Source organism: Perlucidibaca piscinae DSM 21586 (genome assembly GCF_000420045.1).
GTDB lineage: Bacteria > Pseudomonadota > Gammaproteobacteria > Pseudomonadales > Moraxellaceae > Perlucidibaca > Perlucidibaca piscinae.
In genome coordinates, this window is record NZ_ATUE01000005.1 from 56,344 (window position 1) to 114,014 (window position 57,671).

At 66.4% G+C, this 57,671-nt stretch carries 46 protein-coding genes (2 of these 46 only partly in view); 24 read left to right on the forward strand and 22 right to left on the reverse strand.

Going from position 1 to position 57,671, the window contains the following annotated elements:
* The 3 genes in view from nirB to F595_RS12020 are tightly spaced (each overlapping or abutting the next) and all read right to left on the reverse strand, a layout consistent with a single transcriptional unit that may run on beyond the window.
* Positions 1 to 1,450: the 5' portion of a nitrite reductase large subunit NirB gene (gene nirB / locus F595_RS0100345; protein ID WP_022954873.1), read on the reverse strand. Its footprint begins 1,097 nt before the window's first position; only the first 1,450 of its 2,547 coding nucleotides appear in the window; it begins with the start codon at positions 1,448 to 1,450; its stop codon lies off the left edge, out of view.
* The gene (locus tag F595_RS0100350; RefSeq protein ID WP_022954874.1) at positions 1,447 to 4,191 is read right to left on the reverse strand and encodes a nitrate reductase; all 2,745 of its coding nucleotides are present in this window, start codon (positions 4,189 to 4,191) and stop codon (positions 1,447 to 1,449) included. The genes nirB and F595_RS0100350 overlap by 4 nt, the downstream gene beginning before the upstream one ends.
* A complete protein-coding gene (locus F595_RS12020) occupies positions 4,175 to 5,410 on the reverse strand; it encodes an NAD(P)/FAD-dependent oxidoreductase (RefSeq protein WP_022954875.1) in 1,236 nt (411 codons plus the stop codon). The genes F595_RS0100350 and F595_RS12020 overlap by 17 nt, the downstream gene beginning before the upstream one ends.
* Before the next feature lie 133 nt (positions 5,411 to 5,543).
* Between F595_RS12020 and F595_RS0100360 the strand changes: the two genes are divergently transcribed.
* The 3 genes from F595_RS0100360 to F595_RS14925 all read left to right on the forward strand — a co-directional run bounded on the left by F595_RS0100360 (position 5,544) and on the right by F595_RS14925 (position 9,904).
* Positions 5,544 to 7,019 carry an MFS transporter gene (locus F595_RS0100360; RefSeq protein ID WP_022954876.1) on the forward strand — a complete coding sequence of 492 codons (1,476 nt, stop codon included), beginning with the start codon at positions 5,544 to 5,546 and terminating at the stop codon, positions 7,017 to 7,019.
* A gap of 1 nt (position 7,020) precedes the next feature.
* Positions 7,021 to 8,736, forward strand: coding sequence for a bifunctional protein-serine/threonine kinase/phosphatase (locus F595_RS0100365; protein ID WP_022954877.1), 1,716 nt, complete (start codon positions 7,021 to 7,023; stop codon positions 8,734 to 8,736).
* Positions 8,737 to 8,929: 193 nt separating this feature from the next.
* Complete coding sequence (locus tag F595_RS14925; RefSeq protein ID WP_022954878.1) at positions 8,930 to 9,904, forward strand: septal ring lytic transglycosylase RlpA family protein; 975 nt, start codon at positions 8,930 to 8,932, stop codon at positions 9,902 to 9,904.
* A gap of 14 nt (positions 9,905 to 9,918) precedes the next feature.
* Here the strand turns inward: F595_RS14925 and F595_RS0100375 are convergent, their stop codons facing one another.
* Positions 9,919 to 10,719, reverse strand: coding sequence for a crotonase/enoyl-CoA hydratase family protein (locus F595_RS0100375; RefSeq protein ID WP_022954879.1), 801 nt, complete (start codon positions 10,717 to 10,719; stop codon positions 9,919 to 9,921).
* Between the two features lie 136 nt (positions 10,720 to 10,855).
* Between F595_RS0100375 and F595_RS0100380 the strand changes: the two genes are divergently transcribed.
* The 7 genes from F595_RS0100380 to F595_RS0100410 all read left to right on the forward strand — a co-directional run bounded on the left by F595_RS0100380 (position 10,856) and on the right by F595_RS0100410 (position 19,171).
* Positions 10,856 to 12,001, forward strand: coding sequence for a D-alanyl-D-alanine carboxypeptidase family protein (locus F595_RS0100380; protein WP_026913064.1), 1,146 nt, complete (start codon positions 10,856 to 10,858; stop codon positions 11,999 to 12,001).
* A 22-nt stretch (positions 12,002 to 12,023) separates the two neighbouring features.
* Entirely contained in the window at positions 12,024 to 12,305 is a 282-nt protein-coding gene (locus F595_RS0100385; RefSeq protein WP_022954881.1) for a YbeD family protein, read from the forward strand.
* A 65-nt stretch (positions 12,306 to 12,370) separates the two neighbouring features.
* Positions 12,371 to 12,979: a lipoyl(octanoyl) transferase LipB gene (lipB, locus tag F595_RS12030; RefSeq protein ID WP_084682809.1), complete on the forward strand. Its 609-nt coding sequence runs from the start codon at positions 12,371 to 12,373 to the stop codon at positions 12,977 to 12,979.
* A 48-nt stretch (positions 12,980 to 13,027) separates the two neighbouring features.
* Positions 13,028 to 16,495: a PAS domain-containing hybrid sensor histidine kinase/response regulator gene (locus F595_RS0100395; RefSeq protein WP_022954883.1), complete on the forward strand. Its 3,468-nt coding sequence runs from the start codon at positions 13,028 to 13,030 to the stop codon at positions 16,493 to 16,495.
* 156 nt (positions 16,496 to 16,651) lie between these two features.
* A complete protein-coding gene (locus F595_RS0100400; RefSeq protein WP_022954884.1) occupies positions 16,652 to 17,686 on the forward strand; it encodes a helix-turn-helix transcriptional regulator in 1,035 nt (344 codons plus the stop codon).
* Complete coding sequence (locus tag F595_RS0100405; RefSeq protein ID WP_022954885.1) at positions 17,686 to 18,330, forward strand: hypothetical protein; 645 nt, start codon at positions 17,686 to 17,688, stop codon at positions 18,328 to 18,330. Before F595_RS0100400 ends, F595_RS0100405 begins: the two co-directional genes overlap by 1 nt.
* Before the next feature lie 73 nt (positions 18,331 to 18,403).
* A complete protein-coding gene (locus F595_RS0100410; RefSeq protein ID WP_156873749.1) occupies positions 18,404 to 19,171 on the forward strand; it encodes a hypothetical protein in 768 nt (255 codons plus the stop codon).
* Positions 19,172 to 19,225: 54 nt separating this feature from the next.
* On the opposite strand, the gene F595_RS12035 is transcribed toward F595_RS0100410, so the two are convergent.
* From F595_RS12035 to acs, 3 genes are all read right to left on the reverse strand, one after another.
* A complete protein-coding gene (locus F595_RS12035; protein ID WP_022954887.1) occupies positions 19,226 to 19,657 on the reverse strand; it encodes a DUF6713 family protein in 432 nt (143 codons plus the stop codon).
* A gap of 106 nt (positions 19,658 to 19,763) precedes the next feature.
* Entirely contained in the window at positions 19,764 to 20,435 is a 672-nt protein-coding gene (locus tag F595_RS0100420; protein WP_022954888.1) for a response regulator transcription factor, read from the reverse strand.
* A 45-nt stretch (positions 20,436 to 20,480) separates the two neighbouring features.
* A complete protein-coding gene (acs, locus tag F595_RS0100425) occupies positions 20,481 to 22,424 on the reverse strand; it encodes an acetate--CoA ligase (protein WP_022954889.1) in 1,944 nt (647 codons plus the stop codon).
* 172 nt (positions 22,425 to 22,596) lie between these two features.
* On the opposite strand from acs, the gene F595_RS0100430 reads away from it, so the two are divergent.
* Together F595_RS0100430 and F595_RS0100435 are read left to right on the forward strand one after the other, a co-directional pair.
* Positions 22,597 to 23,991: a DcaP family trimeric outer membrane transporter gene (locus F595_RS0100430; protein WP_156873750.1), complete on the forward strand. Its 1,395-nt coding sequence runs from the start codon at positions 22,597 to 22,599 to the stop codon at positions 23,989 to 23,991.
* A 172-nt stretch (positions 23,992 to 24,163) separates the two neighbouring features.
* Positions 24,164 to 24,808, forward strand: a complete 645-nt coding sequence (locus F595_RS0100435) for a PH domain-containing protein (protein ID WP_022954891.1) — start codon at positions 24,164 to 24,166, stop codon at positions 24,806 to 24,808.
* A gap of 33 nt (positions 24,809 to 24,841) precedes the next feature.
* On the opposite strand, the gene sthA is transcribed toward F595_RS0100435, so the two are convergent.
* Entirely contained in the window at positions 24,842 to 26,227 is a 1,386-nt protein-coding gene (gene sthA, locus F595_RS0100440) for a Si-specific NAD(P)(+) transhydrogenase (RefSeq protein WP_022954892.1), read from the reverse strand.
* 161 nt (positions 26,228 to 26,388) lie between these two features.
* On the opposite strand from sthA, the gene lipA reads away from it, so the two are divergent.
* Genes lipA through F595_RS0100455 form a run of 3 tightly spaced genes read left to right on the forward strand, consistent with a single transcriptional unit; the run spans position 26,389 to position 29,385 of the window.
* Positions 26,389 to 27,402 carry a lipoyl synthase gene (lipA, locus tag F595_RS12040; protein ID WP_022954893.1) on the forward strand — a complete coding sequence of 338 codons (1,014 nt, stop codon included), beginning with the start codon at positions 26,389 to 26,391 and terminating at the stop codon, positions 27,400 to 27,402.
* Between the two features lie 31 nt (positions 27,403 to 27,433).
* Positions 27,434 to 28,849, forward strand: coding sequence for a VTT domain-containing protein (locus F595_RS0100450; RefSeq protein WP_022954894.1), 1,416 nt, complete (start codon positions 27,434 to 27,436; stop codon positions 28,847 to 28,849).
* Positions 28,846 to 29,385 carry a hypothetical protein gene (locus F595_RS0100455; RefSeq protein WP_022954895.1) on the forward strand — a complete coding sequence of 180 codons (540 nt, stop codon included), beginning with the start codon at positions 28,846 to 28,848 and terminating at the stop codon, positions 29,383 to 29,385. Before F595_RS0100450 ends, F595_RS0100455 begins: the two co-directional genes overlap by 4 nt.
* On the opposite strand, the gene F595_RS12045 is transcribed toward F595_RS0100455, so the two are convergent.
* From F595_RS12045 to F595_RS12050, 4 genes are read right to left on the reverse strand one after another with little or no spacing between them, the layout of a single operon-like run.
* Positions 29,369 to 30,307 (reverse strand): PA2778 family cysteine peptidase, encoded by a 939-nt coding sequence (locus F595_RS12045; protein ID WP_022954896.1) that lies wholly within the window; start codon positions 30,305 to 30,307, stop codon positions 29,369 to 29,371. The two genes, F595_RS0100455 and F595_RS12045, sit on opposite strands and share 17 nt — an antisense overlap.
* A gap of 3 nt (positions 30,308 to 30,310) precedes the next feature.
* The gene (locus F595_RS0100465; protein ID WP_022954897.1) at positions 30,311 to 30,709 is read right to left on the reverse strand and encodes a PA2779 family protein; all 399 of its coding nucleotides are present in this window, start codon (positions 30,707 to 30,709) and stop codon (positions 30,311 to 30,313) included.
* A gap of 43 nt (positions 30,710 to 30,752) precedes the next feature.
* Positions 30,753 to 31,400, reverse strand: a complete 648-nt coding sequence (locus F595_RS0100470) for an MBL fold metallo-hydrolase (RefSeq protein ID WP_022954898.1) — start codon at positions 31,398 to 31,400, stop codon at positions 30,753 to 30,755.
* An 18-nt stretch (positions 31,401 to 31,418) separates the two neighbouring features.
* A complete protein-coding gene (locus tag F595_RS12050; RefSeq protein WP_022954899.1) occupies positions 31,419 to 31,931 on the reverse strand; it encodes a DUF4442 domain-containing protein in 513 nt (170 codons plus the stop codon).
* Between the two features lie 47 nt (positions 31,932 to 31,978).
* On the opposite strand from F595_RS12050, the gene F595_RS0100480 reads away from it, so the two are divergent.
* The 3 genes from F595_RS0100480 (at position 31,979) to F595_RS0100490 (ending at position 33,922) form a co-directional block, all read left to right on the forward strand.
* Positions 31,979 to 32,467 (forward strand): YajQ family cyclic di-GMP-binding protein, encoded by a 489-nt coding sequence (locus F595_RS0100480; protein WP_022954900.1) that lies wholly within the window; start codon positions 31,979 to 31,981, stop codon positions 32,465 to 32,467.
* A gap of 39 nt (positions 32,468 to 32,506) precedes the next feature.
* A complete protein-coding gene (locus tag F595_RS0100485) occupies positions 32,507 to 33,361 on the forward strand; it encodes a bile acid:sodium symporter family protein (protein WP_022954901.1) in 855 nt (284 codons plus the stop codon).
* Positions 33,362 to 33,424: 63 nt separating this feature from the next.
* Positions 33,425 to 33,922, forward strand: coding sequence for a DUF4442 domain-containing protein (locus F595_RS0100490; RefSeq protein ID WP_022954902.1), 498 nt, complete (start codon positions 33,425 to 33,427; stop codon positions 33,920 to 33,922).
* Here F595_RS0100490 and F595_RS0100495 read toward each other — a convergent pair.
* The gene (locus tag F595_RS0100495; protein WP_022954903.1) at positions 33,916 to 34,119 is read right to left on the reverse strand and encodes a SlyX family protein; all 204 of its coding nucleotides are present in this window, start codon (positions 34,117 to 34,119) and stop codon (positions 33,916 to 33,918) included. The genes F595_RS0100490 and F595_RS0100495 overlap by 7 nt on opposite strands.
* A 146-nt stretch (positions 34,120 to 34,265) precedes the next feature.
* On the opposite strand from F595_RS0100495, the gene F595_RS0100500 reads away from it, so the two are divergent.
* Both F595_RS0100500 and F595_RS12055 read left to right on the forward strand, forming a co-directional pair.
* Complete coding sequence (locus tag F595_RS0100500; protein WP_022954904.1) at positions 34,266 to 36,068, forward strand: ATP-binding cassette domain-containing protein; 1,803 nt, start codon at positions 34,266 to 34,268, stop codon at positions 36,066 to 36,068.
* Positions 36,069 to 36,132: 64 nt separating this feature from the next.
* Positions 36,133 to 36,825, forward strand: a complete 693-nt coding sequence (locus F595_RS12055) for an acetoacetate decarboxylase family protein (RefSeq protein ID WP_022954905.1) — start codon at positions 36,133 to 36,135, stop codon at positions 36,823 to 36,825.
* Positions 36,826 to 36,893: 68 nt separating this feature from the next.
* On the opposite strand, the gene F595_RS0100510 is transcribed toward F595_RS12055, so the two are convergent.
* From F595_RS0100510 to F595_RS0100545, 8 genes are all read right to left on the reverse strand, one after another.
* On the reverse strand, positions 36,894 to 38,576 hold the full coding sequence (locus F595_RS0100510; protein ID WP_022954906.1) for an ABC1 kinase family protein: 1,683 nt from the start codon (positions 38,574 to 38,576) through the stop codon (positions 36,894 to 36,896).
* A 43-nt stretch (positions 38,577 to 38,619) separates the two neighbouring features.
* Positions 38,620 to 39,720: a uroporphyrinogen decarboxylase gene (gene hemE / locus F595_RS0100515; protein ID WP_026913067.1), complete on the reverse strand. Its 1,101-nt coding sequence runs from the start codon at positions 39,718 to 39,720 to the stop codon at positions 38,620 to 38,622.
* Positions 39,721 to 39,991: 271 nt separating this feature from the next.
* Positions 39,992 to 41,413: an FAD-dependent oxidoreductase gene (locus F595_RS0100520; RefSeq protein WP_022954908.1), complete on the reverse strand. Its 1,422-nt coding sequence runs from the start codon at positions 41,411 to 41,413 to the stop codon at positions 39,992 to 39,994.
* A gap of 26 nt (positions 41,414 to 41,439) precedes the next feature.
* Positions 41,440 to 45,906 carry a glutamate synthase large subunit gene (gene gltB, locus F595_RS0100525; protein ID WP_022954909.1) on the reverse strand — a complete coding sequence of 1,489 codons (4,467 nt, stop codon included), beginning with the start codon at positions 45,904 to 45,906 and terminating at the stop codon, positions 41,440 to 41,442.
* Between the two features lie 254 nt (positions 45,907 to 46,160).
* Complete coding sequence (locus F595_RS0100530; RefSeq protein WP_156873751.1) at positions 46,161 to 46,913, reverse strand: hypothetical protein; 753 nt, start codon at positions 46,911 to 46,913, stop codon at positions 46,161 to 46,163.
* Positions 46,910 to 48,043 (reverse strand): 3-dehydroquinate synthase, encoded by a 1,134-nt coding sequence (gene aroB, locus F595_RS0100535; RefSeq protein ID WP_022954911.1) that lies wholly within the window; start codon positions 48,041 to 48,043, stop codon positions 46,910 to 46,912. The genes F595_RS0100530 and aroB overlap by 4 nt, the downstream gene beginning before the upstream one ends.
* Before the next feature lie 20 nt (positions 48,044 to 48,063).
* Complete coding sequence (gene aroK / locus F595_RS0100540) at positions 48,064 to 48,594, reverse strand: shikimate kinase AroK (RefSeq protein WP_022954912.1); 531 nt, start codon at positions 48,592 to 48,594, stop codon at positions 48,064 to 48,066.
* A complete protein-coding gene (locus tag F595_RS0100545; protein WP_022954913.1) occupies positions 48,587 to 49,861 on the reverse strand; it encodes a secretin N-terminal domain-containing protein in 1,275 nt (424 codons plus the stop codon). The genes aroK and F595_RS0100545 overlap by 8 nt, the downstream gene beginning before the upstream one ends.
* Before the next feature lie 136 nt (positions 49,862 to 49,997).
* Here F595_RS0100545 and F595_RS12060 point away from each other — a divergent pair, with 136 nt between their 5' ends.
* Positions 49,998 to 52,589: a penicillin-binding protein 1A gene (locus F595_RS12060; protein ID WP_022954914.1), complete on the forward strand. Its 2,592-nt coding sequence runs from the start codon at positions 49,998 to 50,000 to the stop codon at positions 52,587 to 52,589.
* A gap of 16 nt (positions 52,590 to 52,605) precedes the next feature.
* Here F595_RS12060 and F595_RS0100555 read toward each other — a convergent pair whose 3' ends face one another.
* On the reverse strand, positions 52,606 to 54,798 hold the full coding sequence (locus tag F595_RS0100555; protein WP_022954915.1) for a primosomal protein N': 2,193 nt from the start codon (positions 54,796 to 54,798) through the stop codon (positions 52,606 to 52,608).
* Positions 54,799 to 55,033: 235 nt separating this feature from the next.
* On the opposite strand from F595_RS0100555, the gene rpmE reads away from it, so the two are divergent.
* From rpmE to F595_RS0100570, 3 genes are all read left to right on the forward strand, one after another.
* A complete protein-coding gene (gene rpmE / locus F595_RS0100560; RefSeq protein ID WP_026913068.1) occupies positions 55,034 to 55,249 on the forward strand; it encodes a 50S ribosomal protein L31 in 216 nt (71 codons plus the stop codon).
* A gap of 98 nt (positions 55,250 to 55,347) precedes the next feature.
* Positions 55,348 to 57,108: an arginine--tRNA ligase gene (gene argS, locus F595_RS0100565; RefSeq protein WP_026913069.1), complete on the forward strand. Its 1,761-nt coding sequence runs from the start codon at positions 55,348 to 55,350 to the stop codon at positions 57,106 to 57,108.
* A 24-nt stretch (positions 57,109 to 57,132) separates the two neighbouring features.
* Positions 57,133 to 57,671: the 5' portion of an SPOR domain-containing protein gene (locus F595_RS0100570; protein ID WP_022954918.1), read on the forward strand. Its footprint extends 169 nt past the window's final position; the window shows 539 of its 708 coding nt (coding positions 1-539); its start codon is at positions 57,133 to 57,135; its stop codon lies beyond the right edge, outside the window.

Sequence of the window (57,671 nt, forward strand, 5' to 3'; positions counted from 1 at the left end):
TCTTGACCTCGATGCCCTGCTTGGCCAGCTCGCTCTTGAGAATCTGGCCGACCAGCGCGGTGCAGCCGCCACAGGAGGTGCCGGCCTTGGTGATGGCCTTGAGCTCGCCGAGGTCGCAGGTGCCGGCGGCAATCGTGCTGCAGATGGCGCCCTTGCTGACGCTGTTGCAGGAGCAGATCTGCGCCGTGTCCGGCAGCGCGTCGGCGCCCAGTGCCGGGGCTCCGCCTTCGCTGGCCGGCAGGATGAAGCTTTCCGGATTTGCCGGCAGCTCCATCTTGTTGAGCATGAGCTGCAGCAGCGTGCCGTAGGCCTCGGCCTCGCCCACCAGCACGGCACCCAGCAGATGCTTCCTGTCAGCGGAAACCACCAGCTTCTTGTAGGTTTCGGCGACGTCATCGACCCAGGTGTAGGACAGCGCGCCCGGCGTGCTGCCGTGGGCATCACCGATGGAGGCGACGTCGACGCCCATGAGCTTGAGCTTGGTCGACATGTCGGCACCCTGGAACAGGGTCTGGGCACGGCCGGTGATGTGGTCGGCCGCTGCCTGCGCCATCTGGTAGCCCGGGGCCACCAGACCGTAGATGCGACCGCTCCAGAGCGCGCACTCGCCAATGGCATAGATGTCCGGGTCCGAGGTCTGGCACTGGTCATTGATGATGATGCCGCCGCGCTCGCCCATACCCAGCCCGCACTGGCGCGCCAGCTCGTCACGCGGACGGATGCCGGCGGAGAACAGGATGAGGTCGGTTTCTAGGCTGCTGCCGTCGACGAAGTTCATGGCATGACGACCGGTCATGCCGTCGACGATCTCGCGGGTGTTCTTGCCGGTATGCACCTTGACGCCCAGATCCTCGATCTTCTTGCGCAGCAGGCGACCGCCGCCATCATCGACCTGCACCGCCATCAGGCGCGGCGCGAACTCGACGACATGGGTTTCCAGGCCGAGGTCACGCAGGGCCTTGGCAGCCTCCAGACCGAGCAGGCCGCCACCGACGACGACACCGACCTTGGACACGGCCGCACCGGCCTTGATGGCTTCCAGATCCTCGATGGTGCGGTAGACCAGGCAGTGCTCGCGATCCTTGCCTGGCAGCGGCGGCACGAAGGGATAGGAGCCGGTGGCCAGCACCAGCTTGTCGTAAGGCACGCGCTCGCCACCGGCGACCTCGACTTCGCGGGTGTCGCGGTGAATGGCGACGGCGCGGGTGTTCAGATGCAGATAGATGCCGGCGTCAGCGAAGAAGTCGCCCTTGACCAGGCTCAGGTCCTCGGCGGTCTTGCCGCTGAAATAGGCCGACAGGTAGACGCGATCGTAGGCCGCACGCGGTTCCTCGGCGAGCACGGTGACATCAATGCCGGCAAAACCGGCGCTGTCGGCAACAAGCTGCTCAAGGAACTTGTGACCCACCATGCCGTTACCGATGACGACGACACGCTGCTTGTGACTCATGAACTTTCTCCGCATGTGGCTAGAATCTGCTTCAGCTCTGGCTGGCAGGATCCGCAGTTGGTACCGGCCTTGAGACAGCGGCCGATGGCGGCGACGCTGTCCAGGCCTTCGGCCGCGATGGCACGGCGTATGGTTTTCTCACCGACCCCGAAGCAGGCACATACCGTGCGCCCGACATCGCTGGCCGGATCGGCAGGCCGGCCCGAGAGCAGACCGCGCCGGGTCTCGGCATCCAGCACCTGACCCATCTGGCTGGCAAGCCAGCCGCGCTCCGGCAGGGCCGCTGCATCACGCGCCAGCATCAGCACGCCGACCAGACGTCCATCTCGCAGACAAGCCCTGCGATACAAACCCCGTGCCAAGTCTGCATATTCCAACCATTCGCCATCCGTCACCGGCAGCCAGCGGTCCGCCAGCACCTGAGGATCGGCGGCTTCCAGACCCGCCAGCTCGTAGCGCCAGGCCGTGTCACCCCGCACGGCCACGGCATAGTCGGCCTCAGGCAGCTCAACCGCCTCGGCATTGAGCCAGAAGCCCTGCCAGGCCGGCTGCCAGGGGCTGAGTGCCACCGGGGTATGCTTGTTTTCGGGCTGTCCCGACACCGGGTCGGTGACCGGGTTGACCAGCGGACCCACCCGGCCCTGGCTGCTGAGCGCCCCAGTCCAGTGCATGGGCACAAAAACTGTGCCCCGTTGCTGACCACCACCTGCCTGCACTCGCGCCAGCATCTGACCCCAGCGCGAGCGCAGGGCGACCAGACCACCATCGACCAGGCCCTGTGCCGCCATGTCGTCCGGATGCAGCTCGGCGAAAGGCTCGCTCAGGTGCGCCAGCAGACGGGGCGTCAATCCGGTGCGTGTCATGGTGTGCCACTGGTCACGAATGCGGCCGGTGTTGAGCACGAAGGGGTATTCGGCACAGGTCGCGTTGCGCGGCGCCCGTGGCGTCACCGGCAGCAGCCGGGCCTTGCGATCGGCCGTGAAGAAGCCGCCGTCGGCGAACAGCCGGGCCTGACCGTCCGGGCGGCCGCGACGTACCGGCCACTGCACCGGCGCCAGCTGGTCATAGGCCTCGGCATCGAGCGTGGCGAGGGCGCTGATGTCAAAGTCGCGGCGCACGCTGTCGGCGTCGTTCTCGAAGCCGGACAAAGCCGCGTGTTCGGCAAAGATGGCGGCCGCGCTGCGGAAGTCGAACGCGTCGGTGAAGCCCAGCGCCTGGCCAACCCGGGCAATGATCCACCAGTCCGGCATGGCCTCGCCCGGCGCGGGCAGGAAGGCACGCTGACGCGAGATGCGACGCTCGGAATTGGTCACCGTGCCGTCCTTCTCGCCCCAGCCGCGCGCCGGCAGGCGGATGTGTGCCAGCCGGTTGGTGTCGGTATCGGCGATGCAATCCGAGATGATGACGCACTCGGCACCGGCCAGCGCCGCCTTGACGCGATCGGCATCCGGCAGCGACACCACCGGATTGGTGCCCATGATCCAGACCAGCTTGATGCGGCCGCTGTGCACGGCCTCGAACAGGTCGACCGCCTTGAGGCCGTTGTCAGCCGCCAGGGCCGGGGCCTGCCAGAAGCGCTGCACCAGATCGCGATGACGCGGATCGGTGATTTCCATGTGGGCGGCGAGCTGGTTGGCGAGACCGCCGACCTCGCGTCCGCCCATGGCATTGGGCTGCCCCGTGAGCGAGAACGGACCGCAGCCGGGCTTGCCGATGCGCCCGGTGGCCAGATGGCAGTTGAGCAGGCTGTTGACCTTGTCGGTACCGGCACTGGACTGGTTCACGCCCTGCGAATACAGGGTCATGGTGCGTGCCGTGTCCGCGAACCAGCGATAGAAGGTGAGCACATCCGCCTCGCTCAGCCCGGTGGCCTCGGCCACCTGCAGCACCGAACCGGCCGTCACGGCAGCCTCGGCGAGGGCAGCCTCAAAGCCGCTGGTGTGCCGGGACAGGTAGTCGTGATCGATGCTCCCCTGCGCCGCCAGCCACACCAGCAGGCCGTTGAAGAGCCAGACATCGCTGCCCGGCTTGAGCGCCAGATGCAGGTCGGCGATCTCGTTGGTGGCGGTCGCGCGCGGGTCGATGTTGACCACGCGCAGCTCGGGACGGCGCTGCTTCTCGGCCTTGATGCGCTGGAACAGGATGGGATGGCACCAGGCCGTGTTGGAACCGGTGAGCACGATGAGATCGGCCAGCTCCAGATCCTCGTAGCAGTTCGGTACCGTGTCGGAGCCGAAGGCGCGCTTGTGGCCGGCGACGCTGGACGACATGCACAGACGCGAGTTGGTGTCGATGTTGGCGCTGCCGAGGAAGCCCTTCATGAGCTTGTTGGCGACGTAGTAGTCCTCGGTGAGCAACTGGCCGGAGACATAGAAGGCGACGGCATCGCGACCATGCTCGGCCTGCACGCGACGGATCTCGGCCGCCACGGCGGCCAGCGCGTCATCCCAGCTGGTGCGCTGGCCATGCACTTCCGGATGCAGCAGTCGCCCTTCGAGATGCACGGTCTCGCCCAGCGACGAGCCCTTGGAGCAGAGCCGGCCGAGATTGGCCGGATGTTCGACATCGCCGGCAATGCGGACCTGGCGCGCGTCGACATCCTCGACCGTGGCCAGCACCCCGCAGCCCACGCCGCAGTAGGCGCAGGTGGTGTGCACGGTGTCACCGGCCGCGGCCACCAGGGGAATGCGCTCGACCGCCGGGGCGACCGGTGTGCCGTGAGTCTCAGGCTGCAATGGCATTGTCGACACCTTCCACCACCTTTCCGAACATGAGTTGATCTCGCCATGCCGAGACATCGCTGCCGGCACGAATCAGGTCGAAGTACCACGGCCCCTCGCGGGCATCGCCGTAAAGCACGGCTCCCACCAGGCGGCCCTCGTGCAGGCACAGCTTCTTGTAGATGCCGCGAGCCGGGTCACGGAACACCAGGATGTCGGCCTCGGCATGATTGAAGTCACCGGCCGAGAACAGCTCGACACCGCTGACCTTGAGCGTGGTGGCGGTCGGTTTCTGCACGAAGCGGCCGATGCCCATGCCGGCAAGATGGTTGGCACAGACCTTGGCCTGCTCATACAACGGTGCAACAAGGCCGAACAGTGCACCACGATGTTGCACGCACTCGCCCACCGCATAGATGCGCGGATCAAAGGTTTGCAACGTGTCGTTGACCAGGATGGCCTTGTCGACCTGAAGTCCCATGGCACGTGCAAGCGCCACATTGGGGCGAATGCCGACCGCCATGACCACGAGATCGCAGGCCAGGAAGCTGCCATCCTTGAAGTGCACGCCCTTGAGCTTGCCGGTGTCAGGATCACTCTCGATCGAGGCGCTCATCGCCGACACCTTGAAGGCGATGCCCTTGGCCTCCAGCGCCGAACGCAGCAGGCCGGCGGCCTCGGCATCAAGCTGGCGATTGAGCAGCCAGGCGGCATCGTGGATAACGGTCACGTCCACGCCCTGCCCGGCCAGGCCATTGGCGGCCTCCAGGCCCAGCAGGCCGCCACCGATCACCGCCACGCGCGGCTTGCCGGCAGCTGCACCGAGCAAGCGCTGAACGTCGGCGATATCACGGAAACTGACCACATCGGGATGATCATGACCGGGCATGGGAATGATGAACGGTACCGAACCGGTGGCCAGCAGCAGACGGTCATAGGGCACGGACACACCCTGGTCGGTATGCACGATGCGGCGCACGCGATCGACCTCATGCACGGTGTGACCGGCCAGCAGCGTGATGTCGCGCTCGGCATACCATTCACGCGGGTGGATGACGATGTCCTCGAAGCGCTTCTCGCCCGCCAGCACCGGGGACAGCATGACCCGGTTGTAGTTGCCGTGCGGCTCGCGGCCGATCACGGTGATGTCGTAGGAATCCGGCGCCAGCTGCAGCAGCTCCTCGACAGTGCGCATGCCCGCCATGCCGTTGCCGATGACCACCAGTTGCGTGCGGGACATCTGCCCACCCTCTGTCGAACCAAGTTGCCGAGCCTGAAGCAAGACTCATGCCACCATTTGGACAGACGTTGAACACATGGCATGGCTCTTGCTTCAGTGCGTCACCACACCGCAACCGCTTCGGAGCACCGCCATGGCCTTCCGCTTCCCCCTGCCACTGACAAACTGGCAGGAGCCGCGCATACGCACGCTGCACTTCACGTGGATGGCGTTCTTCATCACCTTCCTGATCTGGTTCGCGCACGTCTCGCTGATGCCGATGATCAAGGAAACCATGCATCTCACCGATGCCCAGGTGAAGGCCTTCCTCATCCTCAACGTGGCGCTGACCATTCCGGCGCGCATCCTGATCGGCATTCTGGTCGACAAGTACGGTCCGCGCCGCAGCTACAGCCTGCTGCTGCTGATCTGCGGCTTCCTCTGCCTGGGCTTCGCCGCCGCACAGACCTTCGAGCAGCTTGCGGTCATGCGCTTCCTGCTCGGCTTCACCGGTGCCGGCTTCGTCATCGGCATCCGTCTGGTCAGCGAATGGTTCCCGGCCCGCGAGGTCGGCATCGCCGAAGGCATCTACGGCGGCTGGGGCAACTTCGGTGCCGCCATCGCCAAGATCAGCATGCCCATCCTGGCGGTCAGCGTGTTCGGTGGCGAGTTCGGCTGGCGCTATGCCATCGGCCTGACCGGTGTCATCGCCATCGTCTACAGCGTGATCTTCTACCGCAACGTGCGTGACACGCCCAAGGGTGCCACCTACTTCAAGCCCAAGAAGACCGGCGGCCTGGAAGTCACCAGCAAGGGCGACCTCGCCTTCTACATGCTGGTCAACCTGCCCATCTACCTGATCCTCTACGTGCTGGCCTGGCGCCTGTCACCGGGCGGCCTCAACATCATCGGCCAGACCTTCACCGACATCTGCTACGCCATCATCACCTTCCTCATGGTCTGGCAGTCGTGGAAGATCTGGCAGGTCAACCGCCACCTGGTCCATGAAAGCGTGCCGGCCGCGCAGCGCTACAAGTTCAAGCAGGTCGCCATTCTCAACCTCGCCTACCTGGCCTGCTTCGGCTCCGAGATTGCCGTGGTGTCGATGCTGCCGATGTTCTTCGGCGAGACCTTCGGCCTGTCGCCGATGATGCTCGGCCTGATGGCCGGCTCGTTCACCATCATGAACCTGGTGGCACGCCCGGCGGGCGGCCTGCTCTCCGACAGCATGGGCCGTCGCAAAGTGCTGGCCGTCTGTCTCGCCGTGCAGACCCTGGGCTACGCCCTGCTGTCCCAGGTCAGCGCCGGCTGGGGTCTGGCCCTGGCGGTCGCCGTCACCCTGGCCACCTCGGTGTTCGTGCAGGCAGCCTGCGGCGCCGTGTACTCGGTGGTGCCGCTGATCCAGCGCCGCATGACCGGCCAGATCGCCGGCATGGCGGGTGCCTACGGCAACGTCGGTGGTGTTTTCTTCCTGACCGTGCTCTCCTTCGTCAGCCCGATGATCTTCTTCTACGTCATCGCCGGCGTGTCGGCACTGGCCTTTATCGCTGCCCAGTTCCTCGACGAGCCGCGCGGCCACATGGTGGAAATTGATGAACATGGCAATGTCCAGATGATCGCCGTTGAATGACATGAGCAACCTGCTCAGCATTGCCGTCGCACAACGCTCGCAGGCCGGCCGCAAGGCCGGCAACGAGGACGCCCTGGGCATACGCATGGCGGAAGCCGCCCTGCGTGGCAAGGGCGCCGTGCTGGTCATCGCCGATGGCGTCAGCAGTGCCGATGCCGGTCGCCAGGCCGCCGAGGCCGCTGTCCAGGGCTTTCTCAGCGACTACTACGCGACCCCGGACACCTGGTCGGTACAGACTTCCGGCGAACGCGTGATCACCGCCATCAACCGCTGGCTGCATGGTCGCGGTCAGCAGCACGCCGAGAACCAGGGCTGGCTGACCACCTTCACCGTACTCATCCTGCGTGGCCGCAGCGCCCACATCCTGCACATCGGCGACACCCGCGTGTACCGGCTGCGCGACGGCGTACTGGAGCCGCTAACCCAGGACCACTGCACCCGCATCAATGCCGACACCACCTACCTCAGCCGCGCGCTGGGCATGGACTGGCGCATCGACATCGACTACCGGCATACCGACCTGGCGCCGGGCGACCTGTTCCTGACCAGCAGTGACGGCGTTCATGGCGTCTTGCCGGCCGCCGAGATCAAGCGTCTGCTCAGCGCGGCAGCAGACGACCCGGAGTCCGGCTGCGACAGCCTGCTGCAGGCCGCGCTCGCCGCCGGCAGCACCGACAACGTGTCCTGCCAGATTGCCCGCATCGACAGCGTCGGTCTCGACGACCGCAGCGAGATGGGGCTGCATTCGTCACGCCTGCCGGTGCCACCGCCCTTGCGTCCAGGCCAGATCCTCGACGGCTACCAGATCGAGGCCGAGGTCCATGCCAGCCCGCGCAGCCAGCTCTACCGCGTGCGTGACATCCGCAGCGGCCAGATCTATGCGCTCAAGGCGCCGGCCCTGCAGTTCGAGAACGATGACGACTACCGCGCCCACTTCGCCATCGAGGGCTGGATAGGCCAGCGCATCGAGCATCCGCACATTGCCCGCATTCATGCCCCGGTACGTTCGCCGCACTGCCTCTACCACATCATGGAATGGGTCGAGGGCGAGTCCCTGTCGGGCTGGCATGCCCGCCAGGAGCATGTCGACATCGCCACCGTGGTCGGCTTTGCGCGCCAGATCGTCGCCGGCCTGCGCGCCCTGCATCGGCGAGACACCCTGCATCAGGATCTCAAGCCGGACAACATCCTGCTGCGCAAGGACGGCGTGCTCAAGCTCATCGACCTGGGTTCCGCCCGCGTCGCCAGCCTGCAGGAGCAGGGACCGCGCGATGTGCTCGACCGCCCCGGTGCCGCTGACTACGCCGCGCCCGAATACGCGCTGGGGCTGGCGCGTGACGAGCGCGCCGACCAGTTCTCGCTGGGCGTGACCCTGTACGAGCTGCTCACCGGCCAGCACCCCTATGGCGAGGATTACGACCAGGCACAGACCCCGAAGGACTTTCATCGCCTGCTCTACGTCAGCGCCTGTCGCCACAATCCGCATGTGCCGCTGTGGCTGGATGCCGCCCTGCGCAAGGCCTGCGCGATCCATCCGGAAAATCGCTACGAGGCGCTGAGCGAGCTTCTGCTCGACATCGAGCGCCCCAATCCGGCGCTCACGCCCAACCAGCGCCTGCCCTGGATGGAGCGCGATCCGGTGCGTTTCTGGCGCTGGCTGGCACTGCTGGCGCTGGCCGGTCACGTCGCCTGGCTGATCGCGCTGGCACCGCGCTGAGGCACCAGCATGGGATGAGTGGCGGAGATTTCAGGACAGACCCCACGCAAGCGGCAGCATCCCGCCCCGCAACCGCAGTATCCTCTAGGCCGTGAATGCCCGCCTGCCACCTCTGGCAGACGGGACGCAGCCAACAAGAACAGGACCGCTGCGGGGGCCATGCCTCCGCCCGAGGCCTGCAGGAGAATGCATCATGGGGCGTTGTTTTCGTGGCACGGTGTGTGCGCTGACCCTGCTGGCCAGCGCCCCGATCCTGGCTGACGAGCCCCCGATGCACATCCTCGACGCCCACGAAGCCATTCCCGAGCTGCCCCCCGAACTCCCGGACCTGCCCCTGACCAACCAGGTCAGCGAGCCAGCCATGATCACCGACTGGGAATCGTGGGCGGCCGCATCCAGCTCGGCACAGGCCACGGTCAACGCCCCCATTGGCGAGTTCGGCCTGCTGCCGGATGCCCAGCCCGCCAGCTACCCGGCCAATCCCTGGTTCTCCCTCGATGAGTCTGCCGCGCCCCATTACGGTGCCCGTGCGGTCTGGTGGGTGGAGGGCGAGCTCTACCAGATCCGCCACCTGCGCCTGGGCACGCGACAGGTCGGCGAGGCCTCCTGGTACGGGCCCGGCTTTCATGGCCGGCGCACCGCCAGCGGCGAGGTGTTCAACGCGAACGACATGACCGCTGCACACCGCACCCTGCCGTTGCCCAGCTACGTGCGCGTCACCCACCTGGCCTCTGATCAGTCGGTGATCGTGCGCATCAACGACCGCGGCCCCTACCATGGCGGCCGCATCATCGACCTGTCGCAGGCAGCCGCCAGACGGCTGGGGATCGTCGGCACGGCAATGGTGGCACTGGAGATGGTGGATCGCGGCCCGGTAGGCCATCTGCGCAAGGGTGCCAGTCTGCCGGCCGAGTCAGCCTACAGCCTGGTGCTGGGCAACTTCAGTGACGTCCGCAAGGCCGAGGCCCTGCAGGACAAGCTCCTCACCCTGCTGCCCGCCGGCGTGCCGGTCAACATCGAGAAGGTGCCGGAGCCGCTGCAGGTATACCGCGTGGAAGTCGGCCCGCTGGCCTCGGCGCAAGAGGCCAATGCCGTCATTCGCGGGCTGCGTGCCCGTCGCCTGAACCTGGATCAGCCCATGCCGGCACTGCGCGGCCCGCGACGCTGAGCGGGCAACCTGCCTCAGCGCTGCACGCGCCGAGGCAGAAAGGGGGTCTTGGCATCGCCTTGCACGCGCTTGACCGCGATGCGCTGGTTGCCGCCGAACAGCAGTGGCAGCTGGTAGCAGCGCTCGAGCAGAAACGCCTTGAACTCGCTGGCCGTCCAGGTCCGCTGCAGCAGAAACTTGGTGGCTGCCACCGAATCCGGGGAGCGTTCGCACAGGGTAGCCGCCATGGCATGTGCGGCCGCGAGCGGATCCGCATGCGTGGCCGTGATCAGGCCCAGGGTCTGGCCACGGCGGGCATCGAAGACCTCGGCCGTCATCGCCAGCCACTTGGCCTGATCCATGGGCATCAGTTCGCGCAGGCTGACCGTGCCGGACATGTCCGGAATCAGGCCCCAGCGCGCTTCCATCACGGACAGCTCGCAATCCGGCGTGGCCAGACGGAAGTCCGCCGCCAGCGCCAGCTGCATGCCGGCGCCATAGCAGCGGCCATGCAGCACGGCGATCACGGGTACCGGCAGACGGCGCCAGACCCAGGCCACTTCCTGGAAGTTGTTGGTGCTGCGCCACAGCGGCCGCAGGAAATGCCGAAGAATATGCCTGGGCTCACGCATGAAGGAGGGAATGTCGAGGCCGCTGCAAAAGCTTGGCCCGTCACCGCGAATGATCACCGCGCGCAGGTCGCGGTCACGGCGCAGGGCCTTGCCGATGCGGATCAGCTCGGTCAGCGTCTCCGGAATCACCGCGTTATGTTTCTCCGGACGCGACAGAATGACCTCTGCCACCTCGCCATGACGTACCAGCTGCACCACCGACATGATTCCGCTCCTGCTGCCTGAGGCGCACAGCCTAGCAGGCGTGGAGATTTTGCGGCAGTCGTCCGCCCCAATCGCCGCGTCTGCATTAGAATAGTGGCCATCCCGGCCAACCACCGTCTGCCTTGATTCAGGATTCATGATGAAACCCGCCCTGTCGCTGTCCCTGCTGCTTGCCGCTTCTTCCGCCTTCGCCTTCGTGGTGCCCAATCCTCCCGTGCTGGAGAACAAGGCCTACGTTCTGATGGACTTCGACTCCGGCAAGGTGCTCGCCGCCTCCAACGAGCATGTGCAGCTCGAGCCGGCCTCGCTGACCAAGATGATGACCAGCTACATCGTCGAGCACTCCCTGACCACCGGCCGCCTCAAGGAAACCGATCCGGTCAGCGTCAGCGAATACGCCTGGTGCCGCGGCACCAGCGCCGAGTCCTGCATGTACCTGCCGCTGCACAGCCAGGCCTCGGTGCTCGACATGCTGCGCGGCGTCATCATCCAGTCCGGCAACGATGCCTCCAAGGCCCTGGCCGAACACATCGGCGGCTCCGAGCCGGCATTCGCCGAGATCATGAACTCGGAAGCCAAGCGCCTGGGCATGAAGGACACCAACTTCATGAACGCCACCGGACTGCCCGATCCGGCGCACCTGACCTCGGCTCATGACATGGCCGTGCTGGCCCGAGCCATCATCAAGGACAACGCCAAGTACTACCCGATCTACTCGGAGAAGGAATTCACCTGGAACGGCATCAAGCAGGGCAACCGCAACGCCCTGCTCTACACCGATCCGACCGTGGACGGCCTCAAGACCGGTCACACCGAAAACGCCGGCTACTGCCTGGTCGCCTCCAGCAAGCGCGGCAAGATGCGTCTGATCTCGGTGGTCATGGGCACCACCAGCATGCAGGCTCGCGCCGACCAGACCCGCGCCCTGTTCAACTGGGGTTTCAGCAGCTTCGAGACCATCACGCCGCTGCAGGCCGGCAAGATCCTCGCCGACGCGCCGGTCTGGTTCGGCAGCGAGAGCACGGTGAAGGCCGGACTCGACCGCGACCTGTCAATCACCCTGCCGCGCGGCAAGAAGGATGGCATCCAGGCCGTGACCCGCATCCTGCCGGATCTGGAAGCACCGATCGCCAAGGGCCAGGCCATTGGCGAGGTGGTGGTGACCCTGAACGGCGAAACCATCGCCAAGCAGCCGGTGGTGGCCATGGCCGCTGTCGAGGAAACCAACTTCGTCGTGCGCCTGTGGCACTACCTGAAGCGCTTCCTGAGCCAGCTGTTCTGAGCATCCGCCCCCGGAGACCGGCATGAGCCATCCATCGCACATCAGCAACGAGGAGCTGTGGGAGTTCCCGCATGACTTCCCGCTGTCGGTGATGGGTCGCGCCAGCGACCCCATGCGCGACATCGTCGCCGACATCGTGCAGCGTCACGTGCCCGGCTTCGATGCCGGCAGCCTGACCCTGCACGCTTCCAGCAAGGGCACCTGGGTGTCGGTGCGCGGACTGGTGCGCATCGATACCAAGGACCAGATCAACGGCATCTACGCCGAACTGGCTGCCGACCGCCGCATCCGGATGGCGCTGTGACATCACGCCGACCGGTGCGGACCAGCTGGCTGGGACAGGCTGACTACGCACCGGTCTGGCAGGCCATGAAGACGCTGACAGACAGCCGTGATGCCGGCACCGGTGACCAGCTGTGGCTGCTCGAACACCCGCCGGTGTACACCCAGGGCCAGGCCGGCAAGCCCGAACACGTGTTCCTGCCCGGGACCATCCCGGTGGTGCAGACCGACCGTGGCGGCCAGGTCACCTACCACGGCCCAGGCCAGCTGGTCGGTTACCTGCTCTTTGACATTGATCGCGCCGGCCTCGGCCCGCGTGTCTTTGTCGAGCAGGTCGAGGATGCCCTGGTGCATGCCGTGCGTGCCTTCGGCATTCCTGCCGTGGCCGATCGCAAGGCCCATGGTGTCTATGTCGATGGCCGCAAGATCGCCTCGCTGGGCATGCGCATACGCCGCGGCTGCAGCTACCACGGCTTTGCCCTCAACGTGGACATGGACCTCGCGCCCTGGCGCGGCATCAACCCCTGCGGCTACGCCGGCCTCGAGATGTGCCAGATCCGAGACTTCCATGTTCTTCGCCCCAGCCTGATGGCCGAGGTGCGCGCCGCCGTGCTCGGCGGCCTGCAGCAGGCCCTGCCCGCCTTCGACTTTGGTCGCAGGGAATCCGGCCTGCCCGCCGAGCTCGCTGGACGCTGATCACGGCGTGCACCATAGTCTCGGCCAGGAAAGCTCGAGGGGAAGGGCATGCCGACCTGGCTGCTGCCGGCGATCACCGTCGCCTACATCATGGTGCTGTTCGCCGTCGCCTACTGGGGTGACCAGCACAGTCCGCAGCTGTCGCGACGCCAGCAGGGCCTGCTCTACAGCCTGACGCTGGCCGTCTACTGCACGTCGTGGACCTTCTTCGGGGCGGTCGGGGTCACCGTCACCGGTGGCTGGGCCTACCTGCCCATCTATCTCGGCCCGCTGATCTTCATCCTGCTCGGACGCCCGCTGCTGGAGCGCCTGGTGCTGATCAGCAAGGCACGCTCCATCACCAGCATCGCCGACTTCATTTCGGCCCGGTACGGCAAGGCCCAGCACCTGGCCGCCATGGTCACCGTGGTGGCCATCATCGGGGCACTTCCCTACATCGCCCTGCAGCTCAAGGCCGTGTCCATGAGCGTGGACGTGCTGACACGGGCCGGCCTCGGCAGCGTGTTTCCCACCGGGGACACGGCACTCTGGACCAGCCTGCTGCTGGCGGCGCTGGCCATCCTCTTCGGGACCCGGCAGATCAATGCCGCCGAACACCATCAGGGGCTGATGCTGGCCATTGCCCTCGAGTCGGCGGTCAAGCTGCTGGCGCTGATCGCGGTGGCGATCTTCGCCGCGCTGGCGCTGCATGAGCAGCCCGGCGACTGGATCAGCGATCCGCGCCTCGACAAGCTGCTGCGCCCGGAGAGCCTGCCCACCGGTTTCCTCGCCCAGGTGCTGCTGGCCTTTCTGGCCATGATCTGCCTGCCGCGCCAGTTCCACGTCGCGGTGGTGGAATGCAACGAGGTTGAACAGGTACGTCAGTCGCCGCTGTGGTTCGGTCTGTACATGGTGCTGATCATCGTCGCCGTGCTGCCGATCGCGGCCTGGGCCCTGCTCGATCCGCGCCTGGCCGGCAGCCACCCGGACAGCGCCGTGCTCGCGCTGCCGCTGGCACATGGCAACGAGCCACTGGCGATGATCGCCTTCCTGGGGGGCTTCTCGGCGGCCGCCGGCATGGTCATCGTGTCCACCGTCGCGCTCTCGACCATGATCTGCAACCACCTGGTGATGCCGCTGCTGATCCACCTGCGCAGCTTCGGCCGGCAGCCGGTGCCTCGCCTGCTGCAGCTGATCCGGCGCCTGGCCATCATCGCGCTGGCGCTGCTCGGCTACGGCTACTACCGCCTGATCGAGGAGTACGCCCAGCTTGCCGCCGTCGGCCTGCTGGCCTTCTCGGCCGTGGCCCAGTTCGCGCCGGCACTGATCGGCGGCCTGTTCTGGCGCGGCGGCAGCCGGCAGGGCGTGGCGGCCGGGCTGGCGGCCGGCTTCCTGGTCTGGGCCTACACCCTCATGCTGCCTGCCCTCCTGCCGGCACTGGGTCTGAGTGATCCCTGGCTGGCAGAGGGCCCCTTCGGCGTGGCCTGGCTGCACCCGCAGGCGCTGTTCCTGATGAGCAGCTGGGACCCGCTCACCCACGGCGTGTTCTGGTCGCTGCTGATCAACATCAGCCTCTACGTGGTGGTGTCGCTGCGCTTCCGGCCCGCCATCGGCGACAAGCTCGAGGCCAGCCAGTTCCTCGACCCCTACAGCGATCAGGACCCGGAACTGCAGGGTGCGGAATGGCAGCGACTGCCGCTGGGCGAGCTGCACGACCTGGTCGCGCGCCTGCTCGGTACCGACGCCACCCGCGAGGCCTTCGAGCAGTTCGCCCGCGGGCGCATGCAGTGGCTGGACCTGCGGCGTCCCGCCAGCCGGGCCTGGGTGCAGTTCTCCGAGCGCCTGCTGGCCGGTGCCATGGGCACGGCCTCGGCCCGCGCCCTGCTGACCACGGCACTGCGCGGCTCCGGTCTCGAGATCGGCCAGGTCGTCGCCCTGCTCGACCAGACCTCCCAGCAGCAGCGCTTCAACCGCGGCGTGCTCAGCACCACGCTGGAGCACATCGAGCAGGGCATCAGCGTGGTGGACGCCGACATGCGCCTGGTGGCCTGGAACCGCCGCTACCTGGAGCTCTTCGGCTATCCGGAAGGCATGGTCTACGAGGGCTGTCCGGTGGCCGACCTGATCCGCTACAACGCCGAGCGCGGCGAGTGCGGGCCCGGTGACATCGACACCCACGTTGCCAAGCGCATCGCCTTCATGCGTGAAGGCAGCCCGTATGTCTTCGAGCGCATACGCACCGACGGCCAGGTCCTGGAAATGCGTGGCCGGCCCATCCCCGGCGGCGGTTTCGTCACCACCTATGCCGACATCACCCACTTCAAGGAAGCCGAACGCCTGCTCGCCGATGCCAAGCTGCAATTGGAGGCGCAAGTGGCACGCCGGACTGCCGAGCTGGAAGCCGCGCTGGAGGCCCAGCGCCTGGCCAACCGGCAGGCGGAACAGGCCAACCAGTCCAAGACCCGCTTCCTGGCCGCGGCCAGTCATGACCTGCTGCAGCCCATGAATGCCGCCCGCCTGTTCTCCTCGGCACTCAGCCTGCACCCCGGCCTCGCCGACGATGCCCACCAGCTGGCGCGCCAGGTGGACAGCTCGCTGCGCGGCGCGGAGGAGCTGCTCTCGGCCCTGCTGGACATTTCGCGACTCGATGCCGGGGCGCTGCAGCCCAGCAACGGCGCCGTCTGCCTGAGCGAGCTGCTGCGTGAACTGTGCGACCAGCTCGCGCCGGTGGCCGCCGGGCGCCTGCTGGACCTGCGCCTGCACCTGCCGTCACGCCCGGTCTGGGTCATCAGTGACCGCCAGTGGCTGCGCCGCATCCTGCAGAACCTGCTCAACAACGCACTGCGCTACACCCGCGAGGGTGGCGTGCTGGTCGGCCTGCGCCGGCGCGGCACGGGCTGGCGCGTTGATGTCTGCGACACCGGCCCGGGCATCGCCCCCGGCAAGCAGGCCCAGATCTTCGAGGAATTCCAGCGCGGCGGAGAGGCCTCGCCGTGGGGCGAGAAAGGCATGGGCCTGGGGCTGGCCATCGTCGACCGCATGGCGCGCCTGCTCAATCACGAGATCGGCGTGCGCTCGCAACCCGGCCGCGGCTCCTGCTTCAGTGTCCGGCTGGCAGGGGCCAGCGCCAGCGCTCCCGCCAGCACCGTCACCAGCGAGCCCGGGAGCAGCAGCGGGGGCAGTCTCGAGGGCCTGCTGGTGCTCTGCGTCGACAACGAGCCGGACATCCTTGCCGGCATGCAGGCGCTGCTCGGGCGCTGGGGCTGCCAGGTGATCACGGCCGGCAACGGCGATCTGGCCCGCGAGCTGGTGCTGGCGCACCAGCCTGCCGTGGTGCTGGCCGACTACCACCTTGCCGATGACGAGGATGGCCTGGCGCTGCTCAAGGAGCTGGCGGCGGGACGCGCCGGGGCGCTGGTCACCGCCGACCACACCGACGAGGTGGCAAGCGCGGTCAAGGCCGCCGGACTCAGCCTGCTGCGCAAGCCGGTCAAGCCGGCGGCGCTGCGGGCGTTCCTGAGTGCGCAGCGGGGCTAGCGCGGGCAGGAGCGTAAATGGCTAAAAGCGGCTGGTAATTCATCATGACTGACGTTGGCTGAGCCAGCGCATGCGTTACAACACAAAGCATAATGCGCTGGACCAGATCGTGAATCGTGGTTGATCCTCTGCTCCAGTTTCAGGCACGGAGGCCTCATGCCATCACCAAAGAAGCTGGCTATGGCACGCCAGTGGGAGCTGCTGAAGCTGCTGCCAGAGCACGGTTCCGGCAAGTCGACACGTCAATTGGCTTCAGAGTTGGCCGCGATGGGCTTTGCCATCAGCAAGCGTCAGGTTGAACGTGACCTTGGAGAACTGTCGGAACAATTTGGCATTCACTGCAATGACGCCAGCATTCCTTACGGCTGGCGCTGGATGCCGGGCGCATCCACACGCCTATCCGGCCTTACGCTGGCAGATGCCCTGTCGCTCACGCTGATGGAGTCCACGCTGCAGGTTTTGCTGCCTTCGTCACTGATGAGCCCCATGTCCATACGCATGGCCCAGGCCCGGCAAAAGCTGGACAGCTTGTCTGACACGCAATCAGCGGCGAACTGGCGCAACAAGGTACGAACCATCTTGCCCATGCTGCCGATGCGCGCACCACAAATCGCCGACCATGCGCTGCACGCGGTTCAGGAGGCTTTGCTCAACAATCGTCAGATAGAGGTTCGCTACCGAGGCTTCCAGACAGAGGCAGCAATGGCCTATCGCCTGCATCCGCTTGGCTTAGTGCTGCGAGGAAACACCGCCTACCTGATCGCCATGCCGGAGCCCGATCGTGAGATACGTGTGCTGGCCATGCACAGACTGGAGGCCGCCGTTGTCACCGACCAACCTGCACTTTCGCCGGATGGCTTCAACATCGATGAATACCTAGGCACGGGGGCGTTGCATTTTGGCGCCGGCGGGATGCTGAAGATGGAGGCACGTATTGCGCCCGAGCTGGCAGGCACGCTGCAGGAAACGCCGCTATCCGACGACCAGGTGTTGCAACCAATGCCGGAAAGTAACGAATGGAAACTGCAAGCACGCGTTCGAGACAGCTGGCAGTTGACCTGGTGGATACTGTCGCAAGGTGACGCGATTACCGTCAATCAGCCGCCCGACTTGCGTCAGCGCATTCAGCAAAACCTGGCCGACGCCTTGCGTCGATATGCCTCCCCGACCAGCAACCTGGAACTGTCCTAATGAACTTTCCGGCATCCGTGATCTTTCCCCCCTGGGTTGGTCCCGCCTATTTGCAGCAGGATGAGAAGTGGCTGATTCTGGGAGAGTCGAACTATGGATGGACACCGGGAAATCCCGATGACAGCCTCAACACGCAGGTGAGCAGACATATTCTTGGGGAAGAAACCCCAGTATTCCGGAACATCCAGAAATTTCTTCGCGACGACAACATTGATTCGCAAGAAGCCAAGCGCGAATTCTGGAACACATGTTCATATTACAACTATGTCACCGAAAGCATGTCGGCAGCCTCAGCACGACCGACCGCCAATCAGTTCCATAACTCTCATCAAGCCTTTGTTGATGTCGTCAACGTGCTGAAACCGGACATCGTGTTGGTGCTTGGCTTCGAGCTGTGGGATCACCTGCCAGGCGCAAAGGATGGCTGGATGAGTTGCTGGAGCGACGAAAGCCAGCCGAGCTATCCCGTGCCGCAGATCACGCGTCGTCTTGAAGTGTGGTCCTCTGGCACCGGTCTAGGTATTGAAAAAACCTTCCACTGCTTTTCCGTGCCGCATCCTGCATATCGTTTCCTGGGAGATGCATGCAGGATGAGACAGGCACTGCTGCGTGCTCATGACGTGATTGCAGCGATCAAGAGGTGATTGGTGCGACACAGGCTGACGTGCTGGAACGCAAAGATGAGATCCCTGCCCGGCCACCACTCACGGAGCATCGATGAGCGCTCAACCTTCCAGCATGACCGATGCGAAAATAGGAGTCATCGAGTTATCTGATTCCAGACAAACCATTCAGCAGGTCACGTACACGCATTCTCACGCAGAAATCAGCCTGCGCATTCCTCTGGATGAGGAGGCATGGACATTGCTTTCCATCCATTTGCGCAAACTGGATGCCGTGATGTTGCTTGGAAAAAGCGATCAGAAAACCGCCATGGCCGCCCAAGAAATCGCTCGTTTCTCCAAGAATACGCAGCGAGTGCCTCTGGTGAGCGTCGTGACAGACAGGGAGCCGTCGGCATTCATCACGACACGGGCAGACAGCCCAGTCGATTTCTGGTTGATTGCCGCTGACATAAATGAGGGCAGAACATTCGCGCTTGCCATGTGGGCCGTCCTGATACAGGAGCCTCTCATGTACAACATGGACTTCACTGATATTGTCAGCACTGCTCGCAAAATGCGCACGGGATTCCCGGTCTTCATACCTGCCAGTCCGGACGAAGAAAAAACGCTTCAGGCAATCGAAAATCACCTGTCACTGGCAGGCTCCGCAGCAGCACTGTGCGCCATTCACACGCAGGAAGACGACGGGCCAAGTTTGAGCTTTTTCTCAAACATTGGTGATGCGATTGCGCCTTGGGTAAGTGACTGCATCGAGATATCCGTGACCAAAGGGCTGCTGCTGCAGTCCGGCATCTATCTGATCGCCGGCCCCCGAGGGATTCACAGAGACTCCTCCATGGTCGGCGACATGCTTAGCTGACGCCAGCCATGCTTCAGACTTCTTTTAACACCTCGACGTGTTTGCAGTCGCCACTCAAGGATGGCGATCAGCTGCGTTTTTATGGTGGGCTGCGATACTCCCTCTGGACAAGCGGTCTGCGCCTGGCCAGCAGCTGAGCAGGAACAGGGCACCGGCCACCGCCGCACCGAAGATGAGCCCTTGCGAGAGGATGCCGTCAAACTGGTACAGGGGATGATCGCTGAGCCGATGGTGGATGGCCGCATGCACCACCAGAAACCCGGCAAACACGGTTCGCGACGCGGAGCGAACCCGCGCGGACGCATGCCAGAGCAGCGCGATCAGCACGGCAAACAGCGGCACGTGCAGCACCACGAACAGGTCGCGTGCCAGCGGCTCCGGCAGCGCACGCAGCACGAACAGTAGTCGCCACTCGGACTGCGTCATGGCGTCCAGTTCATGGGTAGCAAGCAGGGAAAAACCCAGCAGAACAAGCCACTCGCGCATCGCGGCCCCCCACGATGTCATTCACCGGAAAGGTACGCGACCGGCATGCGGCGCGCGATGACCTCGGAGGTCAAGGGCAGGCACCTGCCCGGGAGCAGCGGCCCCGTCAGTCCTCTTCCACCACGTCGACGATGCGCATGCTGGGGTCGAGCTGCAGGCGCGCGGCGGCGACCACCGCCTGGGTGCGGTTGGAGGCGCCGAGCTTCTTCAGGATGGCGGTCATGTGCGCCTTGATGGTGGCTTCCGACACGCCCAGCTCGTAGGCGATCTGCTTGTTGAGCAGGCCGTCGGCCAGCATCATCAGCACACGGAACTGCTGCGGCGTGAGGTCGCGCACGCGTCGGGCGATGTCGGCCTCGTCCGGCGCCAGCGCCACCGATTGCGCGGCCCGCGCGGAGGGCGGCAGCCAGACGTCGCCATCCAGCACCTGCTGGATCGCGGCGGCCATGTCGGCCAGCGAGGTCGATTTGGGGATGTAGCCACTGGCACCGTGGGCGATGGCGCGGCGCATGACGCCAGGCTCCTCGTTGCCCGATACCACGATCACCGGCAGCGACGGGTAGTGCGCGCGCACATGCACCAGCCCTGAGAAACCCGAGGCCCCAGGCATATGCAGGTCCAGCAGCAGCAGGTCGGGGGTGTCGTGCGCGGTGAGCAGGGCCTGCAGGCTGCTGGTCGAATCCGCCTCGAGCAGCTCGGCATCCGGATAGTGGCTGGCCACGACCCGGCGCAGGGCATCGCGAAACAGCGGGTGATCATCGGCAATCACGAACTGCATGAGGTCACTCCCTGAGCCGAGGCTCGTGTCGGCGGACCGCCAGCGTCAGACCTGGCGTCCGTGGATCAGGTTGTCCACCACCGACGGATCCGCCAGCGTGGAGGTGTCGCCCAGCCCGTCGATCTCGTTGGCGGCGATCTTGCGCAGGATACGTCGCATGATCTTGCCGGAACGCGTTTTCGGCAAGCCTGGCGCCCACTGGATGACATCGGGTGCGGCGATCGGTCCGATCTCCTGACGCACATGGCGGATCAGGTCCTTGCGCAGCTCGTCGCTGGATTCGGCATCGGCCTGCAGGGTGACGTAGGCGTAGATGCCCTGGCCCTTGATGTCATGCGGGAAGCCGACCACGGCAGCCTCGGCCACGGCCGGGTGCGAGACCAGCGCGCTCTCGACCTCGGCTGTGCCCATGCGGTGCCCGGACACGTTGAGCACGTCATCGACGCGGCCGGTGATCCAGTAATAGCCGTCGGCATCGCGCTTGGCGCCGTCACCGGTGGTGTAGACGCCCTTGAAAGTCTTGAAGTAGGTGTCGATGAAGCGCTGGTGGTCGCCGTAGACGGTGCGCATCTGGCCAGGCCAGGAATCCTTGATGACCAGATTGCCCTCGCAGGCACCGCTGAGCTCGTTGCCCTCGTTGTCGAGGATGGCGGGCTGCACGCCGAAGTACGGCAGCGTGGCCGAGCCCGGCTTGAGGTCCGTGGCGCCCGGCAGCGGCGTGATCAGCACGCCACCGGTCTCGGTCTGCCACCAGGTGTCGACGATGGGGCAGCGATGCTCGCCGACCACGCGGTGGTACCACTCCCAGGCTTCCGGATTGATGGGCTCGCCGACCGACCCGAGCAGGCGCAGGCTCTTGCGCGAGCTGGCCAGCACCGGGGCGTCGCCTTCGCGCATGACGGCGCGGATCAGCGTGGGCGCGGTGTAGAGGATGGTGACCTGGTGCTTGTCGACGACCTGGCCGACGCGCGACCAGTCAGGATACTGCGGCACGCCTTCGAACATCAGCGTGGTGGCGCCGTTGGCGAGCGGGCCGTAGAGCAGGTAGCTGTGGCCGGTGACCCAGCCCACGTCGGCGGTGCACCAGTAAACGTCATCTTCGCGCAGGTCGAAGACATTGGCGTGGGTGCTGGCGGCATAGACCAGGTAACCGCCGCTGGTGTGCAGCACGCCCTTAGGCTTGCCGGTGGAACCGGAGGTGTAGAGGATGAACAGCGGATCTTCCGCGCCCATGACCACCGGCTCGTGCACGGCCGGCACGCCGCTCATCAGGTCGTGGTACCAGTGGTCGCGCTGACGGTCCCAGTTCACCGGACCGCCGGTGCGACGCACCACGATCACGGTCTTGACGCCGGCGCCGGCCGGGGTGCGCAGGGCGTTGTCGACGTTGGCCTTGAGTGGCACGGCCTTGCCGCCACGCAGGCCTTCGTCGGCAGTGATCACCACCGTCGACTGGCAGTCCTCGATGCGGCCGGCCAGCGAATCCGGCGAGAAGCCGCCGAACACCACGGAATGGATGGCGCCGATGCGGGCACAGGCCAGCATGGCCACGGCCGCTTCCGGAATCATCGGCATGTAGATGGTGACGCGATCGCCAAGCTTGACGCCCTGGGCCACCAGCACGTTGGCGAACTTGCACACCTCGGCATGCAGTTCGCGGTAGCTGATGCGACGGCTCTCGCTGGGGTGATCACCTTCCCAGATGATCGCGGTCTTGTCGCCACGCGTCGCCAGATGGCGATCCAGGCAGTTGGCGGCGACATTCAGGCAGCCATCCTCGAACCAGTGCACATACAGGTTGTCGACGTCGTAGCAGGTGTTCTTGACCTTGGTGAAAGGACGCATCCAGTCGATTATCTGCGCCTCTTCCGCCCAGAACGCGTCGGGATCGGTCACCGACTGCTGGTAGCGGCGCTGGTAGTCGGCGGCCGTGTTGCGGGTATTGGCGGCGACATCGGCCGGCACGGGATAGACGTGTACTTCGCTCATGAAAAAGTCCTCGACTCCGACTCGGGAATGGCAGCCAGTATGCGCCGCTGCCAGCTCGCCACGGCATTAGCCTTTGGTAGCGAGACCTGGGTCGTAGAGACCATTGGCTAATGGCGGCTGCCACTCCGCTCTCGTTATATCAATCCGACAGCACATCCGCCGGAGCCCGATGATGATAACGACAAAACGCTGCTTTGCACTCGCACCACTCGCCCTCGCCATGCTGGCCACACCGGCCATGGCGGACACGCGCCAGGAAATCGAGGCCCTCAAGGCCCGACTCGCCCAGCTTGAGGCCATGATCCAGGCCCAGGCCGATGCCGCCGCCCGACAGCAGGCTGACCTGTCCAGCGTCAAGGCACAGGTTGCCGCCGCGCCCGCCCCTGCCGCCGTCGCCACCACGACGGGACCGGATATTGCCGGCACCAAGGTCAGCTTCAAGGGCTACGTCAAGGTCGACGGCCTCAGCAGCCGCTTCTCCGAAGGTGAGGTCGGCCGCGTCACCGGCCGCGACTTCTACGTGCCTAACGCCATTCCGGTGTTCGGCAAGCGCGGCGGCAGCTCGACCGCTGCCGGCAGCACCGCCGGCGCCAATGGCAAGGCTCGCCAGGTCTTCGACATGCACGCCAAGCAGACCCGCCTGATCGTCAACACCGACACCCCCAATGCCGGAGGCCCGGCCCTCAAGGCCCATGTCGAGGTCGACTTCCTGAGTTCCATGCAGGGCAACGAGGCGGTCAGCAACGGCTACAGCCCGGAGCTTCGCCAGGCCTTCTTCAGCTACGGCAACTGGATGGCCGGCCAGGCCTGGACCACGTTCCAGGACCTCGGCGCCCTGCCCGAGACCGTCGATTTCGTCGGCTCCGCCGATGGCTCGGTGTTCGGTCGCCAGCCCCAGGTCCGCTACACCCGCGGCCCCTGGCAGATCGCCGTGGAGAACAGTCAGACGGTCACCAGCACGGTGGATGCGAACGCCACCACGCCAGGCAACCAGCCCTCGGCGGCCGGCGTGGAATCCAACGACACCAGCACGCCCGACCTGATCGCCCGCTACACCCACAAGGGCGACTTCGGCCATGTCTCGCTGGCCGCGCTGGGTCGGCAGATCCGGGTGCAGGACAACAACCTGTCTGATTCCGCCACCGGCTACGGCGTATCGCTGTCCGGCAAGGTCAAGGCTGTCGGTGACGATGACGTGCGCTTCATGCTCACCCATGGCGAGGGCATAGGCCGCTACGTCGCGCTCAACACCGCCAATGACGCCGTGCTGAGCGCCGCCGGCGAGCTCGACCTGATCGGCCTCACCGCCGGCTACGTGACCTACCGCCATGTCTGGAGCGAGGGCCTGCGCTCCAACTTCCAGGCGGCCGGCTTCTTCGCCGACAACCCGAACTCGGCCTCGCCGGATGCCACCAAGCAGGTGCATTCGGGTCTGGTCAACCTGATCTACAACGTCACGCCCAAGCTGGAGGTCGGCATCGAGGCCCTGCACGCCCAGCGCAAGGTTGAAGGCGGCGCGGAAGGCAGCATGGATCGCCTGCAGGTCATGGCCAAGCACAGCTTCTGAGGCGTCCGCGCACCACGCCGACAGGCACCCGACACGTGTTGCGGAGAGGATTTCCCGTTCTCTTCGCAACACGCGTTTCCAGGCTTACAAAAGCGCTACCAGCGAGCACTGGAAACGGCATCCCGACCCCGTCTACCCTAGACTGGTCTCCCTTGTCCTGCGGACCACTGCAATGCAACGTTTGCGCGAACAGGCCAGTGAAGGCCTGCGCCTCCTCGACCAGCTCGCGGATGGTCAGCGCACCGGCACACGCCCTGCGCTGACGCCACGTTCCGCCATCACCCGCCTGCAGCCTCTGCCAGCCCCGCAGCGCGCACAGATGCGTACCATGCACCACTCCAGCAGCGGTTCACCGGCCGTGGCCATGGTCTGGTGCCTGTGGCTGCTGCTCAGCGCCATCATGATCTCCCAGGGCGGCGGCGGCGGCTGGATTGCCGCACTCTGCCTGGGCCTGCTGGGCAGCCTGCGCCAGGCCTCGAACCAGCTCGACATCAGCAACTATCACATCACGCTGCGTGACGGCATGGCCGGCCACCGCTGCCGGCAGATCCCGCATCAGCAACTGGCTGCGGTCTGGGTCATCCGCCCGCTGTTCGGACGCTGGTTCAACTTCGGCCGGCTGGGCCTGCAGCTGCAGGATGGCGAGGTGGTCTGGAGCCCGGTGATTCACGCGCCCTATCTGGCCAAGCAGGCACTGATCGCCGCCGTCAGCGGCCAGCACAACCCCTTTCTGGCGCGCCAGGAAGACCTGCGTCTGGGCCCCAGGCCGGCGCACGGCGACCCGATCAGCGACGACTCGCTGCCGCACGCCCTGTAACGGCGGGCGCGCGGCAGGCAGGCATCACGCCGCTCAGAACAGACGGTTGAGGCCGTTCAACGCCGCCACACGGTAGGCTTCGGCCATGGTCGGGTAGTTGAAGGTGGTGTTGGCAAAGTAGTCGATGGAATTGCCCGGCTGATTCATCACCGCCTGACCGATGTGCACGATCTCGGACGAGTTGTTGCCGAAGCAATGGATGCCGAGAATCTCGCGCGTGTCGCGGTGGAACAGGATCTTCAGCATGCCGACCACATCCCCTGAGATCTGCGCACGCGCCAGATGCCGGAAGAAAGACTGCCCCACCTCGTAGGGAACGCGGGCATCGGTGAGCTGCTTCTCGGTACGCCCGATGCAGGAGATCTCGGGAATGGTGTAGATGCCGGTCGGCACCTCCGCCACGCGCGGCACGTCGGCGCTGCCGGCAATGTGCGCGGCGGCACAGCGGCCCTGGTCATAGGCGGCCGAGGCCAGTGCCGGCGGGCCGATGACATCGCCCACCGCGAACACGTGCGGCACCGCCGTGCGGTACTGCTCGTCGATGGCGATCTGGCCACGGCTGTTGGCCTGCAGGCCGACCGCCTCCAGATTCAGCGTCTCGGTGTTGCCAGCGCGGCCGTTGCACCAGAGGATGGCATCGGCCTTGATCTTCTTGCCTGACTTCAGGTGCAGGATGACGTGGTCGTCATGCGTCTCGACGCGCTCGTACTCCTCCTGGTTGCGGATCAGCACGCCGAGGTCGCGCAGGTAGTGCGAGAGCGCGTCGGCGATCTCGTCATCCAGGTAGGACAGCAGCTGCGGCTGCGTGTTGACGAGGTCGACCTTGTAGCCGAGCCCGACGAAGATCGACGCGTATTCGCAGCCGATGACCCCGGCCCCGTAGATGATCAGCTTGTGCACCGGATAGTCCAGCTGCAGGATCTTGTCGCTGTCGAACACGCGCGGGTGGCTGAAGTCGATGTCGCGCGGCTGGTAGGGCCGGCTGCCGGTGGCGATCACCGCATTGTCGAAGCCGATGCGCTCGACCACGCCCTCGTCGGTGAGCACGGCCAGGGTGTTGGCATCCTCGAAATGCGCCTTGCCGTAGTACAGGTCGACATCATTGCGTTCGAAGAAGCGCTGGTGCGTACCGACCTGGGTCTCGACGATCTTGTGCGCGCGCGCGAGGATCTGCGCCAGCGGAATGGTCTTGATCTCGGAGTGACGCGACAGCACCGGATCACGGCGGAAGCGGCTGAGGTTGTAGACGGTCTGACGCAGTGCCTTGGAGGGAATGGTGCCGACATGGGCACAGTTGCCGCCGACTTCGCCGAGGGCATCCACCACCGCCACCCGGCGACCTTCCTTGACCAGCTTCATGGCGGCACCCTCACCGCCGGGACCGGCACCGATCACCACCACATCGTAACGGGCATGCATCGACTCATCTCCTGTTCGCAGATCGCTAGCCTACGAAATTTGTTCGACGCTGTCCGTCGGCTGTCGACCAAAGGTGCAGCAATTCTGCTCGCAAAACGCAGCTGTCCCTGAAGCAGGCGAGCGCAGGAGTGCGCTACACTCGGGCCAACAGCGAGGTCAGCATGAGCGAACACAGCCAACACGCCGCCACCCCGGCCCGTCCGGCCCCCGTCGAGCAGGGCGTGAAACTGCGCGGCGCCGAGAAAATGGCGCGCATCCCGGTCAAGATCATTCCCGTCGAGGAACTGCCACGGAAGCCGGACTGGATCCGCGTGCGCATGAAGAATCCGGCCGAGGTCAGTCGCATCAAGGGCCTGCTGCGCGAGCAGAAGCTGCATACCGTGTGCGAGGAGGCGGCCTGCCCCAACCTCGCCGAATGCTTCGGCGGCGGCACCGCGACCTTCATGATCATGGGTGACATCTGCACCCGCCGCTGCCCGTTCTGCGACGTCGCCCACGGCCGCCCGAACGCGCTCGATCCCGACGAGCCGCGCCACCTCGCCGAAACGGTTGCCAACCTCAAGCTCAAGTATGTGGTGGTTACCTCGGTCGACCGCGACGACCTCAAGGACGGCGGCGCCCAGCACTTCGTCGACTGCATCACCGAAGTACGCAAGCTCAACCCGGCCACCAAGATGGAAATCCTGGTGCCGGACTTCCGCGGCCGCATGGACATCGCCCTGCGCCTGATCAGCGAATGCCCGCCGGATGTCTTCAACCACAACATCGAGACCGTGCCGCGCCTGTACAAAGCCATCCGCCCGGGCTCCGACTACCAGCACTCGCTGCAGCTGCTCAAGCGCTTCAAGCAGGAGCGCCCGGACATCGCCACCAAGTGCGGCCTCATGGTCGGCATCGGCGAGACCGAAGAGGAGGTCATGGCCCTGCTCGACGACCTCAAGGCGCATGACGTGGATCTGGTCACCATCGGCCAGTACCTGCAGCCGTCGAAGACGCATGCGCCGGTCGACCGCTTCGTGCATCCGGACGAGTTCGCGCGCTATGCCGAATACGGCCGCCAGCTCGGCTTCCGCAACATCGCCAGCGGACCGATGGTGCGCTCGTCCTATCATGCCGACCTGCAGTTCGCCGGCGTCGACGTGACACGCCCGCAGCCAGTCGTCAGCCCGGCATGATCGCAGCGCGGACAGCAGGGAAGCCGACCTGATGGATTGGCCGACCTGGACCGAGACACAGGCCTGGCTGCACGCCCACCCCGACTGGGTGCTGCTGATGGTATTCGGCCTGGCGGCGCTGGAAGCCCTGGCGGTGATCGGCTCCATCATCCCGGCCGTCCCCATCATGGTTGCGCTGACCCTGCTGGCCGGCAGCATGGACATCAATGTCTGGGCCGTGCTGACGGCCGCCGTGGCCGGCGCCATCGTCGGCGACGGCATCAGCTATGCCATAGGCCGGCGCTTCCAGCACGACATCGAGCATGTCTGGCCCTTCCGCACCCACCCGCACTGGCTGGAGGCGAGCGAGGCCTTCGTGCAGCGCCACGGCGGCAAAGGCCTGATCATCGGTCGATTCATCGGCCCCATACGCGCCTTCGTGCCACTGGCGGCAGGCATCTTCCAGATGCCACTGCGCCGCTTCCTGTGGTTCAACGTGATTTCGGCACTGCTGTGGGCGCCACCGAACATCCTGCCTGGATACTGGGCCGGCAGCCTGGTCACGCATCCGCTGATGCCGGGCCAGAACCAGGTCATCTTTGTCGGCAGCCTGCTGGTGGCCATCTCCCTGCTGCTCTGGTTCTACCCCTGGCTGAAGGGCAGCACGCGGCGCTGGCGCCAGGGCCATGCCCCGGTCAACCGGGGTATCTTCAAGGCGGCCGACGGCCATCCCGACAACCAGGTGCTGGCCGCCCTGTTCTGCCTCGGCGGACTGGCCGGCTTCACCCTGCTTTCGCTCAGCCTGCCCGCCCTCGCCAGCCTCGACCAGTGGCTGCTGACGCAGATGCAGGCCCTGCACCACCCCGGCATAGACCTGCTGTTTGCGGTCTTCAACGAAGCCGGCAGCTCACGTTTCCTGCTCACCTTCGGCGGCCTCTTCGGCATCTGGCTGCTGCTGCGCCAGCAGAGCCGCGCCCTGCTCTATCTGGTGCTGGTGCTTGCGCTCTGCCTGACCGTGCCCAACGGCCTCAAGCAGCTGTTCGCCATCCCCCGCCCCGAACTGGCGGCTGCCGTGCTCGACAGCTATGCCTACCCCAGCGGTCACACCTACTGGGGCATGGTTGTCTGGGGCTTCACTTATCTGCTGATCGGCCGGGCGCTGGGTGACAACGCCAGACTCTGGCTGCTCGGCGTGACCTTGACGCTGGTGGTCTTCGTGGCCACGGCACGCGTGTTTCTGGGCTGGCACTGGAGCAGTGACGTGGCCGCGAGCCTCTGCCTGGGCCTGGCCACGCTGGGCGCACTGCGCTGGGCCTGGTATCGCCACGACGGGCTCGCGGGCATGCCTGCCTGGGAGCCCGCCCTAGCCGCCGGCATCGCCCTGCTGATCAGTGCCTTCCTCTGGCTGCATCCGCTGCATGAGCTGACCACGCTGCCCGGCCTGGCCACCCGGAGCCTGGGCGCGTGAGCAGAGGCGTTGGCAGCGCCGCCCGCACGCTGCAGGAAGACGGCCTGGAGGTGCTGGCCGGAGCGCACACATGGACCGCCAGCCATCTTGATCTCGGCGAGGCCGCACGCTGGCAGATGCAGCAGAAAGCGCTGCGTGCGCTGCCACGTGGCGCCTGGCGACAGCGCCTGCTGCTGGCCGCCCGACATTGGCAGCAGAGCGGTCAGGAGCGTGTGCTGCTGCAGCTTGATGGCGTCTGGCATGTGGTCACCGGGGCACGCATCCTGCAACGTCAGGATCAGGGCCTGACCGTGCTGGTACAGCAGTGCGCCACGCCGGCATCGGCACTGCTGGCGTTCTGCCGGGGCTGGCTCAGCGGCCGTCGCGGGCTGCAGGCCGTGTTGCCGATGACCTGGCATGGACAGCGCGTGGCCCTGCAAGCGCTGCCCGGCAATCATGACGTGACGATAGCGCTGGATGGCCGCAGCGCGGTCGAACTGCCACTGATCGTCACGGCGCGTCAGGGACAGAGCGCCAGCCTCAGCGGGCAGGCGTGACCAGAGCCTTCTCCACCGCAGCAAGCGTTTCCTGCACCACGGCAGCATCACTCAGGCGACGAGCCTGCCTGGCCCAGGTCAGTGCCTCGGCCGGACGCCCCTGACGCAGCAGCACATCCGCCAGGTTGTTGAGCAGCCAGGGTTGCTCCGGCATCACTGCAACGGCATCACGCAGCACCAGCTCGGCGGCCGCCAGCCCTTCGCGCTGTCCGCTGAGGTCAGCCCAGGCCAGCCACAACGCAACCTCGGTCGGCCAGCGCCAGGCGGCACGACGCAATCCCGCCAGAGCGGCATCGGGCGCGACATGACGCATGGCCAGCAGAGCCGGCGTGACGTCGCTGGCACGCAGGCTGGCTGGCCAGTCCTGGCTGGTCGGCAGCAGGCGCATGGCCCAGTAGTCTCCACGCGCCCAGGTGCGCTCGAACTGCGACACGGTGAGCTCAAGCCGCCGCTCTGCCCCGGAGCGCAGGATGACGCGCTGACGCGCGCTGTCGACGCCAATCACCACCGCGTAGTGCCAGAGCGGCGCAAACGACAGACCGTTGTTCTGCCGCACGATGACCGGACTGCCCTCCTGCAGTGCCTGCACGAGTCCGGGCAGACGCCCGCCGACCGGCACCGGCAGGAATCCGTGACGACGCGACAGCGCCTGCATTTCCTCCGCCAGCGAGCCCTGGCGTCCGGGCAGATAGAGGTGTGGCGCCAGCGCCTCGGGGCTGACGTCGTGGCCGAGACTGCCCATGACCATGGCCAGCGTGGCCGGTCCGCAGTGATAGTCCTGCTGCGCGAAGTACGGCACCTGCGCCAGCTCGACCGCCACCGGCGTCTGCTGGCGCAGCTGCACGGCACCCGGCGTCATGCACGCGCTCAGCGACACCAGCAGCAGCGCCGGCAGGACGCCGCGCAGGATGCGCCGCCGCACGACTCAGCGCACGGAGCGGGTGAACGGGAAGACCTTGGTCAAGCCGAGCAGGTCGGTGACCAGCAGCAGCACGAAGATGAACACCAGGGCACCGACCACGCCATTGCCGGCAACACGGGCCTCGTCGAGACGACCATGCAGATCCTGCACTTCGGCATCGCTGAGTGCCGCCACACGCTCCTCGGCCAGGCGCGGATCAACGCCGAGCGCCTGCATCTGGCTGCGGATGTCGTCGCGTTGCAGCCACTGCGCCAGCTCGGCACGCTGGCTGTCGAGCGCACTGCGCGTGGTTTCCGCCAGCACGGCTTCCGGACTGATGGAGGCTGCGGAGGCGGTCACCGAGGTCAGGCTGGTGGTCAACATGAGCACGCCCGCCAGGGCGCGATGGAAACGACTGGTCATGATGGTTTTCCTCTCTATCTGGCTGCTGACGGCGGCCGCAGGCCTAGCCGCGATGATCTGCTACGAAGGGGTTGTGACGTCGCTCGTGGCCGATGGTTGACATGGGTCCGTGGCCCGGCACGAAACGCATCTCGTCCGGCAGACTCCAGAGCTCGCGCCGGATGGCATCGATCAGGGTCTGGTGATCGCCGAGCGGGAAGTCGGTGCGGCCGATGGAGCCGGCAAACAGCACATCCCCCACGAAGCTTACGCCTGCGGACTCGGAAATGAACACCACATGTCCGGGCGTATGTCCGGGGCAGTGGCGCACCTGCAAGGTCTCGGCGCCAACCGTGACTTCCTCGTCCTGGTTCAGCCAGCGCGTCGGCTCGAACGCACGCGACTCGGGGAAGCGGACCATGCGCGACTGGTCGGACAGGCGCTCGATCCAGAACAGGTCATCGACATGCGGCCCCTCGATGGGCAGGTGCAGCTGCTCGGCAAGATCGGCGACAGCGCCGGCATGATCAATGTGCGCGTGGGTGACCAGCAGCTTGGTCAGCGTCAGGCCCTCGAGCGCCACCTGCTCGAGCAGATGCTCGCGCTCGCCGCCGGCGTCTATCAGTGCCGCCTCGCGCGTGCTGTCGCACCAGATCAGGGTGCAGTTCTGCTGGAACTGGGTGACGGGAAGAATGCGGAATCGCAAGGCCATGGCGGCGTCCTGTGCAGGTCAGAGGGAATGATCGGGAGCGCTGATCTCGGCAGCGGCTGGCGGCCGCCGCGCCGGCTTGAGACGCACGTACAGGGTCTTGCGGGCGCGTGCGACGACCTCGCCCGCCTCGTCCAGCACCTCGACCACGTACTCGGGTCGCACGGCCCGGCCGGAGGCGGCTGCATCACGCAGCTGACGCAGCTGGTCGGCATCCAGGCGGAAGGCGGCGCGCACCCTGCCCCGCCCCGGGCGCAGGAAATCGATCTGCGCAGCCTGGTCCCAGACCAGGTAATCGGGGCCCAGCGCACGCATCAGCATGAGCATGTAGAACGGATCGACCATGCTGTACAGGCTGCCGCCGAAGTGGGTGCCGACGGCGTTGCGGTTCCAGGGTCGCAGACGCATGACGACATCGACCGCGAGAAAGTCCGGGCTGATGTGCTCGACCCGTATGCCGGCCCCCAGATAGGGTCCGTAAAGATTGAGTCGCCACCGTGTCAGACGGGAAATCAGCGTCGCTCGCACAGCCATGACCTCGGGTATCATGTGGGCAGGTTAGTCAGGGAGAGCAATTTACCATGCCGTCGTTTGATGTCGTCTCGGAACTCGAGGCCTTCGAAGTCAATCATGCCGTGCAGAACACCACCAAGGAGATCGCCACCCGCTTCGATTTCCGTGGCGCCGATGCCAAGGTCGAGCTGAACGAGAAGAACAAGGAAATCAAGATCAGCGCCGAAGCCGACTTCCAGGTCGACCAGGTACGCGCCATGCTCGAGGCCCACCTGATCAAGCGCAAGGTCGATCCGCAGGTGCTCGACGCGCAGAAGCTCGAGCCGTCGGGCAAGCACGTGAACCAGGTCATCAAGCTCAAGGACGGCCTGGACTCCGACACCGCCAAGAAGATCGTCAAGCTGCTCAAGGAAAACGGCTTCAAGGTGCAGGCCAGCATCCAGGGCGACAAGGTGCGCGTGACCGACAAGAAGCGCGACGCCCTGCAGGACGTCATGGCGTTCCTGCGCCAGCAGAGCCTGGGCCTGCCGCTGCAGTTCAACAACTTCAAGGATTGACCGTGCTATAAGAGGGCAACCCATCGCGCGGAGATCGCCATGCCTCCCGGCGTTGCCATCCAGGTGCTGCTGCCAGTTGCCCTCTTCGTCATCCTGTTCAGCCTCGGGCTTGCCCTGGTTCCCGATGACTTCCGGCGCGTCGTGCGCTACCCGCGCGGCGTCGCCATCGGCCTCGGCAACCTGCTGCTGGTGTCGCCGCTGCTGGCCTTCTCGCTCGCCATCGTGTTCCGGCTGCCGCCCGAGCTCGCGGTCGGCATGGTCCTGCTCGGCGCCTCGCCGGGGGGCACCACGGCCAACATGCTGACGCATCTGGCGCGCGGCGACACGGCGCTGTCGGTGACCCTGACCGCGATCAGCAGCCTCGCCGCAGTGCTCACCGTGCCGCTGATGCTGGGACTGGCGACCGGCTACTTCGGCGCCGATGACAGCCCCCTGTCGCTGTCCATGCTGCCCATCGTGATCAAGATCCTCGCCATCACCCTGCTGCCCCTGTCCCTGGGCATGCTGGTGCGGCAACGCGCCGGTACCTGGGCTGCGCGGCACGAGGCCGGAGCCAAGCGTCTCGCCATGGGTTTCTTCGTGCTGGTGGTGGTCGCCGCGATCTGGTCGGAGTGGCCGACCATCGCCGACAACCTCGCGCAGGTCGGTCCGGCCGTGCTCTGCCTTAACGTGCTGGCGATGACCGTGAGCTTCGCGCTGTCACGGGTGGGCGGCCTCGATGGCCCGCAGTCCACCGCCGTCAGCATCGAGCTGGGCGTGCACAACACCACGCTGGCGATGGCGGTGGGTGCCATGGTGGCGCCGGCAATGATCATCCCGGCGGCGGTCTACGGCCTGTTCATGTTCATCACCGCCGGGGTGTTCGCGCGCTGGATGCATCATCGCAACGCGTGAGCGCATGACGGTCGCCAGTGCTAGGATGACGGCTTTCCGAAACCCGAGCACCGGAGTCCCCGCATGCCCATCCAGAACGCCCTGACCCGCGCCATCGCCCCGCTAGCCTCCCTGCCGAACAGTCTGCGCGTACGCGCGGCATCACTGATGTTCGGCACCGTGGTGCCGTTCGTGGGCACCAGCGGACTGCGCTACGAGGAACTTGCCGCTCACCGCGTGGTGGTGTCGGTGCGCAACCGCCGCAAGGTGCAGAACCACATCAAGGGCGTTCATGCGGCAGCCATGGCCCTGCTCGCCGAAACCGCCACCGGCTTCGTGGTCGGCATGAACCTGAGTGACGACAAGCTGCCCCTGATCAAGTCCCTGCACGTGGATTACACGCGCCGCAGCGTCGGCGACATGCGCGCGGTCGCGACCCTGACCGACGAGCAGATCGCGCTGATCCATCGCGAGCCCAAGGGCGAGGTCACCGTGCCGGTCATCGTCACCGACGAGTCCGGGCAGGAGCCGGTGCAGTGCACCATGGTCTGGGCCTGGGTGCCCAAGAAGCGCGATCAGTAATGCGGCGGCGTCTCGTCGACAGGCTCCGCGGGCAGGCCGGTCGCCTGCAGTGACTTGATCTGCTGGTAGATCAGGCGCAACTCGTCCTGCAGCAGGTCGAGCTGGCGTTGCTGGCTGGCCACCGTCTGGTTCAGGGCCTCGAGCAGATCGTCCTGGAAGGCGACCTTGACCTCCAGTTCCGTGACGCGATCGTTCATGGCGGGTCTCCTGGCTGACGACAACAGGAACAGTGTAGCGTGTCGGCGACATGCGCGCCGCCCGGAAGCGTCGCGTGCATGGCAAACGCCTGCGCGCAGCCGGCATTTGCTAGACTGTGCGCCAGTTTTCGCGAGTACCCCGTGTCATGTCGCTGCTTTCCCTGCGTGATGTCTCCATCGCCTTCGGTGGTCCCAACCTGCTGCACAAGGCCCAGTTCAGTCTCGCACGCGGCGAACGCGTGTGCCTGATCGGACGCAACGGCGAGGGCAAGTCCACCCTGTTCAAGCTGATCGCGGGAGAGCTCAAGCCGGACAGTGGCGAGATCATCCGCCAGCAGGGACTGCGCATGGCCACCCTGGTGCAGGAAGTGCCGCAGGCCTGGACCGAAGGCACGGTCGGCGACCTGGTGGCCGGCGGCCTGCAGCAGTTCCCGGACCTGGCCGGCCAGCTCGAGGACTGGGAGATCCAGACCCGCGTGGCCAAGATCACCACGCGCCTGGAGCTGGATCCGGAGCAGGCGTTCGCCAGCCTGTCCGGCGGGCGCAAGCGTCGCGTGCTGCTGGCCCGCGCCCTGGTATCGGAGCCGGACATACTGCTCCTCGACGAGCCCACCAACCACCTCGACATCCGCTCCATCAGCTGGATCGAGCAGTTCCTGCTGGGCTGGAACGGCACCCTGCTCTTCATCACCCACGACCGCAGCTTTCTGGCGACCTTGGCCACGCGCATCGTTGAACTGGATCGCGGCCAGCTGCGCAGCTATCCCGGCAACTACGCGACCTACCTCGACACCAAGGCGGCCCAGCTCGCCGCCGAGGCGCACCAGAACGCCGTCTTCGACAAGAAGCTGGCCGAGGAGGAGGTCTGGATCCGCCAGGGCATCAAGGCCCGGCGCACCCGCAACGAAGGCCGCGTGCGCGCGCTCAAGCAGCTGCGCCTGGATCGCGCCGCACGGCGCGAGCGCGTCGGCAATGCCCGCCTCGCCATCAGCGATGCCGAGCGTTCGGGCAAGCTGGTGCTGGAAGCGACTGGCCTGTGCAAGCGGCTGGGTGGCCATGACCTGGTGCGTGACTTCGATGCCGTGGTCATGCGCGGCGACAAGATCGGCCTGATCGGTGACAACGGCGTCGGCAAGACCACGCTGATCCAGCTCCTGCTCGGCAACCTCGCGCCGGACAGCGGCAGCGTGCGTCACGGCACCCAGCTCCAGGTCGCCTACTTCGACCAGCTGCGCGCCCAGCTCGATCCCGAGGCCACGGTGATCGACAACGTCGTGCAGGGCTCCGACTTCATCGAGATCAACGGCCAGCGCAAGCACGCACTGGCCTATCTGCAGGACTTCCTGTTCTCGCCGCAGCGCGCCCGCACCCCGGTGAAGGCCCTGTCGGGCGGCGAACGCAACCGCCTGCTGCTGGCGCGCCTGTTCACCCGGCCAACCAACCTGCTCATCCTCGACGAACCCACCAATGACCTTGATGTCGAGACCCTGGAGCTGCTCGAGGAGCTGCTGGTGGACTATCAGGGCACGCTGCTGGTGATCAGTCACGACCGGGCCTTTCTCAATGCCGTGGTGACCAGCACCTGGGTGTTCGAGGGCCAGGGCCGCATCGTTGAATACGTTGGCGGCTACGATGACTGGCTGCGCCAGCGTCCGCAGGTTGTCGCGACCAGCAACTCCGGCAAGTCCGGCAGCACTGCCGGACAGGCATCCGACTCGGCCGCCACGCCCCGACGCAAGCTCAGTTACAAGGAACAGCGCGAGCTGGATGCCATCCCGGCGGCGATCGCCGCACTCGAGGCGGAACAGGCCGCCGCGCAGGCCGCACTGGCCGATGGCAGCCTGTTCATCAGCGATCTGGCCCGTGCCACCGCGCTGACGCAGCGCCTGTCCGAGATCGAGGAAGCGCTGCTGACTCTGCTCGAGCGCTGGGAGCTGCTCGGCGGCTGAGCCTTGACCATGCGGTCACGACAAGGCAAGCTCGCGCTCGTTTCCAACGTTCGTCGGAGCTGACATGAACACCGCCATCGCCCATCCCGCTGCCGAAACCGACGTGGCCCCTGCGCCCTGGCAGCTCAAGGGCTCCGCTTTCGTCCTGGTCCTGAAGATGCCGGACGAGGCTGTCGCCGACTGCCCCTGGACACCGGCAGCCCTGCGCGACAGTCGCCGCAGCCGGCTGTCATTCGCCATGCTGGTGAACTACGAGGACAGCCCGGTCGGCCCCTACCACGAGCTGCTGTTCATTCCGGGCACCTTCGCCTTCCAGGGCGGCCGCTACCCGTCGATCTCGCGCATCCTGGTGTCGACGCAGGCATCGGTGGACAACGGCCGGCGCAACTGGGGCATTCCCAAGGACCGCTGCGACTTCCGCGTCGAGGCCCAGGAGCAGGGCGTGGTGGTGACCGAGCTGCTGCGTGACGACAAGACGCCGTTCGCGCGCCTGCGTCTGCAGGGCTGGGGCCGCACCGTACCGGTGGCGACCTGGCTGCCGCGTCGTCTGAAGGCGCTGGCCCAGCTCTGGCAAGGCCGGCAATTCGTGCTGTCGCCATCAGCCAGTGGCCGCATGCGCATGGCCCGGGTCCTGGACTGGCAGTTCGATGCCACGGAGTTCCCCGATCTGGCGCGCGGCCGCTGCCTGATGGCGCTGGAGATTCCGGACTTCCGCATGACCTTCCCGGAGCCGGAAATCAGCCGCTGGACCTGCTGAGTCAGGCATCGCGGCGGATGCCGCACGGATGACATCCGCGGCTGTCCCGCTGCGCTCTGGCAGCACGGTCAGTCGCGGTGTCCGCGCTCGCTCCACCACAGCTGGGTCAGCATCCACAGCCAGTAGCCGGTGCAGCCGAGCAGGCTGAGCAGCCCGATCACGTGCATGCCGAGAATGTGCGGTCCGTCCTCCAGCTGCAGCATCATGCCGCTGACCAGGAACAGGCCGGCAAGCAGCACGGCGCGCGCCTGGCGGTGACTGGCACGCTCCAGGCGATTGACCAGACGCGTCAGCTCCTCGACCTGCAGAGGCGGCGGTCCGGAGTAGCCTCCGCCGCCGTTGCCGTTCGAGGCCGGCATGGTGCCGGGATGGTAGAGCCGCTCGACCGCATCCAGCGCCCGTGAACGCACCGCCCGCGCCAGCACCTTGGGGCTGTAGCGATTGGCCAGGGTCTTGCGCAGCAGCGGCATGGCCTCTTCCATGAGCTGGAAGTCGGGATCGATGAGACGGCCGAAGCCTTCCAGCGTGACGCAGGCCTTGGCCAGCAGGGTCAGCTCGCTGGGCAGACGCAGCGAGTAGTTGCGCAGGATGCCGGCAATGGCATTGAGCAGGTCGCTGATGTCCAGCTCCGGCAGCGGAATGCCGTCATAGCGCTCGATCAGGTTGGTGACCTCGGCCAGCAGGCCCTCGCGGTTGACGTAGCGCCCGGCCGCCCACTCCACCAGCACCTGGGTGACGGTATCCGGCTCCTGCAGCGCCACCCCGCGTATCAGCCGGATGAGCTGGTCGCGACGGGTCGCGGTCAGGCGCCCGACCATGCCGTAGTCGAGCATGGCGATGCGGCCGCCGGGCAGCACCAGGAAATTGCCGGGATGCGGGTCGGCGTGGAACAGGCCATCCTCGAGCATCATTTTCCATACCGCCCGCGCGCCACGCCGGGCGAGCTGGCGCCGATCCAGGCCGGCAGCGTCGATAGCCTCGACGTCCTTGGCCGGAATGCCGCGAATGAACTCCTGCACGTTGAGGTCGTCGCAGGTCCACTCCCAGTAGATGCGCGGAATCACCAGCCAGTCGAACTGGCGCAGGTTGTCGCGCAGGCGGTCGGCGGTACGCGCCTCGATGCTGAAATCCAGCTCGCTCAGCAGCGAGGTCTCGAACTCCAGCATGACCTCCAGCGGCCGGTAGCGCCGCAGCTCTGGCGACTGTGCCTCGGCGATCTCGGCGAGCTTCTTGAGCAGGCGCAGATCGGCCTGGATCTTCTCCTCGATGCCGGGACGGCGGATCTTCAGCACCACCTCCTGTCCCAGCGGCGTCACGGCGCGATAGACCTGGGCCATGGAGGCCGTGCCGACCGGGGTCTCGTCGATCTCGCGGAAGCAGGCACTGACCTTGGCGCCCAGGCTGCGCTCGAGTTGCGGCTTGAGCTGGGCAAAGGGAATCGCGGTGGCCTGGTCCTGCAGCTTCTCGAGCTGGGCAATCCACTCCGAGGGCAGCAGGTCGACGCGGGTGGCGAGAATCTGGCCGAGCTTGACGAAGGTCGGTCCCATCTCTTCCAGGGCCAGACGGGCACGTGCCTCGCTGGGCAGACGGCGGATCTCGGGCGGCAGGTCCTGGCGCACCCAGCGCCGCAGCCAGCCGATGCGTCCCTCCATCTGCAGCCAGCGCACGATGTCATCGAAGCCGTACTTGAGCAGGATGGCGATCAGCTCGCGCAGGCGGCCGAACTCACGGGCACTGGAGAAGAGGGTCATGGGGCATTCCGCGTGGCGACGTCATGCCCGAGTGTAGCGGAACTCAGCCGGCCTCGTGGTAACGCGCCGACAGCTCGACGACTGCCTCGATGAAGGCACCGGCATGGACCGGATCGACATGCTGCTCGATGCCGTGGCCGAGGTTGAATACGTGACCGCTGCCGCGTGACACGCCAAGCGCTGGCGTCCACACCTCGGCATGACTGGCGAGGATGCGCGCCACCTCTTCGCGGATGCGCGCCGGCGGTGCATAGAGCATGGCCGGGTCCATGTTGCCCTGCAGGGCAACCCGGCTGCCGACGCGCTGACGCGCCTGGCCCAGGTCGGTGGTCCAGTCCAGACCCAGGGCATCGGCGCCAGTATCGGCCATGGCGTCCAGCCACTGACCGCAGCCCTTGGTGAACAGGATCACCGGAACGCGACGGCCGTCGTGCTCGCGAATCAGGCCGCTGACGATCTGCTGCATATAGGCCAGCGAGAACTCGCGGTAGGCCGCATGCGACAGCGCGCCACCCCAGGAATCGAAAATCTGCACGGCCTGCGCACCCGCGAGGATCTGCGCATTCAGATAGGACGTGACGCTCTGCGCAAGCTTGTCGAGCAGCGCATGCAGCACCTGCGGCTGCGTCACCATCAGGGTCTTGGCTGCACGGAAATCCTTCGATGAACCGCCCTCGACCATGTAGGTCGCCAGCGTCCACGGGCTGCCAGCAAAGCCGATCAGCGGCACGCGGCCATTGAGCTCGCGGCGGATGGTGCGCACCGCGTCCATGACATAGCCCAGGTCCTGCTCCGGATCGGGAATCGGCAGGGCATCGACCTCGGCCTGGGTCTTCACCGTCTTTGCGAAGCGCGGGCCCTCACCGGTCTCGAAATACAGCCCCAGACCCATGGCGTCAGGAATGGTCAGGATGTCCGAGAACAGGATGGCGGCATCCAGCGGGTAGCGGTCCAGCGGCTGCAGGGTGACCTCGCAGGCCAGCTGCGGATTCATCATCAGCTTCATGAAGTCGCCGGCCTGCGCGCGCGTGGCGCGGTACTCCGGCAGGTAGCGGCCGGCCTGGCGCATCATCCACACCGGCGTGCGGTCCACGGGCTGGCGCAGGAGGGCTCGCAGGAAACGGTCGTTCTTCAACTCGGACATGGACAGGGGCTCGCGGCAGACGGGCGGAATGGCGACGGATTGTAGCACCCGCGATTCATTCTGGCGGTGCGTCAGACCACGTTCAGATTTCGGAGGGCGGGGGAGTGTCGGTAAAACCGTGCGAGGCATGGATGCCGAGCCGAGCCTACAGGGATGTATTCACGGCGTGTTTTACCGGCTCTCCCCCGCCCTCCAGACCAGACCTTCATGGCGCGCCGCCAGAACGAAAAAGCCGGGCACTGGGCCCGGCTTTTTCAGCACCACGGACGACTCAGACGTCGAGGTAGTCCAGGATGCCTTCGGCGGCCTGACGGCCTTCCCAGATGGCGGTCACCACCAGGTCGGAGCCGCGCACCATGTCGCCACCCGCGAAGATCTTCGGGTTGCTGGTCTGGTGCTTGAAGCTGCCCTCGCCCGGCGCGACGACGCGGCCGGAGGCATCGAGCTGGATGCCGACATCGGCGAACCACGGCGCCGGGCTCGGACGGAAGCCGAAGGCCAGCACCACGGCATCGGCCGGCAGAATCTGCTCGGAGCCCGGGATGGGCTCGGGGCTGCGACGGCCACGCGCATCGGGCGCACCGAGCTGGGTCTCGACGACCTTGACGCCGGTGGCCCGCTCGCCGTCACCGACGATCTCGATGGGCTGACGGTTGAAGAGGAACTGCACGCCCTCTTCCTTGGCATTCTTCACTTCGCGCGCGGAACCGGGCATGTTGGCCTCGTCACGACGGTAGGCGCAGGTCACCGAGGTCGCACCCTGACGGATGGACGTGCGGTTGCAGTCCATGGCGGTGTCGCCGCCACCGAGCACCACGACCTTCTTGCCGGCCATGTCGATGAAATCCGAGGCATCCTTCTCGAAGCCCAGGTTGCGGTTGACGTTGGCGATCAGGAAGTCGAGCGCGTCATGCACGCCCGGCAGGTCTTCGCCCGGGAAGCCGCCCTTCATGTAGGTGTAGGTGCCCATGCCGAGGAACACGGCATCAAACTCGGCGAGCAGGTCGGCAAACGCCACGTCCTTGCCGACGTCGGTATTGAGGCGGAACTCGATGCCCATGTCGGTGAAGATCTGGCGACGCTGCACCATCACCGACTTTTCCATCTTGAATTCGGGAATGCCGAAGGTCAGCAGGCCGCCGATTTCCGGATTGCGGTCGAACACCACGGCCTGGACACCGTTGCGCGTCAGTACGTCGGCACAGCCGAGGCCGGCCGGACCGGCACCGATGATGGCGACACGCTTGCCGGTCGGCTTCACCTGCGACAGATCGGGACGCCAGCCCATGGCGAAGGCGGTGTCGACGATGTACTTCTCGGTGTTGCCGATGGTGACTGCGCCAAAGCCGTCATTGAGCGTGCAGGCGCCTTCGCAGAGACGATCCTGCGGACACACGCGACCGCACACTTCGGGCAGGGTGTTGGTCTGGTGGCAAAGTTCGGCGGCCTCGAACAGGCGGCCTTCCGAAATCAGCTTGAGCCAGTTCGGAATGTAGTTGTGCACCGGGCACTTCCACTCGCAGTACGGATTGCCGCAGGCCAGGCAGCGGTGCGACTGGTCTTCCACCTGGGGCGTGGAAAACGGCGTGTAGATCTCGACGAACTCGGCCTTGCGGACGTCGATGGGCTTCTTGTCCGGATCCTGACGCGGCACGTCGAGGAACTGGAAATCGTTGTTCAGGCGCTCTGCCATGATCTTCCCTCAATACCTGGTCGTGCTTAGTGCGGGTTGCTGAAGGTGGTCTTCAGCAGTTCCTTGATGTTCGCCGCCTTCGGCTTCACCAGCCAGAACTTGCGCTGGTAATCGTCGAACTGCTCGAGAATCTCGCGACCCCAGGCGCTGTCCGTCTCGGCCACGTACTCCTTGAGCACGGCCTTGAGATGCTGACGGTGCGGACCCATCGGCTCGGTGCTGATGCGGTGCAGCTCGATCAGCTCATGGTTGCAGTGATCAAAGAAATTGTTGTCAAGGTCAAGCACGTAGGCAAAACCACCGGTCATGCCGGCACCGAAGTTCAGGCCGGTACGGCCGAGCACGGTGACCAGACCGCCGGTCATGTATTCGCAGCAGTGATCGCCGGCACCTTCGATAACCGCATGGCAACCGGAGTTGCGCACGGCGAAGCGCTCGCCGGCGGTACCGGCGGCGAACAGCTTGCCGCCCGTAGCGCCGTACAGACAGGTGTTGCCGATGATGGCCGTATCCTGCGACTTGAAGAGCGCACCGCGCGGCGGACGGATCACCACCTTGCCACCGGCCATGCCCTTGCCGACGTAGTCGTTGGCATCACCTTCCAGATGCAGGTTGAGACCACCGGCATTCCAGACACCGAAGCTCTGGCCGGCGGTACCGGTGAACTTCAGGGTGATGGGCGCATCGGCCATGCCCTGGTCACCATGGCGCTGGGCGATCTCGCCGGAAACACGGGCACCGATGGAGCGGTCGCAATTGCCGATGCGGAAGTGGTAGGTACCACCGGTCTTGCCGTTGATGGCCGGCAGCACGGCTTCGACGATCTGCTCGGCGAGCAGCCCGAGGTCGAAGGGCTCGTTCTTGGCCTGCTGGCAGAACTGCGGCTTGTCCGCCGGGATGTGATCGTTCTTGAGCAGCGGGGTCAGATCCAGACGTGCCTGCTTCTCGGTCTCGCCCGGCAGCATCTCGAGCAGATCGGTGCGGCCGATGAGATCGGCCAGCGAGGACACGCCAAGCACCGACAGCCACTCGCGGGTTTCGGCAGCGACGAACTTGAAGAAGTTCATCAGCATTTCCGGCTCGCCGATGTAGTGGTCCTGACGCAGCTTGTCCTGCTGCGTGGCGACACCGGTGGCGCAGTTGTTGAGGTGGCAGATGCGCAGGTACTTGCAGCCCAGCGCAATCATCGGCGTGGAGCCGAAGCCGAAGCTCTCGGCGCCGAGGATGGCCGCCTTGATCACGTCGAGACCGGTCTTGAGACCACCATCGGTCTGCACGCGGACCTTGCCACGCAGGTCGTTGGCACGCAGCGCCTGCTGCGCTTCGGACAGGCCGAGCTCCCACGGCGAACCGGCGTAGTGGATGGACGACAGCGGCGAGGCGGCGGTGCCGCCGTCATAGCCGGAAATGGTGATGAGGTCGGCATAGGCCTTGGCGACGCCGGCGGCGATGGTGCCGACGCCCGGTTCCGACACCAGCTTGACCGACACCAGCGCGCGCGGATTGACCTGCTTGAGGTCGAAGATCAGCTGCGACAGGTCCTCGATCGAGTAGATGTCGTGGTGCGGCGGCGGCGAGATCAGCGTGACGCCCGGCACCGAGTGGCGCAGACGCGCGATCAGGGCATTGACCTTGCCGCCGGGCAGCTGGCCGCCCTCGCCCGGCTTGGCGCCTTGGGCCACCTTGATCTGCAGCACTTCGGCGCTGGACAGGTAGGCCGGGGTGACACCGAAACGGCCGGAAGCGACCTGCTTGATCTTGGAATTCTTCAGCGTGCCGTAGCGCACCGGATCTTCGCCACCCTCACCCGAGTTCGAGCGTCCGCCCAGGGTGTTCATGGCGATGGCGATGGACTCGTGAGCCTCCGGCGACAGCGCGCCCAGCGACATGCCTGCCGAGTCGAAGCGCATCAGGATGGCTTCCAGCGGCTCGACATCGTCGATGGCCAGCGGCTGGGCAGCGGCCTTGAGCTTGAGCAGGTCGCGGATGGTGGCAACCGGGCGCTGGTTGACGAGATCGGCATAGGCCAGATAGTCGGTGTAGTTGCCCGAGCGCACGGCGGTGTGCAGGGTGTTGATCACGTCCGGGTTGAAGGCGTGATACTCCTTGCCGTAGACGAACTTGAGCAGACCGCCCTGGTCCAGCGCCTTGCGGGCCTTCCAGGCATCCTCGGCGAGCAGGCGCTGGTCGGACTCGAGTTCGGCGAAGCCGGCACCCTGGATGCGGCTGGGCACGCCACAGAAGCAGGCGTCGATGATCTCGCGGTTGAGACCGACGGCCTCGAACAGCTGGGCGCCGCGATAGGAGGCAATCGTGGAAATGCCCATCTTGGAGATGATCTTGAGCAGCCCCTTGTCGATGCCCTTGCGGAAATAGCCCTGGGCCTCCAGCGGATCGCCGAGGATCTCGCCGTTGCGGGCCATGTCGGCAATGATGTCGTAGGCCAGGTAGGGGTAGACGGCAGTGGCGCCGAAACCGAGCAGCACGGCAAAGTGATGCGGGTCGCGGGCGAAGCCGGTTTCCACGATCAGGTTGGCGTCACAGCGCCAGCCGGTGTTCATCAGATGGTGGTGCACGGCACCGGTGGCCATCAGCGCGCTGATCGGCAGATCGCCCTGCTTGATGGCACGGTCGGACAGCACGAGCTGCGAACGCCCGGCCTTCACCGCCGCTTCGGCCTGGGCGCAGATGCGCTTGAGCGCGGCCTGCAGGCCTTCGTCCTGGTCGTAGTTGAGGTCGATGACCTCGACGCCGAAGCCGGGCAGGTCAACCTGCTTGAGCTGGGCGAACTTGGAGTGCGACAGCACCGGCGACGACACGATGACGCGACGCGCATGCTCCGGGGTTTCCTCGAAGATGTTCATCTCGGGGCCGAAGGCGGTTTCCAGCGACATCACGATGGCTTCGCGCAGCGGATCGATGGGCGGGTTGGTGACCTGCGCGAACTGCTGACGGAAGTAGTCGGCCTGGTGGCGCACGCGACGCGACAGCACCGCCATCGGGGTGTCATCACCCATGGAGCCGACGGCTTCCTGACCGGATTCGGCGAGCGGACGTATGATCTGGTCGCGCTCCTCGGAGGTGACCAGGAACATCTTCTGGTAGGTATTGAGCAGACTGCGGTCTGCGCGACCAAGCAGCGAGCGCTCCAGGTCGGCGTCGGTCTCGATGCGACGGGCCTCCTTGCGCAGCCACTGCTTGTAGGGCTGGGCATTCTTCAGCAGGGCATCGACAGCATCATTTTCCAGCAGCTGGCCGGTCCGGGTGTCTACGGCGATGATCTTGCCGGGGCCGACACGGCCCTTGGACACGACGTCTTCCGGCGCGTAGTCCCAGACACCGATTTCCGAGGCCAGCGTGATGTAGCCATTCTTGGTGATCACCCAGCGCGCCGGACGCAGACCGTTGCGATCCAGCATGCAGACGGCGTAGCGGCCGTCGGTGATGACCAAGCCGGCCGGACCATCCCAGGCTTCCATGTGCTTGGCGTTGTATTCGTAGAACGCACGCAGGTCGGCGTCCATGGACTCGACGTTCTGCCAGGCTGGCGGCACCAGCATGCGAAGGGCACGGAACAGGCTCATGCCGCCACCGAGCAGGATCTCCAGCATGTTGTCCATGGAGGAGGAGTCGGAGCCGGTGCGGTTGACCAGCGGCGTCAGCTCGGTCAGGCCGGGCAGCAGCGGAGTGACGAATTTCGGCGTACGTGCCAGCGCCCAGTTGCGATTGCCGCTGACGGTGTTGATTTCACCGTTGTGCGCGAGGTAGCGGAACGGCTGTGCCAGCGGCCAGCGCGGCAGGGTGTTGGTCGAGAAGCGCTGGTGGAACACGCAGATGTGCGTGGCCATGCGTTCGTCGCCCAGATCCTTGTAGAAGCTCGGCAGGTCGGCCGGCATCACCAGGCCCTTGTAGGAGATGACCTGGGTCGACAGCGTGGTGACATAGAACAGCGGATCGTTCTTGAGCTGGTGCTCGGCACGACGACGGGCAAGGAACAGCTTGCGGTTGGCGTCGACGGCATCCAGCGTGCCGGCATTGACCAGGATGTGCTCGAACACTGGCAGCGAACGCAGCGCGATCTCGCCGAGGATGCTGCTGTCGGTCGGAACCGTGCGCCAGCCGGCGACCGTCATGCCTTCGCGAGCCACTTCGGCAGCGAGAATGTCGCGGGCGCGCTTGGCCAGCGCCGGGTCGGTATTGAGGAAGACCAGGCCGACAGCGAAGGTGGCATCCAGGGTCACGCCCAGCTCGTCACGCGCCGCGGCACGGAAAAAGGCATCGGGCATGGCGAGCAGCAGGCCGCAGCCATCGCCGGTCTTGCCGTCAGCCGCGATGGCGCCGCGGTGAGTCATGCAGCTCAGCGAATGGATGGCGGTCTGTACCAGATGATGACTGGCCTGGCCTTGCATCTGGGCAATGAGACCGAAGCCGCAGTTGTCACGAAACTCATCTGGGTGGTAAAGGCCCGCGTTGACGACCGTCTGCTCTTGCATCTGATTTTACCTTTTAAATCAAAGGTTTAAAAATCTTTCGCGCACGAGAGTACCTCCCCGCGCGCAGAAGTGGGGACGCGTATACTAGGGGTTTAGGCCTGTCAGTCCAACTGGAAATTGGGGCTTTTCTGGTTTTCCTGCCATTTTGGCAAAAAAATGCACAAAATAAGTGCATAAAAGCACCGCAAACACAGTGAAAGACTCGCCATTGCACCAAAATAGATCAGCAACCCAGTCGCAGCCTGACAACGCGATCAGTCGCCCGCCTCAGCCGCTGTTGCCGGCAGGGAGGTCACCGGGACACCGCCCGGAACGGCCTCGGCAGCCGCCGGCGACGCCGGGACCACGTCGGGAGCGGGGCCGGTTGCGGCATCGGCGCCGGATGCCTCAGGCGTGACGATAACAGGAACCGGCTCCGGCAGCGCGGCATGCTGTTCCTGGTAATGCTTCCAGGAACGGGTCAGGGCCTGGCCAGGCAGATTGGGAATGGCCGCCGCGACATTCAGAGCCTCTTCGCGCGAGGCGAACTGGCCGTAGCAGACCGCGTAGCGGTAGACCACCTCGGCCTCGGGCTCGGCCGGATCCGGCATGACCGGCACCTTGAAATAGATGAAGCGATCGCGATCGGGGCGCATGAACAGGAATTCGCCGACCGCGCGCTCGTGCGTCATCATCGCCACCTGCAAGGTGTAACCGTCGGCCGGCTGGCTGTTCAGCCAGGCCAGGCCGCGATACTCCGGCGTGCGCAGCGGGGCAGTCGGCTCTGGCGGCACCGGCACGGCACCGCCATTGTCCTTGACCAGCTCAGGGAAGGCGCCAAAGCTGGCATCAAAACCGCTTTCCTGTGACAACGCGATGTTGCCCAGCAGGCGCTCGGTGATGACGGCGCGACTCGGCGACAGCGCCCAGGCCAGCACCAGACCGACCACGAACAGCAGCAGCAAGGCCCGCGCCAGACGGATCTGCGCGTCCACGCCGCCACCCGGCGTCGGCATGCCGGCGCTCATGCCGCACCCCCGGCCACCGTGGCACGGCCAAGCCCGGCACCTGCAGCCAGCGTCTCGCGCAGCAGAGCCGGATCAGCCGCATCGGTCACCACGGCCTGCCCCAGCGCCCGCAGCAGCACCAGGCGCAGGCGACCGTCGACATTCTTCTTGTCCACCGCCATGTGGCGCAGGAAGTCCTCGACAGCGAGCTCCCCAGGTGCCACTACCGGCAGCGCGGCACGCTGCAGCAGCACGCGCACGCGCGCCACGTCCGCCTGCGACAGCCAGCCCAGACGCCAGGACAGGTCGGCCGCCATCAGCATGCCGGTGGCCACGGCCTCGCCGTGCAGCCAGCTGCCATAGCCCATGCCGGTCTCGATGGCATGACCGAAGGTGTGCCCGAGATTGAGCAGGGCACGTACATCGTTCTGCTCCAGCTCGTCGGCAGCCACCACCTCGGCCTTGTTGATGCAGGAGCGCGCGATGGCCTCGCGCAGGGTGGCCGGATCACGCGCCATGAGGGCATCCATGTGCGCCTCCAGCCAGGCCAGGAACGGCAGGTCACGAATCAGGCCGTACTTGATGACCTCGGCCAGACCGGCCGAGAACTCGCGTGCCGGCAGGGTCGCGAGCACGTCGGTATCGATGACCACCACGCGCGGCTGCATGAAGGCGCCGATCATGTTCTTGCCCAGCGGATGATTGATGCCGGTCTTGCCGCCCACCGACGAGTCCACCTGTGACAGCAGCGTGGTCGGCACCTGCACGAAATCGACGCCACGCTGGTAGCAGGCCGCGGCAAAGCCGGTCATGTCACCGACCACGCCCCCGCCCAGGGCCAGCAGCGTGGCCTTGCGCGTGAAGCGCGCCTGCAGCAGGGCATCGAAGATCAGGTTGAGGTGCTGCCAGTCCTTGAACTGTTCGCCATCGGGCAACGTGACCGCCGCCACCGACAGACCGCCAGCCTCGAGCAGGCTGCGCACGGCGGCAGCGTACAGCGGGGCCACGGTGTCATTGCTGACAATCAGTACCTGGCGGCCGCGGATGTGCGGCAGCAGACAGGCCGGATCGCGAAACAGGCCGGCACCGATGTGAATGGGGTAGCTGCGGTCACCAAGGGCGACGGTAACGGTTTGCCGTGCGATGCTCATGTCCATCCTGCGTGTCGCGCTCAACGTGGGGGGCGCAAGCCCAGATCCTGAAGAATATGCCAGGCCACGTCACGCGCGCTTGCCCGTTCGGTCGGCATGACGTGATGCGCCACCTCGCGATACAGCGGGTCGCGCAAGGCCAGCAGCTCGGTCAGGCGGGCGCGCGGATCCGGCGTCTGCAGCAGCGGACGGTTGCTGTCGCGTGCCGTGCGCTCAAGCTGACGCTCGACCGAGGTTTCGAGATAGATCACCGTGCCGCGCGCATGCAGATGACGGCGGTTCTCTTCCCGCATGACGGCGCCGCCGCCAGTGGCGAGCACGATGTGGTGGCGACGGGTGAGCAGGTCGATGACCTGGGATTCGCGCTGACGAAAGCCGGCCTCCCCCTCGATATCGAAGATCCAGGGAATGTTGGCCCCGGTGCGTGCCTCGATCTCGTGGTCGGAATCGACGAACTCCCAACGCAGCAGATCAGCAAGCTGACGGCCTATGGTGGTCTTTCCCGCCCCCATGGGCCCGACCAGAAAAATGTTGTTGACCGCTTCAGCCATCGTCCTTCCCGATTGCCGGCAGTGCCGGCACAACGCCGTCCTCGGCAAGACGCGGCGTCACGAACACCAGCAGCTCCTGCCTGTCCTCGCGCCGCAACTGGCGACGGAACAGCACCCCAAGAACGGGGATATTACCCAGTCCGGGCACCCGACTGACACTGTTCGCGTGCTGCTGACGAAAAATTCCTCCCAGCATCAGGGTCTCGCCATGACGCATGCGCACCTGCGTGCTCAGGCGGTTGGTCTCGATGGCGCGGGCGCCGCTGGGCTGCAGCTCGCCGGGACTGTCCTGGCTGAGCCGTATGTCGAGCTGGATGTCACCATCGGCCGAGATGCTGGGCGTCACCTCCAGGCTCAGTTCGGCATGAATGAAGCGCGTGGTGCTGGCGCCACTCTGCGTGGTCTCCTGATAGGGAATCTGCTGACCGGACGCGATGCGTGCGGTCTGCTGCTCGGCGGTCATGACGCCGGGCCGGGCAATGATCTCGCCATCACCTCGCGACTCCAGCGCCGACAAGGTGACATCCAGGGTCTTGCCGTCGACCGCCAGCAGGCCGTAGCGCAGGCTGGACACATCGCTGCCGGCCACCGCCAGCGGCACCCGTGCCGCCACCGAGGGGCGCTGGAAGCCCCACTCCAGGCCGATCTGGCTGGCCCGCGTGCGCGACACCGCCGCCAGCCGGGTCTCCACCACCACCTGCCGGCCCGGCCGGTCGAGCACCTCCAGCCATGCCGGCCAGCGCGCCAGTCGACCGGCATGATCGGTCACCAGCAGGGTATTGGTGCGGGCATCGGCATCGACGCGACCGCGCGGACCGAGCAGGCGCTCGCCAGCGCCCGCCTCGGCAGCGAGCCGGGCCAGATCAACGGCACGGGCATGGCGCAGGGGGATCAGGCGGGTGTCCAGCGCCAGACGCGCTTCCTGGGCGGTCTGCCATTCACGGGCCTGGCGGGCCCGGAGCGCCAGCTCGTCGAGCGGAGCCACCAGCCAGCGCCGGCCCTGCCCGTCCCGCCCCCAGCCATGCCCGAGCAGAATGCCGTCCAGCACCGACAAGGCCGGCTGACGACTGACCCGCAGCGAGAGCCGGCCCTTCACCGACTCGCTCAGCGACAGGTCGAGCCCGCCGGCCTCGGCCACCTGCATCAGGATGGCGCGCGCATCCGCCTCCTGCACATCCAGCGTGATCAGACGCTCGGCCCGGGCCGGCAATGCCTGCACCATGAGCACAAACAGCAGCGCCCGCCCGCCCCGTTGCCCTGCCGTCATGACGCGCTCCCGACCAGACCCTGCATCAGGTGTAGCAACGGCCTGTCGGAGGCGCCAGCGGCAGGCGCGATTCCCTGCCACGGACTGACATATACTAGGCGCCCCGTCCGTGCCGGACTGCTTGCAGGTAGCCCCGATGACCGCTGTCTCGTCGTTTCGCCCGTTGCGCTGGCTGGGCCTGGCCCTGACCGGGATCACCCTCGGCGCCAGCGGCTCCTATCTCGCGCTCACGCCGCAGCTGCCGGACATCTCGACCCTCAAGGAAGTCCGCTACGAAACCCCGCTTCAGGTCTACACGCGTGACGGCAAGCTGATCAGCGAATTCGGCGTCAAGCACACCATCCCCCTGAAATACGCGGAAGTGCCCAAGCTCTTCATCCAGGCCTTCCTGGCCGCCGAGGACGATCGCTTCTTCGAGCACGAGGGCATCGACTATGCCGGCCTGGGACGCGCCTTCAGCGAAATCGTCACCACCGGCAACATCCGCTCCGGCGGTTCCACCATCACCATGCAGGTGGCGAAGAACTACTTCCTCAGCAACGAGCGCACGTTCAGCCGCAAGCTCACCGAAATCATGCTGGCCAAGCGCATCGAGGACTCGCTGACCAAGCAGGAGATCCTCGAGCTCTACCTCAACAAGATCTACCTGGGTCAGCGCGCCTACGGCATCGGTGCCGCCGCCAAGATCTACTACGGCAAAACCGTGAAGCAGCTGACCCTGGCCGAGATGGCGATGATCGCCGGCCTGCCCAAGGCGCCGTCGAAGTACAACCCGATCAGCAATCCGCAGCGCGCCCTGATTCGCCGCGACTGGATTCTCGGTCGCATGCTCAAGCTCGGCTACATCAGCAAGTCCGCTCACGCCCAGGCCGTGCGGGCACCGGTGGGTCTGAACTTCAAGGCCAGCCTGCAGGACGTGCAGGCCCCCTGGCTCTCGGAAATGGTGCGCGAGTCCCTGCTTGAGCGTTTCGGCAAGGACGTCTATGACAGCGGCTACAAGGTCTACACCACGGTGTCGGCAGCGGCCCAGAATGCCGCCAGCGACGCCGTCATCAGCGGCCTGCTGGCCTATGACCAGCGCCACGGCTGGCGCGGCGTCGAGGGCTCGGTGAAGAAGACCGCACTGAAGGAGCTGCGTCGCGTCGGCAACCTCGAACCGGCACAGGTGATCAAGGTCAGCGACCAGCAGATCACCGCGCAGCTGCGCAGCGGCGAAACCCTCACCCTGGGCCCGGCCACCTGGCGCTGGGCCCGCAAGCAGCTCTCCGTCGACAGCATCGGACCGGCGCCGCGCAGCGCCCGTGATCTGGTGGCTGTCGACGACATCATCCGTGTGCAGCCGGCAGGCAAGGGCTGGCGACTGGCGCAGATTCCGCAGGTGCAGGGCCAGCTCATCGCCATCAATCCGGACAATGGCGCCATCGAGGCCGTGGTCGGCGGCTTCGACTTCGGCCAGTCCAAGTTCAACCGGGCCGTGCAGAGCTGGCGTCAGGCCGGCTCCACCATCAAGCCGCTGATCTACAGCAAGGCGCTGGAGCGCGGCTACACGCCGGCCAGCCTGATCGACGATGCGCCGCTGACCTTCGGCGACTGGGAGCCGAGCAACTCGGACGGCGAGTTCATGGGTCCGATCACCCTGCGTCGCGCCCTCTACCTGTCGCGCAACCTGGTCTCGATCCGCCTGCTGCAGGCCGTCGGCGTCGACAGCGCCCGCGAATACCTGACCCGCTTCGGTCTCGACAAAAGCCGCATGCCGCGCGACCTGACCCTGGCCCTGGGTTCGGCCGAGGTGCTGCCGATCCAGATGGCGACCGCCTATGCCGCCATCGCCAACGGCGGCCTGCGCGTGCACCCCTATTTCATCGAGAAGGTTGTCGACCGCCAGGGCAAGGTGGTGTTCCAGGCCAATCCGCGCCGCGTCTGCCGTCCCTGCGAGCTGCCCATGGCCGCCCCGGTGATCACGTCGGACGGCCAGGCCGAGGCACCGGAAGTGATTCCGGTCAATCCGCCAGTTGCTGACGGTGCCATCGTCAGCACCGACGAGAACGGCATCCCCGGCATGATCTCCGGCAGCGGCAATGACATGAGCATCAGCGACCCCAGCCCGACCGTGTACACGCCGAGCTATCCGGTGGCACTGCGCATCATGCGCCCGCGCGCTGCCGCGCAGATGTACTCCATCCTGCAGGACGTGATCCGGCGCGGCACCGGACGTGGCGCGCTCAGCCTCGGCCGGGACGACCTGGCCGGCAAGACCGGCACCACCAACGAGGCGCGCGATGCCTGGTTCGCCGGCTTCAACGGCCGCATGGTGGCGGTCTCCTGGGTAGGCTTCGACGAGCCGCGCAGCCTCGGCAAGGTCGAATACGGCGGCTATGCCGCGCTGCCGATCTGGAACCAGTACATGGCCACGGCCCTGCGCGGCGTGCCCAGCACACGTCCGCCGATGCCGGCAGGCATGGCCACGGCACGCATCAATCGCCTGACCGGAGAAGCCGTCGCTGCCGATGATCCGGAGGGTGTGGACGAGCTGTTCCGAGCAGAAATGCGTCCCTCGCCCCCACCGAAACCGGTCGACCTGCCGCCAGAGGACGGCGCCATGGATGGTGTCAACAGCCCCGACGATGGTGACGTCCTGACCGCGCCGACTGACGGCGCATCGGCAGCATCTCCTGCCGAGCCAACGGCAGCACATGCGCCCGAGACACTCTCACCCGTGCAGCCCTGAGTGCGCCCTGCCCGGCCTAGACCAGCTCCTGCGGGTCGACGTCGACAGACCAGCGCACCTGACGCCCCTCCGGCAGACTCTCCAGCCAGGGCAGCAGCCGGCTCAGGGCCTGCTGCAGGCTGGCACGCTGCTCGGCCTTGAGCAGCAGGTGCACCCGGTGCAGACCCGCCTTGCGCGTCATCGGCGCTGGCACCGGCCCCCACGCCGCCACGCCGCCACCCGCGGCCATGACCTCGACCGCGGCTCGCTGCAGGAACTGCAGAGGACGCTCCAGCTGCACCGCCTCGGCACGCAGCAAGGCCAGATGACCGGATGGCGGCAACCCGAGCAGGGCCCGCTCCTGCAGCAGCAGACGGGCACAGGCCATGTGACCCTGCCCGAGCAGCACGGTCAGCAGCGGATGCTCGGGCTGCCGCGTCTGCAGCAGCACCTGTCCCGGGCGCTCGGCCCGACCGGCGCGGCCCGCCACCTGGACCAGCAGCTGGGCCAGCCGCTCGCCGGCCCGGAAGTCGGCACTGAACAGGCCGCTGTCACAGTCCGGAATCACCACCAGCGTGACATGGGGCAGATGATGTCCCTTGGCCAGCATCTGCGTGCCCACCAGAATCGCCGGACCGCCGCGCGTCACCTCGTTCAGCATGTCCTCGAGCGCGCCCTTGCGCCTCGTGCTGTCACGATCGACGCGATACATGGGCGCCTCCGGAAAACGCTGTCCCAGGCTCTCCTCCAGACGCTCGGTGCCGTGTCCGGCAGGACGCAGGTCGGTGCTGCCGCAGTCCGGACAGCTGCGCGGCGGCTGACGCTCATGCCCGCAATGATGGCAATGCAGGCGCAACGGTGACTGATGCAGGGTGGGACGCGCGTCACAGCGCGGGCAGTCCGCCTGCCAGCCGCAATCGTGGCAGAGCAGTACCGGGGCATAGCCGCGCCGGTTGACGAAGACCAGAACCTGCTCGCCACGCTGCAAGGTCTGCGTCATGGCGGTCAGCGCCGCCTGGCTCATGCCGCCCTCGAGCTTCTCGCCACGGATGTCCAGCAGGCGCACGGCGGGCGACTGCGCGCCGCCGGCGCGCTGCGTCAAGGCCAGCCGCCGGTAGCGTCCGGCCTGGACATTGGCCAGGCTCTCCAGCGCAGGCGTGGCCGACCCCAGCAGCACCGGGATGCCCTCGAGCTGACCGCGTCGAAGCGCCACGTCACGCGCGTGGTAGCGAAAGCCGTCCTGCTGCTTGAACGACAGGTCGTGCTCCTCGTCCACCACGATCAGGCCGGGATGGCGCAACGGTGTGAACACCGCCGAGCGGGTGCCGAGGATGATGCCGGCCTCGCCACGGCGTGCTGCCTGCCAGGCCTGCAGGCGCTGACGATCGCTGAGGCCGGAGTGCAGGCACGCCACCGGACAGCGGAAGCGCGCCTGGAAACGCGCGACCGTCTGCGGCGTCAGGCCGATCTCGGGCACCAGAACCAGCACCTGGCGACCTGCCGCGAGGACGGCCGCCATGACCTGCAGATAGACCTCGGTCTTGCCGCTGCCGGTAACGCCCTGCAGCAGCCACACCGCAAAGGCATCGAGATCGGCGATCACCGCCGCCACGGCAGCCGCCTGCTCGCTGTTGGCGACCAGGGCCGGCTGCGCCAGCGCTGGCGTCGGCAGCGCCACCTCGTGCACATCCGCAACCACCTCGACCACCTCGCGTGCGGCCAGCGCCTGCAGGCTGTCACGCGTCACGCCGAGCGCACGCAGCGCCGGTTCGCCCAACCCCTGCGGATGCGCTGCCAGCGCATCCCAGGCCGCCTGCTGACGCACCGCACGGCGCAAGGCATCGGGTGCCAGCGCGCGACCGCGGGCAGTAAGCTGCCAGCGCCGCAGCGGCTCCGGCTCGGCCGCCTCGCCCTGGCGCAGCAACACCGGCAGCATCTGGCTCAGGGCATCCCCGAGCGGGTGCTGGTAATAACGTGCGGCCCACAGCGCCAGCTGCCACAGCGTCGCCGGCAACACCGCGGCGTCATCCAGCACGGCCAGCACCGGCCGGAGCTTCTCCGCCGGCCAGACGCTGTCTGTCGCCACCTCGATCAGCACGCCGATGACCTCGCGACGACCGAACGGCACCCGCACCCGCACCCCCGGCTCAGGCACCGGCCAGCCGGCAGGCAGGCGATAGTCGAAGAGCTGGCGCAGCGGCGATGGCAGAGCGAGGCGAAGAACAGTCATGCGGCTAGCCTAGCACCCCGGGTCCGGCTTGCCAGCGCCAGCCTCGCGATGACTTGGCGAAATCCTGATCAGCCTCTATACTTCGCGGCCTTGTTGTGCCCGGCTGTGATCAAGAGACCTTCACGGTGGGCCAAGAGATCGGTCCGGCCTCGTGCCCGCGACTATGCCGACGCCTGTCGTCGACTGTCCGGGAGTGCGAGCCGACTTTCCCTTTCTCACTGATTTGGTGATCAAGATGCGCGCTGATATCCACCCGAAGTATGAAGCTGTAACCGTGACCTGCTCGTGCGGCAACGTGTTCGAAACCCGTTCCACGACCTGCAAGAACTTCTCCATCGACGTCTGCTCGGCCTGCCACCCGTTCTACACCGGCACCCAGAAGGTCGTGGACACTGGCGGTCGCATCGACAAGTTCAAGCAGCGCTTCGGCGCCCGCAGCTTCAAGAAGTAAGCTGCACCGCCCCGGAAAAGGCGACCTCTGGCGACAGGGTCGCCTTTTTTGTTGGTACAATCGCGACCGTTTTCACACCACCACGGTCAGATGCTCCGATGAAACCCGTGCTTGACGCGCTGTTGTCCTCCGCGATTGCCACCCTGCACCAGAACGGCGTGCTGCCCGCCGACTTCACGCCGGTCATCCAGCTTGACCGCACCCGCGATGCCGCACACGGCGACTGGGCCACCAACCTGGCGCTGGCGTCGGCCAAGGCCGCCGGTCGCAAGCCGCGCGACATCGCCGAGGCCCTGGTTGCCGCCCTGCCCGCCGATCCGGCCGTGAGCAAGGTCGAGATCGCCGGCCCCGGCTTCATCAACTTCTTCCTCAGCAGCGACAGCCGCTTCGCCGTCATACGGCAGATCCTGGATGACGTGACCGGCTTCTGCTCGCCGAACATCGGCCAGGGCGAGAAGGTGCTGCTGGAGTTCGTCTCCGCCAACCCGACCGGCCCCATGCATGTCGGCCATGGTCGTGGTGCCGCCTACGGCTCCACCCTGGGCAACCTGCTCAAGGCCACCGGCTTCGACGTGCACCGCGAGTACTACATCAACGACGCCGGCCGCCAGGCCGACGTGCTCGCCGTGTCGGTCTACGCGCGCTATCTGGAAGCCTGCGGCGAGACCGTGCAGGTTCCCTCGCGCGCCTACCCCGCCGACTACGTCAAGGACTGCGCGCAGGCGCTCATGGCCCGTGACGGCCGTGCCTGGTTCCGGCCCTGGGCCGACGTCGTCGCCGGCCTGCCGGAAGACCCCGAGGGCGAGGGCGACGACATCAAGGCCGGCAAGGAAACCTATCTCGACGCCATCATCAGCCGTGTGCGCGACCTGCTCGGCGCTGACTACCGCACGGTCCAGGACTTCGGCCTCGACACCCAGCTCGCGGCCATCCGTCACACGCTGGATGCCTTCAGCGTCGACTTCGACCAGTGGTACTCGGAGCGCACGCTGGCCGAGAGTGGTGCCATCGACCGTGCCGTGGCTCGCCTGCGCGAGCGCGGCCACGTCTACGAGCAGAACGGCGCGGTCTGGCTGCGCACCAGCGCGCTCGGCGACGAGAAGGACCGCGTGCTGATCCGCGACAACGGCATCCACACCTATTTCGCCGCCGACGTGGCCTACCACCTCGACAAGCTCGACCGCGGCTTCGACACCCTGATCGACGTCTGGGGTGCCGACCACCACGGCTACATTGCCCGCGTGCGCGCCGCCATCGAGGCCCTGACCGGTCAGGGCGACCGCTTCCACGTCGCGCTGATCCAGTTCGTCACGCTGTCATCAGGCCGCATGGGCAAGCGTTCGGGCAACTTCGTGACCCTGCAGCAGCTGATCGAGGAAGCCGGCAACGACGCTACTCGCTTCTTCTACCTGACGCGCTCGCCGGAGCAGCACCTCGAGTTCGACATCGACCTCGCGCGCTCGCAGTCCGCCGACAACCCGGTGTACTACCTGCAGTACGCGCACGCTCGTGTCGCCAGCGTGTTCCGCGAGCTGGAAACGCGCGGCTGGGCGCATGACCAGAGCGCCGGTCTTGCCGCCCTGCCCATGCTCGATGACAGCGGTCTGGATGATCTGCTCAAGCGTCTGGCCGCCTGGCCGGATGCCGTCGCCGCGGCCGCCCGCCAGCGCGCCCCGCACCAGCTCACCTATGCCCTGCGCGATCTGGCCCAGGCCTTCCACGGCTACTACAACACCCACAAGATGCTCATTGACGATGCCGCCGTGCGCAACGCGCGTCTGACCGTGAGCCTGGCGGTACAGCGCGTCATCGCCAACGGCCTCGGTCTGCTTGGCGTGAGCGCGCCGGATCGCATGTAAGCCGACCAGCAGAGGATACGTGTCATGGCCAAGAGCCCGCCCCCCCGGGGCGCCAGCCGTTCGCCTCGCCCCGGCAGCAACTCCGGCCGCCAGCATGCCCGTGGCGGCCGCCAGAGCGTCGCGCGTGCGCAGCAACGGCGTGGCAGCGCACCCGCCCGGCGACGCATCAAGCCCGGACGCATCGTGCTCGGCGTGCTTCTGCTGGCCACCTTGATCGCCGTCATCGTCTACGCCCGTCGCCAGGCGCCTGCCGATGTCGCCACCGTGCCGGCCGCGCTCGATGCCAGCGCAGGCAAGACTGCCGCCAAGCCCGCCGACACCAGGACCGAACCGGCGCCGGCCGAGCGCTTCGCCTTCTACGACATCCTGCCGCAGCAGGAAGTGCTGCCGACCCGTCAGCTCGACAATCGTCCGCCACCACGGCCGATGCCGGCCACCAGCGACAGCACCCGGACCGATGCCGTCGACACCACCCCCTACTGGCTGCAGGCAGGCGCCTTCCGGGATGGCGCCGAGGCCGAGCTGCAGCGCGAACGCATTCGCGAACTGGGCCTGCCCGGTCG

What these genes read in the sequence shown, in the direction of transcription:
- F595_RS0100350 (WP_022954874.1), bottom strand. Translation starts at nt 4,191, where the DNA reads ATGCCATTGCAGCCTGAGACTCACGGCACACCGGTCGCCCCGGCGGTC.
- F595_RS12020 (WP_022954875.1), bottom strand. Translation starts at nt 5,410, where the DNA reads ATGTCCCGCACGCAACTGGTGGTCATCGGCAACGGCATGGCGGGCATG.
- F595_RS0100360 (WP_022954876.1), top strand. Translation starts at nt 5,544, where the DNA reads ATGGCCTTCCGCTTCCCCCTGCCACTGACAAACTGGCAGGAGCCGCGC.
- F595_RS0100365 (WP_022954877.1), top strand. Translation starts at nt 7,021, where the DNA reads ATGAGCAACCTGCTCAGCATTGCCGTCGCACAACGCTCGCAGGCCGGC.
- F595_RS14925 (WP_022954878.1), top strand. Translation starts at nt 8,930, where the DNA reads ATGGGGCGTTGTTTTCGTGGCACGGTGTGTGCGCTGACCCTGCTGGCC.
- F595_RS0100375 (WP_022954879.1), bottom strand. Translation starts at nt 10,719, where the DNA reads ATGTCGGTGGTGCAGCTGGTACGTCATGGCGAGGTGGCAGAGGTCATT.
- F595_RS0100380 (WP_026913064.1), top strand. Translation starts at nt 10,856, where the DNA reads ATGATGAAACCCGCCCTGTCGCTGTCCCTGCTGCTTGCCGCTTCTTCC.
- F595_RS0100385 (WP_022954881.1), top strand. Translation starts at nt 12,024, where the DNA reads ATGAGCCATCCATCGCACATCAGCAACGAGGAGCTGTGGGAGTTCCCG.
- lipB (WP_084682809.1), top strand. Translation starts at nt 12,371, where the DNA reads ATGAAGACGCTGACAGACAGCCGTGATGCCGGCACCGGTGACCAGCTG.
- F595_RS0100395 (WP_022954883.1), top strand. Translation starts at nt 13,028, where the DNA reads ATGCCGACCTGGCTGCTGCCGGCGATCACCGTCGCCTACATCATGGTG.
- F595_RS0100400 (WP_022954884.1), top strand. Translation starts at nt 16,652, where the DNA reads ATGCCATCACCAAAGAAGCTGGCTATGGCACGCCAGTGGGAGCTGCTG.
- F595_RS0100405 (WP_022954885.1), top strand. Translation starts at nt 17,686, where the DNA reads ATGAACTTTCCGGCATCCGTGATCTTTCCCCCCTGGGTTGGTCCCGCC.
- F595_RS0100410 (WP_156873749.1), top strand. Translation starts at nt 18,404, where the DNA reads ATGAGCGCTCAACCTTCCAGCATGACCGATGCGAAAATAGGAGTCATC.
- F595_RS12035 (WP_022954887.1), bottom strand. Translation starts at nt 19,657, where the DNA reads ATGCGCGAGTGGCTTGTTCTGCTGGGTTTTTCCCTGCTTGCTACCCAT.
- F595_RS0100420 (WP_022954888.1), bottom strand. Translation starts at nt 20,435, where the DNA reads ATGCAGTTCGTGATTGCCGATGATCACCCGCTGTTTCGCGATGCCCTG.
- acs (WP_022954889.1), bottom strand. Translation starts at nt 22,424, where the DNA reads ATGAGCGAAGTACACGTCTATCCCGTGCCGGCCGATGTCGCCGCCAAT.
- F595_RS0100430 (WP_156873750.1), top strand. Translation starts at nt 22,597, where the DNA reads ATGATAACGACAAAACGCTGCTTTGCACTCGCACCACTCGCCCTCGCC.
- F595_RS0100435 (WP_022954891.1), top strand. Translation starts at nt 24,164, where the DNA reads ATGCAACGTTTGCGCGAACAGGCCAGTGAAGGCCTGCGCCTCCTCGAC.
- sthA (WP_022954892.1), bottom strand. Translation starts at nt 26,227, where the DNA reads ATGCATGCCCGTTACGATGTGGTGGTGATCGGTGCCGGTCCCGGCGGT.
- lipA (WP_022954893.1), top strand. Translation starts at nt 26,389, where the DNA reads ATGAGCGAACACAGCCAACACGCCGCCACCCCGGCCCGTCCGGCCCCC.
- F595_RS0100450 (WP_022954894.1), top strand. Translation starts at nt 27,434, where the DNA reads ATGGATTGGCCGACCTGGACCGAGACACAGGCCTGGCTGCACGCCCAC.
- F595_RS0100465 (WP_022954897.1), bottom strand. Translation starts at nt 30,709, where the DNA reads ATGACCAGTCGTTTCCATCGCGCCCTGGCGGGCGTGCTCATGTTGACC.
- F595_RS0100470 (WP_022954898.1), bottom strand. Translation starts at nt 31,400, where the DNA reads ATGGCCTTGCGATTCCGCATTCTTCCCGTCACCCAGTTCCAGCAGAAC.
- F595_RS12050 (WP_022954899.1), bottom strand. Translation starts at nt 31,931, where the DNA reads ATGGCTGTGCGAGCGACGCTGATTTCCCGTCTGACACGGTGGCGACTC.
- F595_RS0100480 (WP_022954900.1), top strand. Translation starts at nt 31,979, where the DNA reads ATGCCGTCGTTTGATGTCGTCTCGGAACTCGAGGCCTTCGAAGTCAAT.
- F595_RS0100485 (WP_022954901.1), top strand. Translation starts at nt 32,507, where the DNA reads ATGCCTCCCGGCGTTGCCATCCAGGTGCTGCTGCCAGTTGCCCTCTTC.
- F595_RS0100490 (WP_022954902.1), top strand. Translation starts at nt 33,425, where the DNA reads ATGCCCATCCAGAACGCCCTGACCCGCGCCATCGCCCCGCTAGCCTCC.
- F595_RS0100495 (WP_022954903.1), bottom strand. Translation starts at nt 34,119, where the DNA reads ATGAACGATCGCGTCACGGAACTGGAGGTCAAGGTCGCCTTCCAGGAC.
- F595_RS0100500 (WP_022954904.1), top strand. Translation starts at nt 34,266, where the DNA reads ATGTCGCTGCTTTCCCTGCGTGATGTCTCCATCGCCTTCGGTGGTCCC.
- F595_RS12055 (WP_022954905.1), top strand. Translation starts at nt 36,133, where the DNA reads ATGAACACCGCCATCGCCCATCCCGCTGCCGAAACCGACGTGGCCCCT.
- F595_RS0100510 (WP_022954906.1), bottom strand. Translation starts at nt 38,576, where the DNA reads ATGACCCTCTTCTCCAGTGCCCGTGAGTTCGGCCGCCTGCGCGAGCTG.
- hemE (WP_026913067.1), bottom strand. Translation starts at nt 39,720, where the DNA reads ATGTCCGAGTTGAAGAACGACCGTTTCCTGCGAGCCCTCCTGCGCCAG.
- F595_RS0100520 (WP_022954908.1), bottom strand. Translation starts at nt 41,413, where the DNA reads ATGGCAGAGCGCCTGAACAACGATTTCCAGTTCCTCGACGTGCCGCGT.
- gltB (WP_022954909.1), bottom strand. Translation starts at nt 45,906, where the DNA reads ATGCAAGAGCAGACGGTCGTCAACGCGGGCCTTTACCACCCAGATGAG.
- F595_RS0100530 (WP_156873751.1), bottom strand. Translation starts at nt 46,913, where the DNA reads ATGAGCGCCGGCATGCCGACGCCGGGTGGCGGCGTGGACGCGCAGATC.
- aroB (WP_022954911.1), bottom strand. Translation starts at nt 48,043, where the DNA reads ATGAGCATCGCACGGCAAACCGTTACCGTCGCCCTTGGTGACCGCAGC.
- aroK (WP_022954912.1), bottom strand. Translation starts at nt 48,594, where the DNA reads ATGGCTGAAGCGGTCAACAACATTTTTCTGGTCGGGCCCATGGGGGCG.
- F595_RS0100545 (WP_022954913.1), bottom strand. Translation starts at nt 49,861, where the DNA reads ATGACGGCAGGGCAACGGGGCGGGCGGGCGCTGCTGTTTGTGCTCATG.
- F595_RS12060 (WP_022954914.1), top strand. Translation starts at nt 49,998, where the DNA reads ATGACCGCTGTCTCGTCGTTTCGCCCGTTGCGCTGGCTGGGCCTGGCC.
- F595_RS0100555 (WP_022954915.1), bottom strand. Translation starts at nt 54,798, where the DNA reads ATGACTGTTCTTCGCCTCGCTCTGCCATCGCCGCTGCGCCAGCTCTTC.
- rpmE (WP_026913068.1), top strand. Translation starts at nt 55,034, where the DNA reads ATGCGCGCTGATATCCACCCGAAGTATGAAGCTGTAACCGTGACCTGC.
- argS (WP_026913069.1), top strand. Translation starts at nt 55,348, where the DNA reads ATGAAACCCGTGCTTGACGCGCTGTTGTCCTCCGCGATTGCCACCCTG.